35 protein-coding genes and 1 pseudogene are annotated in these 43,662 nt (G+C 65.0%); 11 read left to right on the top strand and 25 right to left on the bottom strand.

The window, feature by feature from the left end:
- On the top strand, positions 1–948 hold a 948-nt coding region (gene msrP, locus ACK4HL_RS17520), incomplete at its 5' end, for a protein-methionine-sulfoxide reductase catalytic subunit MsrP (RefSeq protein WP_409763040.1).
- 255 nt (positions 949–1,203) lie between these two features.
- On the opposite strand, the gene ACK4HL_RS17515 is transcribed toward msrP, so the two are convergent.
- From ACK4HL_RS17515 to trxB, 4 genes are all read right to left on the bottom strand, one after another.
- Positions 1,204–1,428, bottom strand: a complete 225-nt coding sequence (locus ACK4HL_RS17515) for a hypothetical protein (RefSeq protein ID WP_409763037.1) — start codon at positions 1,426–1,428, stop codon at positions 1,204–1,206.
- A gap of 27 nt (positions 1,429–1,455) precedes the next feature.
- The gene (locus ACK4HL_RS17510; RefSeq protein ID WP_409763034.1) at positions 1,456–1,722 is read right to left on the bottom strand and encodes a hypothetical protein; all 267 of its coding nucleotides are present in this window, start codon (positions 1,720–1,722) and stop codon (positions 1,456–1,458) included.
- Positions 1,723–1,807: 85 nt separating this feature from the next.
- Positions 1,808–2,713, bottom strand: coding sequence for a LysR family transcriptional regulator (locus tag ACK4HL_RS17505; protein WP_409763031.1), 906 nt, complete (start codon positions 2,711–2,713; stop codon positions 1,808–1,810).
- Positions 2,700–3,662, bottom strand: a complete 963-nt coding sequence (gene trxB / locus ACK4HL_RS17500) for a thioredoxin-disulfide reductase (RefSeq protein WP_409763028.1) — start codon at positions 3,660–3,662, stop codon at positions 2,700–2,702. Before trxB ends, ACK4HL_RS17505 begins: the two co-directional genes overlap by 14 nt.
- A 225-nt stretch (positions 3,663–3,887) precedes the next feature.
- Between trxB and ACK4HL_RS17495 the strand changes: the two genes are divergently transcribed.
- The 3 genes from ACK4HL_RS17495 (at position 3,888) to ACK4HL_RS17485 (ending at position 6,211) form a co-directional block, all read left to right on the top strand.
- The gene (locus tag ACK4HL_RS17495) at positions 3,888–5,072 is read left to right on the top strand and encodes a benzoate/H(+) symporter BenE family transporter (RefSeq protein ID WP_409763025.1); all 1,185 of its coding nucleotides are present in this window, start codon (positions 3,888–3,890) and stop codon (positions 5,070–5,072) included.
- Positions 5,073–5,132: 60 nt separating this feature from the next.
- Positions 5,133–5,621: a pyridoxamine 5'-phosphate oxidase family protein gene (locus tag ACK4HL_RS17490; RefSeq protein ID WP_409763022.1), complete on the top strand. Its 489-nt coding sequence runs from the start codon at positions 5,133–5,135 to the stop codon at positions 5,619–5,621.
- Positions 5,622–5,695: 74 nt separating this feature from the next.
- A complete protein-coding gene (locus tag ACK4HL_RS17485) occupies positions 5,696–6,211 on the top strand; it encodes a glutathione peroxidase (protein ID WP_409763019.1) in 516 nt (171 codons plus the stop codon).
- A 45-nt stretch (positions 6,212–6,256) separates the two neighbouring features.
- On the opposite strand, the gene ACK4HL_RS17480 is transcribed toward ACK4HL_RS17485, so the two are convergent.
- The 11 genes from ACK4HL_RS17480 to ACK4HL_RS17430 all read right to left on the bottom strand — a co-directional run bounded on the left by ACK4HL_RS17480 (position 6,257) and on the right by ACK4HL_RS17430 (position 15,243).
- Positions 6,257–6,982, bottom strand: a complete 726-nt coding sequence (locus tag ACK4HL_RS17480; protein WP_409763016.1) for a hypothetical protein — start codon at positions 6,980–6,982, stop codon at positions 6,257–6,259.
- A gap of 98 nt (positions 6,983–7,080) precedes the next feature.
- A complete protein-coding gene (gene greA, locus ACK4HL_RS17475; RefSeq protein WP_409763014.1) occupies positions 7,081–7,554 on the bottom strand; it encodes a transcription elongation factor GreA in 474 nt (157 codons plus the stop codon).
- Positions 7,555–7,831: 277 nt separating this feature from the next.
- Positions 7,832–11,197, bottom strand: coding sequence for a carbamoyl-phosphate synthase large subunit (gene carB, locus ACK4HL_RS17470; protein WP_409763011.1), 3,366 nt, complete (start codon positions 11,195–11,197; stop codon positions 7,832–7,834).
- Between the two features lie 71 nt (positions 11,198–11,268).
- Entirely contained in the window at positions 11,269–11,583 is a 315-nt protein-coding gene (locus ACK4HL_RS17465) for a hypothetical protein (RefSeq protein ID WP_409763008.1), read from the bottom strand.
- Between the two features lie 123 nt (positions 11,584–11,706).
- Positions 11,707–11,913, bottom strand: a complete 207-nt coding sequence (locus ACK4HL_RS17460; protein WP_409763005.1) for a hypothetical protein — start codon at positions 11,911–11,913, stop codon at positions 11,707–11,709.
- Positions 11,914–12,109: 196 nt separating this feature from the next.
- Positions 12,110–12,313, bottom strand: coding sequence for a hypothetical protein (locus ACK4HL_RS17455; RefSeq protein WP_409763002.1), 204 nt, complete (start codon positions 12,311–12,313; stop codon positions 12,110–12,112).
- 285 nt (positions 12,314–12,598) lie between these two features.
- Positions 12,599–12,808, bottom strand: a complete 210-nt coding sequence (locus tag ACK4HL_RS17450; protein ID WP_409762999.1) for a hypothetical protein — start codon at positions 12,806–12,808, stop codon at positions 12,599–12,601.
- A gap of 284 nt (positions 12,809–13,092) precedes the next feature.
- Positions 13,093–13,347, bottom strand: a complete 255-nt coding sequence (rpsU, locus tag ACK4HL_RS17445; protein ID WP_409762995.1) for a 30S ribosomal protein S21 — start codon at positions 13,345–13,347, stop codon at positions 13,093–13,095.
- Positions 13,348–13,424: 77 nt separating this feature from the next.
- Positions 13,425–14,507, bottom strand: a complete 1,083-nt coding sequence (locus ACK4HL_RS17440; protein ID WP_409763046.1) for a 5-(carboxyamino)imidazole ribonucleotide synthase — start codon at positions 14,505–14,507, stop codon at positions 13,425–13,427.
- Complete coding sequence (gene purE, locus ACK4HL_RS17435; protein ID WP_409763043.1) at positions 14,507–14,971, bottom strand: 5-(carboxyamino)imidazole ribonucleotide mutase; 465 nt, start codon at positions 14,969–14,971, stop codon at positions 14,507–14,509. The genes ACK4HL_RS17440 and purE overlap by 1 nt, the downstream gene beginning before the upstream one ends.
- A gap of 56 nt (positions 14,972–15,027) precedes the next feature.
- Positions 15,028–15,243 carry a YdcH family protein gene (locus ACK4HL_RS17430; RefSeq protein ID WP_409762992.1) on the bottom strand — a complete coding sequence of 72 codons (216 nt, stop codon included), beginning with the start codon at positions 15,241–15,243 and terminating at the stop codon, positions 15,028–15,030.
- 128 nt (positions 15,244–15,371) lie between these two features.
- Here ACK4HL_RS17430 and ACK4HL_RS17425 point away from each other — a divergent pair, with 128 nt between their 5' ends.
- Complete coding sequence (locus tag ACK4HL_RS17425; protein WP_409762989.1) at positions 15,372–15,548, top strand: YdcH family protein; 177 nt, start codon at positions 15,372–15,374, stop codon at positions 15,546–15,548.
- On the opposite strand, the gene ACK4HL_RS17420 is transcribed toward ACK4HL_RS17425, so the two are convergent.
- From ACK4HL_RS17420 to ACK4HL_RS17405, 4 genes are all read right to left on the bottom strand, one after another.
- Entirely contained in the window at positions 15,549–16,952 is a 1,404-nt protein-coding gene (locus ACK4HL_RS17420; protein ID WP_409762986.1) for an amidase, read from the bottom strand.
- Positions 16,953–17,020: 68 nt separating this feature from the next.
- The gene (locus ACK4HL_RS17415; RefSeq protein WP_409762983.1) at positions 17,021–17,815 is read right to left on the bottom strand and encodes an inositol monophosphatase family protein; all 795 of its coding nucleotides are present in this window, start codon (positions 17,813–17,815) and stop codon (positions 17,021–17,023) included.
- Positions 17,816–17,889: 74 nt separating this feature from the next.
- The gene (locus ACK4HL_RS17410) at positions 17,890–18,549 is read right to left on the bottom strand and encodes an exopolysaccharide biosynthesis protein (protein ID WP_409762980.1); all 660 of its coding nucleotides are present in this window, start codon (positions 18,547–18,549) and stop codon (positions 17,890–17,892) included.
- Between the two features lie 72 nt (positions 18,550–18,621).
- Positions 18,622–18,819 carry a heavy-metal-associated domain-containing protein gene (locus tag ACK4HL_RS17405; RefSeq protein WP_409762977.1) on the bottom strand — a complete coding sequence of 66 codons (198 nt, stop codon included), beginning with the start codon at positions 18,817–18,819 and terminating at the stop codon, positions 18,622–18,624.
- 296 nt (positions 18,820–19,115) lie between these two features.
- Between ACK4HL_RS17405 and ACK4HL_RS17400 the strand changes: the two genes are divergently transcribed.
- The 3 genes from ACK4HL_RS17400 to ACK4HL_RS17390 all read left to right on the top strand — a co-directional run bounded on the left by ACK4HL_RS17400 (position 19,116) and on the right by ACK4HL_RS17390 (position 24,283).
- Positions 19,116–21,593: a heavy metal translocating P-type ATPase gene (locus ACK4HL_RS17400; RefSeq protein WP_409762974.1), complete on the top strand. Its 2,478-nt coding sequence runs from the start codon at positions 19,116–19,118 to the stop codon at positions 21,591–21,593.
- Positions 21,590–22,036 (top strand): Cu(I)-responsive transcriptional regulator, encoded by a 447-nt coding sequence (gene cueR / locus ACK4HL_RS17395; protein ID WP_409762971.1) that lies wholly within the window; start codon positions 21,590–21,592, stop codon positions 22,034–22,036. Before ACK4HL_RS17400 ends, cueR begins: the two co-directional genes overlap by 4 nt.
- Before the next feature lie 132 nt (positions 22,037–22,168).
- Positions 22,169–24,283, top strand: a complete 2,115-nt coding sequence (locus ACK4HL_RS17390) for an alkyl/aryl-sulfatase (RefSeq protein ID WP_409762968.1) — start codon at positions 22,169–22,171, stop codon at positions 24,281–24,283.
- A gap of 28 nt (positions 24,284–24,311) precedes the next feature.
- On the opposite strand, the gene ACK4HL_RS17385 is transcribed toward ACK4HL_RS17390, so the two are convergent.
- Positions 24,312–24,776, bottom strand: a complete 465-nt coding sequence (locus ACK4HL_RS17385; RefSeq protein ID WP_409762966.1) for a PilZ domain-containing protein — start codon at positions 24,774–24,776, stop codon at positions 24,312–24,314.
- Positions 24,777–25,071: 295 nt separating this feature from the next.
- On the opposite strand from ACK4HL_RS17385, the gene ACK4HL_RS17380 reads away from it, so the two are divergent.
- The 3 genes from ACK4HL_RS17380 (at position 25,072) to ACK4HL_RS17370 (ending at position 38,305) form a co-directional block, all read left to right on the top strand.
- Entirely contained in the window at positions 25,072–25,413 is a 342-nt protein-coding gene (locus ACK4HL_RS17380; RefSeq protein WP_409762963.1) for a hypothetical protein, read from the top strand.
- Between the two features lie 340 nt (positions 25,414–25,753).
- Positions 25,754–37,540: an Ig-like domain-containing protein gene (locus ACK4HL_RS17375; protein ID WP_409762960.1), complete on the top strand. Its 11,787-nt coding sequence runs from the start codon at positions 25,754–25,756 to the stop codon at positions 37,538–37,540.
- An 87-nt stretch (positions 37,541–37,627) separates the two neighbouring features.
- Complete coding sequence (locus tag ACK4HL_RS17370; RefSeq protein WP_409762957.1) at positions 37,628–38,305, top strand: hypothetical protein; 678 nt, start codon at positions 37,628–37,630, stop codon at positions 38,303–38,305.
- A gap of 25 nt (positions 38,306–38,330) precedes the next feature.
- On the opposite strand, the gene ACK4HL_RS17365 is transcribed toward ACK4HL_RS17370, so the two are convergent.
- From ACK4HL_RS17365 to ACK4HL_RS17345, 5 genes and pseudogenes are all read right to left on the bottom strand, one after another.
- Entirely contained in the window at positions 38,331–39,323 is a 993-nt protein-coding gene (locus ACK4HL_RS17365) for a PAS domain-containing protein (protein ID WP_409762954.1), read from the bottom strand.
- Between the two features lie 200 nt (positions 39,324–39,523).
- A complete protein-coding gene (locus ACK4HL_RS17360) occupies positions 39,524–40,273 on the bottom strand; it encodes a DUF6270 domain-containing protein (protein WP_409762951.1) in 750 nt (249 codons plus the stop codon).
- Positions 40,274–40,286: 13 nt separating this feature from the next.
- Entirely contained in the window at positions 40,287–41,999 is a 1,713-nt protein-coding gene (locus ACK4HL_RS17355) for an AMP-binding protein (protein WP_409762948.1), read from the bottom strand.
- The gene (locus ACK4HL_RS17350) at positions 42,000–42,578 is read right to left on the bottom strand and encodes an acetyltransferase (RefSeq protein WP_409762945.1); all 579 of its coding nucleotides are present in this window, start codon (positions 42,576–42,578) and stop codon (positions 42,000–42,002) included.
- An 851-nt stretch (positions 42,579–43,429) separates the two neighbouring features.
- Positions 43,430–43,662: pseudogene (locus tag ACK4HL_RS17345) on the bottom strand (hypothetical protein); the annotation flags it as partial.

The raw sequence follows: 43,662 nt of genomic DNA, 5'->3' as shown, positions 1-43,662 counted from the left end.
AGACAAATCTGGGACGTTCCGGCCTCGCGCGTGACGCCGGAACAGGTGTTCCTCAACCGCCGCAGCTTCATCGGGGCCGCGGCGGGGGCACTCGCACTCGCCGCGGCGAGGCCCGCGTGGGCTGCGGAAGACCCTTCGGCCGGGCTCTATCCTGCCACATCCAATCCGGCCTTCGCCGATGCCGGGCGGCCGGTGACGGAAGCGGAATACACCACCACCTTCAACAACTACTATGAGTTCGGCTCCTCGAAGCGGATTGCCGCAGCGGCGGAGAAGCTGCCGGTCCGCCCCTGGGAGGTGGTGTTCGACGGCGAGATCGATAAGCCGTTCACCATCGGCATCGACGAGCTCCTGAAGAAGGTAACGCTGGAGGAGAGGACCTACCGCCACCGCTGCGTCGAGGCATGGTCGATGGTGGTTCCGTGGACGGGCTTTCCGGCGAAGGCGCTGGTCGACCTTGCGAAGCCCAGGAGCGACGCGAAGTTCATCCGCTTCGAGACCTTCAACAGACCGGAGGTGGCGACGGGCCAGCAGGAGGGCTTCTTCACCAGCTATCCCTGGCCTTACGTCGAAGGCATCACCATGGCGGAGGCGATGAACGAGCTGCCGCTGATGGTGACGGGTGCCTATGGCAAGCCGCTGCCCAACAGCATGGGCGCGCCGCTCCGCCTGCATCTGCCGTGGAAATACGGCTTCAAGTCGATCAAGGGCATCGTGCGGGTGAGCTTCACCAAGGAAAGGCCGGTGAGCTTCTGGGAGACGCTGGGGCCCAGCGAATACGGTTTCTGGGCGAATGTGAATCCGGAGGTGCCGCATCCCCGCTGGAGCCAGGAGACGGAGCAGGTGCTGGGCACCGGCGAACGCATACCGACGGTCATTTACAACGGCTATGGCGAGCAGGTGGCTTCGCTTTACGCCGGACTGGAGAAGGAACGGCTGTTCATGTGAAGAAAAAGGCCGGTCGAATGGACCGGCCTTGAGTTGCCCGTTTTCCCTCGTCGCCGAGAGATTGGCCCGCGCCGCACCCCATCAGGGAAAAGGGGACGCGAACCCATAGGCCGCGGTTGCAAGGGGAGGGAGCAACGGCGGCGAATTCCGCGCCGGAAACGCGGTAGGTCGAGGATGATCCCGCTTGCGGCCCCGGGCAAGCTCGGCTCCTTCATGGGAGCCATGCCGCAGGGGCATGATCGGCGCAGGATCGCCTCAGATGCGGTCGTCCTCCGCGTGGTTTCCCGCATGGTCCTGCAGCTGTTCCGACTGAACCTGCTTGCCATCGAGGCCGCGCTGCTTCGAATGCTGCTTCTTGTCCCGGTTGGAGAGAACCATGTTCTCACCAAGCTTCTCCCGCGGGATTTCCGTCATGGCGCCGCTGCCGTCGCCCTTGCCCTGGGTTCCGCGGCCAAAATGCTTCTTGTCTCCGCCCGGCATGTCATGTGCTCCTTCAAAGTGTTGATGTCAGTCGGCTTCCTCGGCATCGGTGTGGCGCTGCGGCTTGTGGCCCTGCTGGCCGCCGTCATTGTGCTTGTTGTGGGTGCTCTCCTGGTTCATGCCGCGGCGGCTCACCGGAAACTCGCTCTGGCGCTCGTCAGGATGGCTGGGCGAACCGGCCGTGCTGCGGGCGGGAATGTCGGATGCTGCCTCCTCTTCCCTTCGTCCGTCCGGATAATCGCCCTTGCGCTCGAAGGTGCGGATCTGCTGCTCATGCGTCTTGCGGCCAGCCATGACTTCTCCTCCGTTCTGTCAGTCGAACGGGGAACGGCATGCCGGAACAGAAGGTTCCTGTGTGGAGGAGGAGGGGATCACCCCCTCAGAAGCTCCACTCCTTGGCCTTGGCCACCAGGAAATCGCGGAACACCGTGACGCGCTTGGTGTCCTTCAGCTCTTCGGGATAGACGAAGTAGGTGTCGAACTCCGGCGTCTCGACAGGAACGTCGATCTGCACCAGGCCTGAATCCTCCGGCACGATGTAGTCGGCGAGCGAGGCGATGCCCATGCCTGCCTGAACGGCGCGGCGCAGGCCATAGGCGTTGTTGACGCGTAGCGCCACGGGCCTGGGATCACCCTCGGGGCGGCCGACATGCTCGAGCCAGTTCACCGGCGTCAGGTAGTTGGGCGCCTGGCCGAAGGTGAGGATCTTGTGCTTGTCGAGTTCCTCGAGTGATTTGGGGATGCCGTTCTTCTTGAGGTAATCGGCCGAGGCATAGAGATGATGATGCACGGTGAACAGCTTGCGCTGGATGAGGTCCGGCTGGGTCGGCCGCCGCAGCCTGATCGCCACGTCCGCCTCGCGCATCGAGAGATCGAGTTCGCGGTCGTCGAGCAGCAGCGTGACGTTGATCTCGGGGTAGATTTCGGAGAATTCGCGCAGCCGCGGCGTGAGCCAGACGCTGCCGAGGCCAACGGTCGTGGTGATGCGGAGCTCTCCGCTCGGCTTCTCCTTCGAGTCCATCAGGCGCGTCTGCGCGGCGGTGAGCTTGGTGAACACCTCGTGCGCCGTGCGATAGAGCATCTCGCCCTGCTCGGTGAGGATGAGGCCGCGGGCGTGGCGGTGGAAGAGCGGCACGTTCAGCGCATCCTCGAGCGCGCTGATCTGCCGGCTCACCGCCGACTGCGAGAGGCCGAGCTCATGGCCGGCATGGGTAAAGCTCCCGGCATCCGCCACCGCGTGGAAGATCCGGAGCTTGTCCCAGTCCATGACACTACTCAGCGGCATGGCGCACCTCCGACTGCGTGTGGAGCCAGCGTTCGGCCTCGAGTGCCGCCATGCAGCCCATGCCGGCGGCGGTGACCGCCTGGCGGTAGACGTCGTCGGTCACGTCGCCCGCCGCGTAGACGCCAGGGATTGCCGTGGCGGTGGACCGCGGCTCGGTGATGAGGTAGCCGCCCTGCTTGAAGGGGAGCTGGCCCTCGAACAGCTCGGTCGCGGGCTTGTGGCCGATGGCGATGAAGATGCCGTCGACCGCCATGTCCTGGGTCTCGCCCGTTTTCACGTTCTTCAGGCGCGCGTGGGTGACGCTCTTCGGATTCTCCGTTCCCAGGACATCAGCGAGAGTCGTGTCCCACATGACCTTGATCTTGGGATGCGCGAAGAGGCGGTTCTGCAGGATGCGCTCCGCCTTGAACTCGTTGCGGCGATGCGCGACGATCACTTCGCTGGCGAAATTGGTGAGGAAGAGCGCTTCCTCGACCGCGGTGTTGCCGCCACCGACGACGAGAACGCGCTTGTTGCGATAGAAGAAGCCGTCGCAGGTGGCGCAGGCCGAAACGCCGAAGCCCCGGAAGGCCTGCTCGGAGGGAAGCTCCAGCCACTTCGCTTGCGCGCCGGTGCAGATGATGAGGGCATCGCAGGTGTATTCTTGGCCTGAGTCGCCCTTGAGCCAGATCGGGCGTGACTTGAGCTTCACCTCGGTGATGGTGTCGGAAACGATATCGGTGCCGACATGCTCCGCCTGCGCCTTCATTTGTTCCATGAGCCAGGGACCCTGGATCACGTCGGCGAAGCCGGGATAGTTCTCGACGTCAGTGGTGATGGTGAGCTGCCCGCCGGGCTGTATGCCTTCCACCAGAACAGGCTTCAGCATTGCGCGGGCGGCATAGATCGCAGCGGTGTAACCGGCAGGCCCCGATCCGAGGATCAGGACCCGGGCGTGGCGGGCGGACATGTCTGACTCCAGTTGCTATGAGAAAATAACATAGCTCAATTGGGCCCAACTACAAGCCCACCACAAGTCCTTGTGCACAAAGGTCCTCCGCGAGAGGCTCCGAAGGCATGCCCTCTTTGGTTGTGGCGCGCCCTACGCATGAGGTAGCAGGCGAGAAGTCTATCGCGCCCGCCGGAGGGCTTTGCTACATCGCTGGCGATCAACACTGCCAGCCGGAGCCCGTCCTTGACCGACGCATCGCTGTCCTCCTCCCGGTCGGGCTGGTTCAGCCTCGTTTCGTCGACCTTCACCGCCGTCGTGGTTGGCTTCGCCTCGACCATCCTCGTCATCATGGAAGCGGCGCGGAACGTGGGGGCAACACCAGGCCAACAGGCCTCCTGGGCGGCTGCGTTGTGCTTCGGGATGGCGGTGTCATCCTTCGTCCTGTCCTGGCGCTATCGCATGCCGCTGATCACCGCCTGGTCGACCCCCGGCGCCGTGCTGATCGCCACCTCCGGCGCCGGCATTTCCTACGAGAACGCGCTTGGTGCCTTCGTGGTGGCAGGAGTCCTCATGGTGGTGGCGGGTCTCATCAAGCCGCTCGAAAGGGCAATCGAGAAAATTCCGGCGCCCGTCGCCGCAGCCATGCTGGCGGGCGTTCTGCTCCGCTACACTCTGGGAGTTCCGGGTGCCGCCATGGCCATGCCCTGGGCCGTGCTGCCGCTCGTCATCGTGTTCTTCGGGCTGAGGCTTTCCTACCCCCTCTATGCGGTGCCTGTGGTGGTGGTGGCGGGAGTGGCCATCGCCGGCCTCGGCGGCGGCTTCGCAGGGACGTGCTGCGATTTCGGCGTCACTACGCTCGAATGGACCACGCCCGCATTCGATCTCGAGACGATCCTCTCGATCGGGGTGCCGCTGTTCCTCGTCACCATGGCGTCTCAGAATCTTCCCGGCTTCGCGGTGCTGAGGGCGAGCGGCTACCAGCCGCCCGTGCAGCCGGCACTGCTCGTCACCGGCGCGACATCGGTGGCGCTGGCGCCCTTTGGCAGCCATGCGATCAACATGGCGGCGATCACCGCCTCAATCGTCACCGGTCCCGACTGTCACCCGGACCCGGGGAAGCGCTGGCTGGTCGCTTGGCCCTATCTGGTGTTCTACGGGGTGATTGGCCTCATGGCCGCCAGCTTCGTCGCCGTGCTGGGCGCAATGCCCAAGGACTTGATCACGGCGATCGCCGGGCTGGCGCTGTTCTCGCCGCTCATGGGCGGCATCACCGCCATGATGAAGGAGCCGCGCGACATCGAGAGCGCGCTGGTCACGTTCCTGGTCACCGCGAGCGGGCTCACCATAGCGGGGGTGGGTTCGGCCTTCTGGGGGCTGGTCGCCGGGCTTGCCCTGTTCGCCGCGCGGCACTTGCTCAAGCGGAACTGAGCACGGCCGTTCGCGTTCCCCCTCGCGGAAACAATGGAACCCGATGAGGAGGGCCGCGCGATGGCCAGCAAGTCGCACGAACTCGAAAAGAAATTCTGGATGGCGCTCAAGTCCGACATGGTCATGATGCTCGGGCTCGTCGGCGTCGAGGAGAGCCACACGCGGCCGATGACGGCGCAGCTCCGCGGCTCGGAAGGCCCCATCTTCTTCTTTACCGCCCGTGACAACACCCTGGTGCAGAATCTTCGCGCCGACAGCCGGGCCATCGGCACCTTTGCCTCCAAGGATCACGATCTCTTCGCCAGCGTGCACGGGCGGCTGTCGCTCGACAACGATCCCGATACCATCGACGAGCTGTGGAACCCCTTCGTGGCCGCCTGGTATGAGGGCGGCAAGGATGACCCGGAACTGGCGCTGATCCGCTTCGATGCCGACCGCGCGGAGATCTGGGAGAACGAAAGCGGGCTTTTTGCGGGGCTCAAGATGCTGTTCGGCCATGACCCGAAGGACGACGCCAAGAACCACGTGGCGCAGGTCAATCTGCGCTGAACCGAGATCCGCCAAGGCGTTGCGTGCGTTAGAGGACCATGCGAAAGCTGGTCCTCGTTCTTTTCCTGTCACTGATGGCAAACAGCCCCGCCATGGCCGAAACAACAGCGCATGACTTCACCCTGACCGGCATCGACGGCAAGGCGATGCCGCTCTCGCAATTCAGGGGCTCCACCCTTCTGGTCGTGAACACCGCATCCGAATGCGGTTACACGCCGCAATATGAAGACCTGGAGAAACTCTGGCTTGCCTACAAGGACAAGGGCCTCGTGGTGGTGGGGGTGCCCTCCAACGATTTCGGCGGCCAGGAGCCGGGCTCGGCCGAAGAGATCGCCAGCTTCTGCAAGCTGAACTATGGCGTCACCTTCCCGCTGGCGGACAAGACGGTGGTAAAGGGAGAGGCTGCCCATCCCTTCTACAAGTGGGCTGGCGAGCAGGCGGGGCTGCTGGGCAGGCCGAAGTGGAACTTCCACAAGTACCTGATCGGTCCGGACGGCCGCTTCATCGACTGGTTCTCGACGCAGACCAAGCCCATGGGACCGAAGATCAGGACGGCGGTGGAAAAGGCGATCGCCTCTCACACCCGATAGAGGCACGCCGCACCTTGCGGCATGCCCCCTCGCGTGCCGTCCGACCTAGAGCGTGCCCTCGGTCTCGCCTTCCTGCTCGCCGGTGGTGTCCTCGCCGGTCGTCAGTTCCGGGGCCAGCGGAGTGCCGGTCTCCACTTCGATGTTCAAGTCTTCCAGCGTCTTGCCCGAGGTTTCCAGGTAGCCTGCCAGTTCGGGGTCGTTTTCCACGAGCTTCTGGTTGATCGCCGCGATCATCTCGGGCGTCACGTCCTTGTTGGCGATCTCGTCCAGGGTGTTTTGCAAGTCCTCGAGTGTGGGCTCCGTATCGTCCGGCGTTCCGTTGAGATAGCTCCGAAGTTGCGCCCCATAGACCATGGTGACGCGGCCGATCAGCGAGTTCGCGGAGGCATTGGCCAGTGCATTGGGCGAGGCATGGAGGAAACCGTTGATGTTGCCGAAGCTGCTGGCCGAGGCATCGCCGGAGCCGTCTTCAGATTTGGTAGCCTTTGTCGTCTTTGTCGCCTTGGCCGACTTGGCCGACTGGCTCTTCGCGCCGCCGCCATTGGACGACTGGCTGTTCGAGCTTCCGCCCCCGCCCCCGCCGCCGGTCCCGCCGTTGCCGCCCTTGCCGTTTCCGCCTTTTTCCGCCAGCGCCGGCGCTGCCGCCAGTGCCATTCCGAGGAGAACGGCCGATGCCGTTTTGCCGAACGCACGAAGATCGATATTCATCATCCCTGATTTCATCCCGCTGATTTGCGAAGCCGCCCGCTCTCCGAAGATGGCGGCGGCCAACTGATAATTCGCTTACAATATCATGTAAACGATGTCCTGAAATGAACAAAGCCGGCGCGAAATGCGCCGGCTTTTCCCTTCAAGGTTGATTTCTGCGGCTAACGCCACGCGACCTTGGCGATCTCGTAGGACTTGCCGCCACCCGGCGTGCTGACTTCGACGGAATCGCCCTTCTTCTTCCCGATTATTGCCCGGGCGATGGGCGAAGACACGGAAATCTTGCCCTTCTTCACGTCGGCCTCGAATTCGCCGACGATCTGGTAGGAGGTCTTCTCGTCGGTCTCCTCGTCGATCAGCGTCACCTTTGCGCCGAACTTCACCACGTCACCCGACAACTTGGAAATATCGATGATCTCGGCGCGCGAAAGCTTGTCCTCGAGTTCGGCCACGCGGGCTTCCGTCCAGCCCTGCTGCTCCTTGGCGGCATGATACTCGGCGTTCTCCGAAAGGTCGCCGTGCGAGCGGGCTTCCTCGATGGCCTTGATGATGCGCGGGCGCTCCACCGTCTTGAGGTGCTTCACCTCATCCATCATGGCGGCGTGGCCTTCGGCGGTCATTGGCACTTTGTCCATCGGTCTCGTCCAGTCTTGTCCAGTTTCTTGGTCCCTCGGCCGCTTCCAGCCGGAGGGACAAGTGCGATATCCGTGTCTTGGAAAAACGACACCCGGCGATACGGAGGATCCGTATCACGCCGGGCGAGCCGAGAAGATGGCCTATCTCGGCCGAGATTTCAAGGGGAGGGGGCGGTTCGGCGTCAATCCGGGCCCGCGCCTAAACCTAAAGATTGTGATTGCTGCCCCAACAGCGTTCCCCAAGGGTGGACGGTTGCCTCGCCCTCCTGTCGGTCCTTCAGAAGTATTCCTGCAGCGGCTTCACGTCGAGGCGGCCTTCCCGCTGGGCGGCTATGGCCTTGGTGACGGCGAGGATTCCCGGCAGCGTGGTGTAGTAGGGCACCTTCTGCATCAGTGCGGTCTGGCGGATAGGCTTCGAATCGGACTGTGAGGCTCGTGTCTCGGTTGTGTTGAGGACGAGCTGAATCTCGCCGTTCTTGATCGCGTCCACGACGTGCGGGCGGCCCTCCAGCACCTTGTTGATCTTGGTGGAGGGAATGCCCTTTTCCTCGAAATAGCGCTGGGTGCCGCCGGTGGCGACGAGCCGGAAGCCCATCTCGACGAACTTCTTCATGGCCGGCAGGATCTTCGCCTTGTCGGCATCCTTGACCGAAATGAAGACGGTGCCGGCCTGGGGCATGCGCATCCCCGCGCCGATCTGGCTCTTGGCGAATGCCATGTCGTAGCTCTGGTCGAGGCCCATGACCTCGCCGGTCGAACGCATCTCCGGGCCCAGCAGCACGTCCACGCCAGGGAAGCGATTGAAAGGGAAAACCGCTTCTTTTACAGCAACATGCGAGAGTTTCTTCGGTTTCAGCCTGAAGCTTTCAAGGGTTTCTCCGGCCATCACCCGGGCGGCGATCTTGGCCACCGGCGTGCCGATCACCTTGGCCACGAAGGGCACGGTGCGCGAGGCGCGCGGGTTCACCTCGAGGACGTAGACCTCGTCGTCCTTGATGGCGAACTGCACGTTCATGAGGCCGACGACGTTGAGGGCCAGCGCCATCACCTTCGCCTGGCGCTCCAACTCCTCGATCACGGTGGACTTGAGCGAGTAGGGCGGCAGCGAGCAGGCAGAGTCGCCCGAGTGGATGCCGGCTTCCTCGATGTGCTCCATCACGCCGGCGATGAACACGTCCTTGCCGTCCGAAATCGCGTCGACGTCCACCTCGATGGCGTTGGAGAGATAGCTGTCGATGAGCACCGGCGAGTCGCCCGACACGACCACGGCCTCCGCGATGTAGCGGTCGAGCTGCGCATCGTCCTTGACGATTTCCATGGCGCGGCCGCCCAGCACGTAGGAGGGGCGGATGACGACCGGAAAGCCGATCTTCCTCGCGATCTTCCTGGCTTCCGCGCCGGAATAGGCGATGCCGTTTTCCGGCTGGCGCAGCTTCAGCTTCCTGAGGAGCTTTGAGAAGCGGTCGCGGTCCTCCGCGAGGTCGATGGCATCGGGCGTGGTGCCGAGGATCGGCACGCCCGCCTTTTCCAGCGCGCCCGCCAGCTTCAGCGGCGTCTGGCCGCCGAACTGAACGATGACGCCCTTTAGCTTACCGTTCTTCTGCTCCGTGTTGATGATCTCCAGCACGTCCTCGGCGGTGAGCGGTTCGAAATAGAGCCGGTCCGAGGTGTCGTAGTCGGTCGAGACGGTCTCGGGATTGCAGTTGACCATGATCGACTCGTAGCCGGCGTCGTGCAGTGCGAAGCAGGCGTGGCAGCAGCAATAGTCGAACTCGATTCCCTGGCCGATGCGGTTCGGCCCGCCGCCCAGAATGATCACCTTCTGCCGGTCCGAGGGCCGCGCCTCGTCCTCGGCGTCGTAGGTCGAATACATGTAGGCGGTCGGGGAGGCGAACTCCGCCGCGCAGGTGTCGATGCGCTTGAAGACCGGGCGTACCTGGAGCTTGTGGCGGTGGGCGCGCACCTTCTCCTCGGAGAGGCCGACGAGCTCGCCGAGACGTTTGTCAGAGAAGCCCATGGCCTTGAGCCGCCTCAGGTTGGCGGCATCCTTCGGCAGGCCGCGTTCCCTGACCTTCTCCTCCGTCTGGACGATTTCCTCGATCTGGCGGAGGAACCAGGGCTCGTACTTGCAGGAGGCGAAGACCTGATCGACGCCCGCCCCCATGCGGAAGGCCTGGGCGATCTTCAGGATGCGGTCCGGCGTGGGTGTGCCAAGTGCTGCCCGAATGGCGTTCTTGTCGTCGCCTTCGCCGGCACCCTCGATCGCGACCTCGTTGAAGCCCGTGAGCCCCGTCTCGAGGCCGCGCAGCGCCTTCTGCATCGATTCTTGGAAGGAGCGGCCGATGGCCATCACCTCGCCCACCGACTTCATGGCCGTGGTGAGGGTGGGGGAGGCGCCGGGGAATTTCTCGAAGGCGAAGCGCGGGATCTTGGTGACGACGTAGTCGATGGTCGGCTCGAAGGCGGCGGGCGTGGCGCCGCCGGTGATGTCGTTGGCGAGCTCGTCCAGCGTGTAGCCGACCGCCAGCCTCGCGGCGACCTTGGCGATCGGGAAGCCGGTGGCCTTGGAGGCAAGCGCGGAGGAGCGCGAGACGCGCGGGTTCATCTCGATGACGACAAGCCGACCGTCCGCCGGGTTCACGCCGAATTGAACGTTGGAACCGCCCGTCTCGATGCCGATCTCGCGCAGCACCGCGATCGAGGCGTTGCGCATGATCTGGTATTCCTTGTCCGTCAGCGTGAGCGCCGGGGCAACGGTGATCGAATCCCCCGTGTGCACGCCCATCGGATCGACGTTCTCGATCGAGCAGACGATGATGCAGTTGTCCGCCTTGTCGCGGACAACCTCCATCTCGTACTCCTTCCAGCCCAGCACGGATTCCTCGATCAGCACCTCGGCGGTGGGGGAGGCGTCGAGGCCCTTTTCCACGATGTCGAAGAATTCCTCGCGGTTGTAGGCGATGCCGCCGCCGGTGCCGCCCAGCGTGAACGACGGTCGGATGATGCAGGGGAGCCCCACTTCCAGCATGGCCTCGAAGGCCTCCACCATGGCGCGGTTGCGGTACTTGCGCAACCGCTCAGGCTCTTCCGCCGCCCATTTCCGCTCGAACGCCTCGAGATCGCCGCCCTCGGCCCGGAGCCGGGCCGATTCGGCCGCATAGAACTCCTTGTCGGCATCCTTGGCGGCGGAGGCGTTGGCCAGCATGGATTTCGGCGTGTCGAGGCCGATTTTCTTCATCGCCTCTCGGAACAGTTCGCGATCTTCCGCCTTGTCGATCGCATCCGCCTTGGCACCGATCAGCTCGACGCCGAATTTCTCGAGAACCCCCATCCGGTTGAGCGACAGGGCGGTATTGAGGGCGGTTTGGCCCCCCATGGTGGGGAGCAGCGCGTCAGGACGCTCTTTCTCGATGATACGCGCCACGACTTCCGGCGTGATCGGCTCGATGTAAGTGGCATCCGCCAGGTCCGGGTCCGTCATGATGGTGGCCGGATTGGAGTTCACCAGGATGATGCGGTAGCCCTCGGCCTTCAGCGCCTTGCAGGCCTGGGTACCGGAATAGTCGAACTCGCAGGCCTGGCCGATGATGATCGGTCCAGCCCCGATGATGAGGATGGATTTGATGTCGGTGCGCTTTGGCATTTGAGGGAAACCCGAATTTTGGGTTCCCTACACAATCGGAGGCGGGATTCCAAGCCCAATCGGCCCTGGCCTCAAAGCCCCGCCATGTCACTCTTGGTGGTGAAGCACTTGACCTGCTTGAAGGCCGTGCAGCCCTGCGAGCACACTTTGCCGGAATCGAGCGTCCGGGTGGAGGCGTAGCTCTCGCGCTGGAAAATCATGGCGCGGTCATAGCCCTGGACACGGCAGAAGGCGTCGGCCGCCGGCTTTCCGCAGATTCCGTCTGCAAGGCAGGCATCGACGCGAATGCCCTCGAACTGGGGGGAAAAGAAATTCCTCACCTGCGCCGCCGAGGCGGCGGAAGGAGCGAGGCTGAGAATCAGAAGGCCGGCGAGCAGAGGGCGCATCGCAATCACTCCATCGAACAAGCCAGTTATCAGAGAGTGCGGCGGAGGGGCCGCGAGAGGGGGACGGAACGGGCCCCTCCGCCACGCGAGCCCTGGCGCAAACACGCCAGAGGCGGGTTGGTATCAGACATCGATGCAGCGGCGAACATTGCACGGCTCCATCGAAATCTGGCCGGCAGGCGGCCAGACCTGGTTCTTCGCGACGACAGTGACGTTCTCGATCGCCAGCGGCGTGACAACCGTGTGCGGCGCATGGCGCGTCGCACCGGCAAATGCGCCGGCGGAGAGGAACAGCACGCTCAGGATCATCGAAGTGGTCAGGGTCTTCATCGTCATGTCTCCGTGCAAGAGAACGTCCGTGATCGGAGAAGGTTGCACCGCGTGTTCCGAACTGGTGCTGAATGCGGCGTTCATCCGGCGTTTGGATTCAACTTTGCTTGAAAGGGCAGGCCCCGGGATCTTTCCCGGGGCCGCCTGAGTTGGGGCGGTTCGCTTTGCAGGGGATGGGCCCGCCCGGGGAAGTTCGTCAGCCGCGCGTCACGAGGCACTCACTGTCGAGGCATTCCTCGACGGTGAGCGGCCCCATCAGCGGAAATGCCTGGTTCTTTTCGATCACCGTCACATTGGTGTCGGTCTCATCGATCGAGGTGCGCTGCTGGGGCGCAACGGCGGCGACCGCACTGGCGGCGGTGCCAAGGGCAATCAGCAGGAACATCGTGTAGCGCGTCATCTGGGTCTCTCCCGTCCGAGCCGGTGTTCCCGGCTGCTCTCGTCATGGGTAGGTTCTAGGACGGTGGCGGTGGCAAGACTGTAACGCAGATCACAGGGCCAATTTTTTTTGTAACGATCCTTACAAGTGTCTCGATCGCTGTTCTGGGATCTGCCGGTGGCCAAAAAAGAACCCCGGACGGGGTCCGGGGTTCAGGTGCAGGCAGTGTTTGCAGGGGATGGGGGGGAAGTACTGCCTGGGGATTGAACTCATATCGTAACCGTGGCGCCGGACTTCAAGCCTCCCTCAGGAGGCGAGATCGGAACAATCCTCCTCCGTGCATTCCTCGACGGTGATGGGACCGATGACCGGGAAGGGGCTGTTCTTCTCGACGATGGTCTCATGGGAGGCTGGCGCAACGGCGGGCGCTCTCAGCTCCGTGTCGGGAGCGACGGCGGCGGTCGCGGCTGCAGCCATGCCGAGCGCGGCCATCATGATGAATGCATAGCGGATCATATCGACGCTCCCTCCAAAGTCCTTGCGATGTCCGGATTGCTCTCGCCGCACCGGGAAGCCGGGGACACGATTCGCCGTCCATCTGATGAGCTTATCTAGGGGAACATCCGTTCAACCTTGGGACGGAGGTGTTACGTGTTTGTGGTAGGTTGTGGCCGGTTTGAGGCAATTACGGCAATTGCCTTATTTGGAAAGGGGATTGTTTGCCCGGATGCAATTCGCCCAAAAACACAAAGGCCGCGCTCCCGGAGGAGGCGGCCTCGTCGACATTCTCTGCATAGAACTCAGGACGCGCGGGGACCGCGCGCAGGAGCCTCGACCTTCTTCGGCATCGGCAGCAGGCCTTCACGCTGCAGCTTCTTGCGCTGCAGCTTGCGGGCGCGGCGCACAGCCTCGGCCTTTTCGCGGGCCTTCTTCTCGGACGGCTTCTCATAGTGGCCGCGGAGCTTCATCTCGCGGAAAATGCCCTCGCGCTGCATCTTCTTCTTGAGGGCCTTCAAGGCCTGGTCGACGTTGTTGTCACGAACTACGACTTGCAAGTGCTACCTCTGAACAGGTGTGGTTAAGGCTTTAGGCCCTTCGGCCTTCAACGTGGCGGGCGGGTTAGCACAGTCTCTCAGGGCTGTCGAGGGGTCAGCCGATTGAAATGGCCCATTTTCCGGCCCCGTCTGGCTTCCGCCTTGCCGTAAAGATGGATGTGGACGGCTGGTTCCGCCGCCAGTTCGCACCAGCGGCCGATTTCATCGCCCAGCAGATTGGTCATCACCACGTCGGAATGGCGGTCGGGCGCGCCCAGCGGCCAGCCGCAGATCGCCCGTATATGCTGCTCGAACTGGGAGACGTGACATGCGTCCATGGTCCAGTGGCCGGAGTTGTGGACGCGGGGGGCGATCTCGTTCACGACCACGTCTCCACCCGCGACGAACATCTCCACTCCGATGACTCCGACGTAGTCCAGTGCCGCGATGATGCGCCCGCCGAAGCCGCGCGCCTTCTCGGCAACGTCCGCGGGGATCGAGGCCGGCACGGTCGAGGTTTTCAGGATGTGGTGCTCGTGATGGTTCTCCGGCACGTCATAGACCGCCACCTCCCCGGACCAGCTCCGTGCGGCGATGACCGATATCTCCTTCTCGAAGGCAACGAAACCCTCGAGAATGGCGGGCTGACGGCCGATCTCGGCGAAAGCGGCATCCGGGTCCGCTCCGGGGTGGATCTTCGTCTGCCCCTTGCCGTCATAACCGAAGCGGCGGGTCTTCAGCACCGCCGGGGTACCGATGCGCGAGAGGGCCCGCTCCAGCGTTGCCGTATCGGAAACCTCGGCAAAGGGCGCGACGGGAATGCCGAGGCCGTCGATGAAGGTCTTCTCGGCGATACGGTCCTGGGCGGTCTTCAACGCGGCAACGCCGGGGGCCACAGGGACGAACCGGTCGAGGAAGCCGGCGGTGTCGCCCGGCACGTTCTCGAACTCATAAGTCACCACGTCTACCGCTCGGGCGAAGCCTTCGAGCGCGGCGAAATCGTCATAGGCGGCGATGGTCCGGGCCGCAGAGACCGCGAAAGCCGGGCTGTGGGCCTCGGGCGCGTAGATATGGCAGTCGATGCCCAGCCTCGCCGCGGCGAGGGAAAGCATGCGGGCGAGCTGCCCGCCACCCAGGATGCCGACGCGGGAACCGGGCGGAAGTGGATCGGCGACCTTCATCATGTCTCGTCTTTCGGGCGCTCGGCCACGGCGGCAGTCTGGGCGGCGCGCCAAGCCTCGAGACGCCGGGCGAGGGCGGGATCGGTGAGGGAGAGGACGCTCGCGGCGAGGAGAGCGGCATTCACCGCGCCGGCCTTGCCGATGGCCAGCGTTCCCACCGGAATTCCCGCCGGCATCTGGACGATCGAGAGCAGCGAATCCTCGCCCGAAAGCGCCTTCGACTCGACCGGAACGCCGAAGACGGGGAGGCTGGTCATCGAGGCGGTCATGCCGGGGAGGTGGGCGGCGCCCCCGGCACCCGCGATGATTACCCTGAAACCCTTCTCGCGCGCCGTGGAGGCGAAGTCGTAGAGGCGCTGCGGCGTGCGGTGCGCCGAGACGATGCGGTCGTCATGGGCGATCCCGAGCGCATCGAGCGTGATGGCAGCATGCTTCATGGTCGCCCAGTCCGACTGACTGCCCATGATGATGGCAACGGGGGGTGATGTGGTGGCCACGGTTGTCCAGTCCCTCTCGGCTGTCAGGCGATGATGTCCGGGAGCAGCATGGTCTCGATGCGCTGGATCTTGTCCTTGATGTCCAGCTTCATCTTCTTGAGCCGCCTGAGTTGCAGCTGGTCGCCGGTTCCCGCCTGCTCGAGGGAGAGAATGGCAGTGTCGAGGTCGCGGTGCTGGTGGATGAGGTTCTGCAGCTGGGTTCGCAACTGCACTTCCTGAATGACGTCCAGCTTCGGCATCGACCCGCCCTTTGGGTACAGCGATCACGTTTTCGCAATTCTTCACTAATGCCCTTTGCAAGGGTTCGACAAGCCCCCAGCTCTATGGCATCATTAACCCAATCCATAGTCCAACAGTGGAGGATCGCATGAGTCTTCAAGCGCATCTTGGTGAACTGCAGGCGAAGCACCGGGCCCTCGAGGCCGAGCTCGCCGAGGCAATGATCCACCCGGCTTCGACCGACGCCGAAATCGCCGAACTCAAGCGCAAGAAACTCAGGATCAAGGACGAAATCTCCCGCCTGCAACACCAGAACGCCGCCTGATCAGAAGCCCGGCGGCCGGGCCTTGTGCCAGTCCGTTGCCTGCTCATAGGCATGGGCGGCGTGCAGCACGGTCCGGTCGTCGAACATGCGGCCAACGAGGTGCAGGCCCGCTGGAAGCCCGGCTGAGGTGAAGCCGCAGGGCACGCTTGCTGCCGGTTGTTGGGTGAGATTGAACGGATAGCTGAACGGCGTCCAGTTCACCCACTTGCCCTTGTCGTCCGCAGCGACGGGCGCCAACTTTCCAGCTTCGAAAGCGGGAATGGGCAAAGTGGGCGTCACCAGCAGGTCGTAGCCCTCCATGAACTGGCGCATTCTGCTGCCAAGGAGGCCGCGTTCCTTCACCGCCTCCTGGTAGTCATCGAGCCCGATTGACATCGCCTGCTCGACCACGTCCCTGAGCGCGGGGTCGAGCAGCTTCTTCTTCTCCGGCGGAAGCTGCCCGAGAAGGGCACGGGCGCCCGACCACCAGAGGATACGGAAGCAGGAAGCGGGGTCGGCGAAGGGCGGATCCTTCTCATCGACTTTGGCGCCCAGTTCCTCGAGCACCTTCACCGCCTTCTTCACCAGCCTGGCGATCTCGGGATCGACCTCGACATGGCCGAGTGTCGGGCTGAAGGCGATGCGCAGGCCCTTGAGGCCCTTGCCGAGCTTCGCGGTATAGTCCGTGCCGTCATAGGGCAGGGAGTGCCAGTCTCGCGAGTCGGGCTGGGCGATCACGTTCATCATCAGGCAGGCGTCTTCCACGGTGCGGGTCATCGGTCCCACATGGGCGACTGTGCCGAAGGGTGAGAGCGGATAGGCGGGCACGCGGCCGAATGACGGCTTGTGGCCGAAAATGCCGGTGAATCCCGCCGGAATGCGGATCGAGCCGCCGCCGTCGGTGCCGAGCGTCAGCGGCGCATAGCCCGCCGCCGCCGCGGCGGCGGAACCGCCGGACGAGCCGCCGGGCGTCCTGGTCACGTCCCACGGGTTGCGGGTGATGCCGGTGAGCGGCGAGTCCGTCACGCCTTTCCAGCCGAATTCCGGCGTCGTGGTGGAGCCGAGGAAGACTGCGCCGCATTCCCTGAGCCGCGCCACGCTGGGCGCGTCCTGGTCCCAGGCCTGGTCCGGGCTCACGGTGCGGGAGCCGCGCAAGGTCGGCCAGCCGCGCACCAGGAGAAGGTCCTTGATGAGCGCGGGTACGCCGTCGACCGGCCCCTGCGGCTCGCCCTTCATCCAGCGCTTTTCACTGGCGCCAGCGGCGGCGAGTGCCTCCTCCGGCCTAATCTCCACTATCGCGTTGAGCGCCTTCTCGTGGCGCTCCATCTGGGCGAAGCAGGCGCGGGCCACCTCAACGGGCGAAAATTTCTTCTTGGCATAGCCCTTCACAAGCCTTGCCGCCGATTTCCACTGAAGGTCGGTCACGGATGGAATCTCCCCTTCTCGCGGCGGAACCATAGCCGCAGCCTGCTGGCGGGGCCAGTGCCGGCGCGTCAGGCCGCGCGGGCCTTGCTCAGAGCGTCCTTGAACTGCGGCATGAGGTCGGCGTTGGTGGCGAGGATGTTGCCCGTTTCCATCGGGTTCTTCTCGCCATCGGGGTCGGCAGAGAATCCGCCCGCTTCGCGGACCAGGAGAATGCCGGCGGCGACGTCCCAGGAGTTAACGTTGCGGCAGACCATCGCGTCGAAGCGGCCGGCGGCGACATAGGCGAGCGACAGGGCGGCCGAACCCGTGCCCCTGATGCCCACCACACGAGCCTGCAGCACGGAGATTTCGGCGCGCGAGAGGGGCAGGTCCTTGCCGCCGCGATGCGGAATTTCATAGCTCACCAGCGTTTCGTGAATGTCGCGGCGCTGGGCGACACGCAGGCGCTTGTTGTTGAGGAAGGCGCCGCCGCCCTTTTCCGCGGTGTACATCTCGTCGGTGATGGGGTTGTAGGTGATCGCCGCCACCAGCTCGTCCTTCCTCTCGAGCGCCACGGTGATGGCGAAGAGCGGCACCGAATGCATGAAGTTCATGGTGCCGTCGATCGGGTCGATGATGAAGCGGTGGTCCGGGTCGGTGCCCGGCACGCTGCCCGTCTCCTCCGTGAGGAAGGCATAGCCGGGGCGCACCTTCGCGAGTTCCTCGCGCAGTATCCTGTCGCAGCGTTTGTCGGCCGCCGTCACGTAGTCGCCCGGCCCTTTCTGCGAGATCTGGAGATTGGCGATCTCGCCATAGTCGCGCTGGAGCGTGCGGGCCGCCTTGCGGACGGCGGCTGTCATCACGGTGAGGACGGGAGAAGACACGAGTGCTGGTTCCTTCGAATTCGCAGGATGGGGCCGGATAGCAGGATTGCCTCGGAAGGGGAAGCTTGCCCGGCTCAGAAGCCGAAGAGCGCCCGGAAGAAGGCCACGACGCCGATATAGAGGGCGGACGAGATCAGCGCCAGGACAGCGACCGAGGCCACACCCAGAAGATAGCCCAGGAAGACCGCCATCCCGTCACGTTCGGCAAGGCCCAGCGCAACGCAGCTGATCGCGGCGGCGGGCAGCATGTTGTTGAACGGGATGGGCAGGAACAGCACCAGCGCCAGGGCGAAGGTGATGAGGCCGATCAGCCGCTCGGCAAGGTCGGACGCGACGATCAGTCCGAAACGGGGCTTCAGCACCCGCTCGATCTTGCCCATGAAGGGCAACATCTTGGAAACGAAGCTTCCCAGCACCTCGCGCGAGATGCGGCGCTTGCGGATGGTCTCCGGCAACCACAGCGATTGACGGCCCATCATCAGCTGCCAGGTCAGGATGACGAGCGGCAGCCCGAGGATGGCGGAGGTGCCAGGGGGCGTGGGAATGATGTTGGGCACCGCAAAGATAAACATGAGGGCGCCGAATGCCCGCTCACCCAGCGAGTCCACGAGCGCGCCGATGGTGGTGTCCTCACTGGTGTCGATCGACCGGACGATATCCGACAGGCGGCTTGGCTTCTTGGGCCATGGGTCGGGCCCGGAATGATTCGGGCCGGTGTAATTGTCTTGCTGCACGGGAACTCCGGTCACTTGCCGGTGAAGCTAGCCGAACTTCCCGCCCAGCGAAACATAAAGCGACGGTATCCCTCACGCCGGGTTGCTGGAGTAGCCGGCTTCGTCGAGCGCCCTGGCAATCCTCGGTGCCGGCGCCGTCGTCTCGATCCTCAGGGTCTTCGAGGCGAGATCGGCTTTCACATCGGCCGTGGGGTCGATCGACTTGATGGCCTTTGTGAGCGTGCTCACGCAGTGTCCACAGGTCATGTCAGGTACGGTAAGCGTTATCATTCTTCAGTCTCCGTTCTGGTTCTGGCCGGTTTGCCTTCTGGTTCAGATGGAGCTTGCCAGCGTGGCAAGGTCAAGCCCCGTACTCGGAAGAAGTTGAGATCCTAGGTGCTGTTCCCGGGCAAGCGCTGCGCTGGCCGCGCCCGCCGGGCCCAAGGTGCAATCTTTGAGTGTTAGGCTGCGTGAGGGTTGTGCAGCCCTCCATGGGGCGCACGCTGGCGACACAAAGCTTGAAATCACCTCTTGACCCTCCCATCGTTGGAAGCCCCACACCTCGATCATCATCGAGGAGGTTCGATATGACAGACACAGCCACACTCCCGCTCCAGAGCTTTCCCGTGGAAGGCATGACCTGCGCCTCCTGCGTCCGCAGGGTCGAAAAGGCGATCAGCAGCGTACCCGGGGTGCGGAGCGCATCCGTCAACCTCGCAACCGAGCGCGCTGACGTGCGCATGGAGGACAGCGTGAGCCCGGAGGCCGTGGTCGCCGCCATCCGTACCGCCGGATACGAGGTGGCAAGCCAGACGACGGAAATCGGGGTCGAGGGCATGACCTGCGCTTCCTGTGTGCGCCGCGTGGAAAAGGCGATCTCGGCGGTGCCGGGCGTCATCTCCGCCTCCGTCAATCTCGCCACGGAGCGGGCCAGCCTGAAACTTCTGCCCGGTACGCCGCTTGCGGCCATCGAGGCGGCGGTCCGCAAGGCGGGCTACGAGCCGCGGCGCCTCACGGCAAGCGCCGATTCGGCGGATGCGCGCCAGGCTCAAAAGGAAACCGAATACCGCAAGCTCAAGCGCGACTTTGCCATTGCCGGCATACTCACCCTCCCGCTCTTCCTGATCGAGATGGGATCGCATGTGATTCCCGGCTTCGGCCACTGGCTGCATTCGGTCGACCGGCACATGCTTCACCTCTTCTATTTCGTGCTCGCCACCATCGTTCAGTTCGGGCCGGGGCTGCGCTTCTACCAGAAGGGGATTCCGGCGCTGGTGCGGTTCTCGCCCGAAATGAACTCGCTGGTGGTGCTGGGCTCCACCGCTGCCTGGGGTTATTCGGTCGTCGCCACCTTCATTCCGCAGGTGCTCCCCGACGGCACGGCCAACGTCTACTATGAAGCCTCGGCGGTGATCGTCACTTTGATCCTGCTCGGGCGGCTGCTCGAGGCGCGCGCCAAGGGCCGCACCAGCGAGGCCATCACAAAGCTCGTCGGGCTCCAGGCCAAGTCGGCGCGTGTCGTCCGCGGCGGCGAGGTCGTGGACCTGCCGCTCGAGGAGGTGATGGCGGGCGACGTGGTGCAGGTGCGCCCGGGAGACCGGCTGCCGGTCGACGGCGTGGTTCTCGAGGGCTCCTCCTACGTGGACGAGTCGATGATCACGGGCGAGCCCATCCCGGTCATCAAGGGCGAAGGAGCGGAGGTGGTGGGGGGCACCATCAACAAGACCGGGAGCTTCACTTACCGCGCAACCAAGGTCGGGGTCGATACGCTGCTTGCGCAGATCATCCGCATGGTGGAACAGGCGCAGGGTGCGAAGCTGCCGATCCAGGCGCTGGTGGACCGCATCACCTCCTGGTTCGTTCCTGCCGTCATGGCGGCAGCGTTGGCGACCTTCCTGGTTTGGCTCGTCTTCGGGCCGGAACCGGCGCTCACCTTCGGCCTCGTCAATGCCGTGGCCGTGCTGATCATCGCCTGCCCCTGCGCCATGGGCCTTGCGACCCCCACCTCGATCATGGTGGGCACCGGCCGGGCGGCGGAGCTCGGCGTGCTGTTCCGGCAGGGCGAGGCGCTGCAGAGCCTGCGCGGCGTCGCGGTGGTGGCGCTCGACAAGACCGGCACGCTGACGGCCGGCAAGCCCGAACTCACCGATTTCGAGGTGGCGGAAGGCTTCGCCCCCGATGAGACGCTGGCGCTGGTTGCCACGGTTGAAGGCGCCTCCGAGCATCCGATCGCGACGGCAATTGCGGCGGCCGCCAAGTCGAGGGGCCTGGAGCTTCCCGGCCTCACTGGCTTCGAGGCCGTGCCGGGCTTCGGCGCCCGCGGACTCGCCGGGGGCCGGGAGGTGGCCGTCGGGGCGGATCGCTACATGGTGAAGCTTGGTCTCGACCCCTCGGTCTTCGCCGCGGCTGCGGAGCAGCTCGGCCATCAGGGCAAGACACCGCTCTATGCCGCGGTCGAGGGAAGGCTTGCCGCCATCCTCGCCGTGGCGGACCCGGTGAAGCCCTCGACGCCAGCGGCGATCGCTGCGCTCCATGCCATGGGGCTCAAGGTGGCGATGATCACGGGTGACAACCGCCGGACGGCGGAGGCCATCGCGCGCCGCCTCGGCATTGACGAGGTGGTGGCGGAAGTCCTGCCGGAAGGCAAGGTGGAGACGATCCGCCGCCTCAAGTCCGGCGGGCGCCATGTCGCCTTCGTGGGCGACGGCATCAACGACGCGCCGGCACTCGCCGAAGCCGACGTCGGCATCGCCATCGGCACGGGCACCGACATCGCCATCGAAAGCGCCGACGTCGTGCTGATGTCGGGCGACCTGAGGGGTGTCCCGACCGCCATCGGCCTGTCCCAGGCGACGATCCGCAACATCAAGGAAAACCTTTTCTGGGCCTTCGCCTACAACGTGCTGCTGATCCCGGTGGCTGCGGGCGTGCTCTACCCGGTGAACGGCATGCTGCTTTCGCCGATGATCGCCGCCGGGGCGATGGCGCTGTCGAGCGTCTTCGTCGTCGGCAATGCGCTGCGGCTCCGGCGGCACAGGCCACATGACAAGGAGAAGAGGACATGAACATCGGTGAAGCCGCCACGGCATCCGGCGTTTCCGCGAAGATGATCCGCTATTATGAACAGGCGGGGCTGATTGCCGCGCCGGCCCGCACCATGTCCGGTTACCGCGTCTATTCCGAGAACGATATCCATGCACTGCGCTTCGTGCGCCGGGCGCGCGATCTCGGCTTCACGGTGGAGCAGATCGGCGAACTTATGCAGCTCTGGCACGACCGCAGCCGCGCCAGCGCGGACGTGAAGCGCATCGCGCTCGAGCACGTGAAGGTGCTCGAGGCCAAGCGACGGGAGATCGAGGACATGGCCAAGGCGCTGAAGCATCTCGCAGCGCATTGCCATGGGGATACAAGGCCCGACTGCCCGATCATCGACGATCTGGCGCATGGCAAGGCGGGGGAGGATCCCGGCGCCAGTCATCTCGGCCGCGGCTTCGAAAGGCTGAGGTAGCGCAGGGCGGCGTTTCGCTCCACCGGCATTGCTGCGTTTGTCGCAATCCGGCATCGCGGAGGCACTAGACATGTGGAACTCGCGCCGCTGCGGTTGCGATCCCCCGTGTTAGCCTGTGCTGGAGCTTGAGAGATGACGACAAGAAGGGAAGTGCTGGCCTCGATCCCCGCGACAGGCGCGGCCTTTGCAATTGGCGGTCTGCTCTTCGACGAGAGCCAGGCTCATGCGCAGGAGGCGGCGCAGCCTCTCGCCACCCATTTCCATCCCAAGGGCAAAGCGCCCTCGAAGTACACGATCGAGGTGCTGAAGAAATCGGCTGAAGACCTGCCATTCGCGGATGCCCGCGACTTCGAGGAGCTCAAGAAGGGCTTCATCGCGCCGATGCCGGACCTCAGGATCAAGGCCGACGCGGGTCATGATGCCGTGGACATGGAGCGTTTCCAGTTCCTCAACGAGGACAGGGAATTCGACAGCATCCACCCCTCCATGCTCCGCATCGCCAGGCTGAACAACAACTACGGCCTCTATGAGGTGATTCCCGGCATCTACCAGGTGCGCGGGGTCGATCTGTCCGACATCACCTTCGTGCGCGGCAAGACGGGCTGGATCGTCTTCGACCCGCTCGTCTCCGCCGAGGCGGTGCGCGCCGCCACCAGGCTGTTCCAGGAGAAGGTCGGCGAAGGACGGCCGATCACGGCGGTGATCTATTCTCATACGCACGGCGATCACTGGGGTGGCGTGCGCGGACTCGACCTCAAGAACGAAGACGTGGCCTCCGGCAAGGTGCAGGTCATCGCGCCGGTGGACTTCATGGACTTCACGGTGGCAGAGAACGTGTTTGCCGGCAATGCCATGAACCGGCGGCTGTTCTACCAGTACGGACTGCTTCTGCCGGTGGCGCCGCATGGCTTCGTCACCCAGGGCCTCGGACACAAGATTTCCGCCGGTGCCTCGGGCCTCATCGCGCCGACCCGCCTGGTGTCCGAACCGATCGAGGAATTCGAGGTGGACGGCGTGAGGATGATCTTCCAGAACACGCCCAACACCGAAGCGCCGCGCGAGATGAACACCTACTTCCCCGACATGAAGGCGCTGTGGATGGCCGAGAACGTCACGGCGACGCTTCACAACATCTACACGCTGCGCGGCGCGCAGGTGCGCGATCCGCTCCGCTGGTCGAAATACATCAACGAAGCGCTCCATCGGTTCGGCAAGGAGGCCGAGGTCATGTTCGCCTCGCATCACTGGCCGCGATGGGGAAACGAGCGCATCCAGGAGGTGCTGCGCGACCAGCGCGACCTCTATGCCCACATGAACAACCAGGTGCTGCATTTCGCCAACCAGGGTGTCACAATCAACCAGATCCACAATGTCTACCGGCTGCCGCCCTCGATCCTGCAGAAGTGGCACTGCCGCGGCTATCACGGATCGGCGGAGCACAATTCGCGCGGCGTGATCCAGCGCTTCCTCGGCTTCTGGGACTGCAACCCCGCGACCCTCATTCCGCTCTCGCCGGAGGATTCCGCGCCGCTCTACGTCGAGATGATGGGGGGTGCCGCGAAGATCATGGCGCGCGGGCGCGAGCTGCATGACGCGGGCCAGTATCTGCTGGCGATGGAGATCGTCAACAAGCTGGTCCAGGCCGAGCCCCAGAACCAGGAGGCCAAGGACCTGCTCGCCGACATCTTCGAGCAGATCGGCTACCAGCAGGAGAACCCGGGCCTGCGCAACAGCTACCTTTCTGGCGCCTACGAGCTCCGTTCCGGAATTCCGCAAGGGGAGGCGGCGAATTCGAGCAGTCCCGACGTGATCCGCGCCATGTCGACCGAGCTGTTCCTGAACTTCCTGGCCATCAAGATGGACAGCCGCAAGGCGGAAGGCATGCGCTTCGCCATCAACCTGGTCACCCCCGACAACGGCGAGAAGTTCCTGATCGAGCTCGAGAACGCCACGCTTACCAACATTCAGGGCTTCCAGGCCGCAAAGCCGGACCTGACGCTCACCATCAACCGGGCCGATCTCGAACTGACGATGATGGGAGTGAAGAAGCTCGAGGACCAGCTGAAGGACGGCACGGCCAGGGCCGAGGGCGATGTCAGCATCCTCGCGAAACTCGCCGCCACCATGGTCGAGTTCGACCCGCGCTTCGAGGTGATGCCAGGAACCAAGGCAAGTGGCGGCGCCAACGCCGGCATGGCCTCTGCCGATGCCTACGGCGCGGAGGCCGGCGCGGTCATCGCCGAGTGACGCCCGTGGGCCGGCAGTGCGCCATCGTTCAAAGGAAGCGCACGCCCACTTCGCGATCGGTGCGCCAGCGGGTCTCGCAGGTCTTCTCGCCGATGACGCCGGTGATCACCATGGTGAAGAAGGTCGGAAGTTGCCCGGTATGTTCCACGCGGATGCGGCAGCCGCTCGTCGACAGGTCGCGCACCTGGGCATCCATGATGCTGTGACGGTTGTTGTAGATCACCTTTCCGCCCCGCAGGACGCGGTTGCGGATATCCTTGCGGGAGTTGCTGTCGTCCCGCTCCGGCAGGGGAGGGGTCACGGCGGTGAGCGCCGCCGCGGGGCTGCCTTCCTGCTTCTCGAGAGCCTTCCGGAGGAGCGGCGAAGGAATCGATTGCAGGACTCGCAGCAGGCTGTCCGCCGGAAGGTTCCCGATCTGCTGCAGAATCGTCAGTTCGTTGAAGGCGTGCCCCACGTCTTCATGGAAGACTTCCTGGGAGAGAACCGTCGTCATGTGGATCGGCTTTGCTCGTGAAAAGGATTGTGCGACCGTTATTACCTGCAGGTCCACGCCCATGGGAACTGCTGAGGCCAGCATTCGCAGAGGCTGGTTGTCGGGCTGTTAAGCACCAGTCCATGAACGGGAAGGCTTTCGTTCAAGGGTTGAATTCTCAACCGGCAAGCGGGCTCATGGTTGCTGGACCGTTAACGGGACAAGGCCCATCCCTGCCTGCTTGCTTCGGCATGCCCGCGTATCTATCCTGCGCCTGCCGGAGCGGTTCATCCGCCCGAATCTGGAGGTTTGTCCCATGAAGAAAGCAGCCGTCCTGTTTCTCGCCCTCTTTGCGCTGCCCTTCGGCATGGTGGAGGCAAGCGATGCAGCCACCAAGAGCCAGAAACGCTACTGCCAGCGGCAGGCCGAGAAATATGCCGACCGGAGGGTCACCTCCAACACCGTCGGGGGCGCCATCGGCGGCGCGGTGGTGGGCGGCATCCTCGGCGGCGTGATCGGTGGCGGCTCGGGCCGCGACGTCGGCACGGGCGCAGCCATCGGCGCCGGCATCGGCGGCGTTGGAAGCGCGGCGCGGAGCTCTTCTCGCTGGGAAAGATATTACTGGCGCGAGTACGACCGCTGCATCAGCCGCTACTAGATCATCGGCACAGGAACAGTTTCGCGCCGCGGTCACTTACCGCGGCGCTTTTTGTTTTTCGCGATCTCCCCACGGTTCGGCCATCTCCACCTGGTTGAATTCCTTCCACCCAATGGCGCCATGATTATCAGGTCAAACTCGGACTAAGCGAACCTTGCCGTATACCCCTTTTTCTTAGATTTTTCGCTTGTTACTTGCTAACTAACTTAGTTTTATTTTGTGATTGCTTTTATCACTTGTTGAGAGCCGCGGCCTAGAGCTGCAATCAGGAAAACCACAATCAGGGGATCGGGCCGCCGGCGCGAGGGGGTGCAGGCGGCGATCGGCAGGGTGACTTGAGATGAGCAGTTTTCAGGTTGGAAAATCGATCAGCGTCGGCGCAGGCGGTACCTTCGTCTGGAACGGAACGGCATGGGTCTATCAGCGGCCGACACTGCGTGGTCTCCGCGGTCATGACAGGCTGCTCGGCAGTGCCGAGAGCGACATTCTGCACGGCGAGCAGGGCAACGACATGCTCTCGGGCGGAGGCGGCGATGACATCCTCAATGGCGGTCTGGGGCGTGACGTTCTCGACGGCGGGCAGGGGGCGGACCGCTTCGTGTTCAGTTCCGCCGCGGATTCGCCGGCGAGAAACGGGCAGTTCGACCTGATCCGGAGCTTTGCCTCCGCGGCCCATACCGCCAACGCCTCCGAGCGAGACCTGATCGATTTCAGTTCACTTCAGCCGGATCACGCACTCAGATGGACCGGGACCGAGGCCACGGCCTTCGGTGTGTGGACCGGGCGGTCAAAAGGCACGACCATGATCTACGCCGACACCGACGGCGATGGCCGTGCCGAGTTTGCGGTGCAGATCGGCGCCGCCGTGACGCTCAGCCACCGCGACTTTCTCGGCCTCACCGCGCCGGCGGCGCCCTCGGTCACGCTCCAGTCGGATACCGGCATCGCAGGGGACGCGCTTACCAACGACGGCCGCTTGAGCCTGAGCGGCGTCGAGGCGCGTGCAACGGTGCAGTATTCCACCGATGGCGGTTCCACGTGGAACGCGAGCTTTGCTGCAGGGGAGGGCGCCAACGAGGTGCTGGTGCGCCAGGTCGATGCCTGGGGCGTGCCTTCGGAGGCAACGTCGTTCACCTTCACGCTCGATACGCTGGTCGCCGCTCCAGTCATCACGGGCTGGTCGGAGGATACGGGATCCGCCGACGACGGCGTCACCACGGATGCGGATCTGACGCTGTCTGGAACGGCAGAAGCGCATGCCACCGTCAGCGTTTTCGACGGCGAAGTACTGCTCGGCAGCACGGTCGTTGCGGAAGACGGCAGCTGGAGCCTCGAGACGGGGGAACTGCTGGCGACGGCGCACAGCTTCACGGCCCGGGCGCTGGACAGGGCCGGCAACGAATCCGCCTTTTCAACCGCGCTTGATGTGAGCGTCTCGCGCAGCGTCATCGACGTGACCACTCTGTCCCCGGCGCAGGGTTTCATCATCCAGGGTGACGAGGCGGGCGACAATTTCGGCTGGAGTGCTGCCTCGGCGGGGGACATCAACGGCGACGGCTTCGACGACTTTGCCGCTTCGGCGTTTGCCGGCAACGACGGCGGTTCCTTGGCGGGCGAAACCTATGTCGTGTTCGGCAAGTCCGCTCCCTATGGCTCGGCGGATGCGGCGGGCCGGAGGGCGCTCGATCTCACCACTCTCGCGCCGGAGGACGGCTTGATCATCCAGGGAGATGCGGCAGGCGACCAGTCGGGCTTCGCCATCGCGGGCGCGGGGGACGTGAACGGCGACGGCTTCACCGATCTCCTCATCGGCGCACGGCTCGGCGATGACGGAGGCAACGATGCGGGCGAGGTTTATGTGGTGTACGGGGGCGCTTCCGGCTTCGGCGCGGTGGACGCCACGGGGCGCCGCGTTCTCGATCTCTCGACGCTCACCAGCGCGCAGGGCTTCGTCATCCAGGGTGACATGGCGGGCGACCAGGCGGGCCACAGCCTCGCCGCAGCGGGAGACGTGAACGGCGACGGCTTCGATGACATCATCGTCGGCGAGCGCTACAGCGACGACGACGGCGTGAATTCCGGTGCAGCCTACGTGATCTTCGGCAGTGCGACGGGTGGCGTCACGCGGATCGATCTCTCCACCCTCTCGGACGAACAGGGCTTCGTCATCCGCGGCGATGCGGCGGGAGACAATGCCGGGGCGAGCGTCGGCGCGGCGGGCGACATCAACGGCGACGGCTATGCCGACGTCGTGGTGGGAGCCCCCGGTGGCGACGACGTGGCCACCAATGCGGGCGAGGCCTATGTGATCTACGGCAAGGCCGCGGGCTTCGGCGCGGCGGATGCGGCGAACCGTTACGTGGTCGATCTCTCCACCCTGACAGCCGCCGAGGGCTTCATCCTCCGGGGTGCGGCGGAGGGCGATGCCGCGGGAATCGCGGTTTCGACGGCGGGCGACGTCAACGCTGACGGCTATGACGACCTGATCGTGGGCGTTTATGCGAGCGACGTGGCCGCGCATGACGCTGGCGAGGCGCAGGTGATCTTCGGCGGCCCCGCAGGGTTCGGAACGCCGGATGCTTCGGGCCGCAACGTGCTGGACCTCGCCGGCCTCACCGCGGCGCAGGGCTTCACCATCCGCGGAGAGGCGGCGAGTGACCTAACGGCCTGGAGCGTCGCGAAGGCTGGCGACGTCAACGGAGACGGCTACGACGACCTGATCGTGAACGCCCGGCAGGGTGATGATGGCGGCGTGGACGCCGGCGAGGCCTATGTGATCTTCGGCAGGGCCACGGGCTTCGGCACGGCGGACGGCGCGGGCGGCCGCCTGATCGATCTCGCGACACTCTCGCCCGGCCAGGGCTTCATCGTCCAGGGCGATGCGGCTGGCGACACGCTTGGCAGCGCCGTTTCGTCCGCCGGCGACATCAACGGCGATGGATTCGGCGACCTGGTCGTCGGGGCGCGGCTGGGCGACGATGGCGGCGCCGACGCGGGCGAGGCCTACGTGATCTATGGCGGGGCCTTCGGGCTGGGCAGCACGCCGGTGACCACCACCGGCACGGCGGCCGCCGATATCCTTGTCGGAGGACTCGGCAACGATATGCTGTCCGGCAATGGCGGCGCGGACGTGCTGCGCGGCGGCGCGGGGAACGACCTGCTGGCGGTGAGCGATACGGGCTTCCTCCGCATCGACGGCGGAACGGGCACGGACACGCTGCGGCTTCAGGGATCGGGCCTGCACCTCGACCTTGACGCCATGCTGCCGGGCAAGATCACCTCGATCGAGGGGATCGACCTCACGGGAACCGGCAACAACCGGCTGACCATCGGCAAGCTCGACGCGCTGGGCCTGACGGAGGAGCGCTCCGGCGGGCAGGCGGTGTTGACCATCACCGGCAATGCGGGCGACAGCGTTTCGGCCGTCGGCCAGATCTGGTCCCATGCGGGCGCGGTGACAGAAGGCGGCGTGAGCTTCGGCCGCTACACCGTCGACGGCGTGGAACTCCGCATCCAGAACGGCGTGGCGGTGGAGCTGCGGCAGGGCATCGACGTCACGAACCTCACTGCCGCGCAGGGCTTCATCATCCAGGGCGATGCGGCGGGCGATCTGGCGGGCCACCCCGTTGCCTCCGCCGGGGACGTCAACGGCGACGGCTTCGACGACATCATCCTGGGTGCCTATCGGGGCGACGACGGCGGAGATTTTGCCGGCGAGGCCTATGTGATCTTCGGCAAGGCCGGGGATTTCGGCGTACTGGATGCTTCGGGGCGCCCGGTGATCGATCTCACCAGCCTTTCGCCCGCCGAGGGGTTCATCATCCAGGGTGACTCCGCGGGCGACAGGCTGGGCCGCGGGCTTGCCGCGGCGGGCGACGTCAATGGCGACGGCTTCGCCGACATCATCGTGGGCGCTTACCAGGGCGATGATGGCGGCAATTACGCTGGCGATGGCTACGTGGTCTTCGGCAGGGCGGCGGGGTTCGGAGCCATGGATGCTGCGGGCCGCCAGGTGGTGGACCTGAGCTTCCTCTCCGCGGCAGATGGTTTCATCATCCAGGGTGATGTCACGGGAGACCGGCTGGGCCGCGGCATCGGCACGGCGGGTGACATCAACGGCGACGGCTTCGACGACGTGATCATCGGTGCATACCGTGGCGGGGACGGCGGGTTTAACGCGGGCGAAGCCTATGTGATCTTCGGAGGGAGGGTCGGGCCCGGCATGCCGGGCGGCACGGGCCGCTCGGTGGTCGACCTCACCAATCTCACACCGTCCCGCGGCTTCGTCATCCAGGGCGACGCCGAGGGCGACATCGCGGGCATCGGTGTTGCCTCGGGCGGCGACATCAACGGCGACGGCTATGACGACATGATCGTCGGCGCCTTCGGCGACGACGGCGGGTCGAGTGCCGGGGAAGTCTATGTGATCTTCGGCAAGGCCTCGGGTTTCGGCGCCGCGGATGCGACTGGCCGCCACGTGCTCGACCTCACCAGCCTTACGCCTGCCGACGGGTTCATCATCCAGGGGGATGCCGAGGGCGATGAGCTGGGATTTTCGGTGGCCTTCGCGGGCGACCTCAATGGCGACGGCTACGACGATCTCGTCACCGGCGCGAAGCAAGGCGACGATGGCGGCATCACGGCGGGCGAAGCCTATGTGATCTTCGGCAAGGCCTCGGGCTTCGGCACCTCCGTCACCTTCGATGGCGTCACGCGTCAGGTTCTGGACCTCACGGCGCTGTCACCCGCTGCGGGTTTCATCGTCCAGGGTGATGCCGCTGGCGACGAGCTGGGCCGAACGGTCGCCTCGGCGGGCGATGTCAATGGCGACGGCTATGGCGACCTGATCGTCGGCTCGTGGTTTGGCGATGACGGCGGAATCGATGCGGGTGAGGTCTATCTCATCTTCGGCAAGGCTTCGGGCTTCGGCTCAGATGTGACGATCGATGGGGTGACGCGCCGGGTTCTCGACCTGACGACGCTTGCCCCGGAAGACGGCTTCATCATCCAGGGCGATGCCGCGGGCGACCAGCTGGGTCGCCGCGTCGCCTCGGCGGGCGACATCAATGGCGATGGCTTCGGCGACCTGATCGTGGGCGCCGGCAAGGGCGACGACGGTGGCGCGGATGCGGGCGAGGCCTATGTGATCTATGGCGGCGCCTTCGGACGCGGCGCTGCGCCCGTCGTCACGACGGGCACGGCGGCGGCCGAAATCCTCATCGGCGGGCTCGGCAACGACACGCTCTCCGGCAAGGGCGGGGCGGACGTGCTGCGCGGGGGTGCTGGCGACGACGTGCTGGCGATCTCCGGTGCGGGCTTCGCCGATATCGACGGCGGTACCGGCACCGACACGCTGGCGCTGGACGGGGCGGGCATCCCGCTCGATCTCGCCGCCATGCTGCCGGGCGAGATCAAGTCCATCGAGCGGATCGACCTCACCGGCACGGGCAACAACAGCCTGACGCTGGACCGGCACGCCGTGCTCGACCTCACCGAGGAGCGCACGGGCGGCGCGGCCATTCTCACGGTCAACGGCAATGCGGGCGACGCCGTCAGCCTCGCCGATGCGGGCTGGAGCGATCTCGGCACCATCACCGTCAACGGCGAGAGTTTCCGGCGATATGGCAATGATGGGGCGGAGCTGCGCGTCAGGGACGGCGTGACGGTGAGCGCAACCCAGGGCCTCGGCGGCGCGGATACGGGCAGCGCCGCGCAGACGGTCATTGACGTGCAGACGCTCTCGGCCGCCCAGGGCTTCATCATCCGGGGCGACACCGGCGGCGACATGACGGGCTTCAGCGTGGCCGCGGCGGGCGACATCAACGGCGACGGCATCGGCGACATCGTCATCGGCGCGCCGGGCGGCGACGATGGCGGCATGGATGCGGGCGAGGCCTATGTGGTGTTGGGCTCCGCCTCCGGCTTCGGCACGGCGGATGCATCAGGCCGCCGGGTAATCGACCTCACCACGCTTTCCGCCGCGCAGGGCTTCGTCATCCAGGGCGACGTGGCGGAGGATGGCGCGGGGATGAGCGTCACCCGGGCGGGGGACTTCAACGGCGACGGGTTCGAGGACCTCGTTGTCGGCGCGCCGTTCGGCGACGACCGGGGCATGAGCGCGGGCGAGTCCTACATCGTCTGGGGATCAGCTTCGGGCTTCGGCAGCGCCGATGCAGCGGGCCGCCAGGTGATCGACCTCTCGACCTACCCCATCGCACAGGGCTTCTTCATCCGCGGCGACGCGGCGCTGGACCTCGCGGGGACCAGCATCTCCGCCGCCGGGGATGTGAACGGCGACGGCTACGACGACGTCATCATGGGTGCGAGCGGCGGCGACGACGGCGGCGACAATGCCGGAGAGGCCTATGTGCTGTTCGGCGGCCCCGGCCCCTTCGGCGGCACGGCGGCGACGCGCCGGGTGTTCACGGTGGGAACGCTCACCCCTGCCCAGGGCTTCATCATCCAGGGCGATGCCGTCTTCGACCAGGCGGGCATCAGCGTTTCCTCCGCCGGGGACATCAACGGCGACGGCCTCTCCGACCTTCTCGTCGGCAGCACCGCCTCGGGCGACGGCGACGCGGCGCAGGCCTATGTGGTGTTCGGCAACGCTTCCGGCTTCGGCACGGTGGCCGACGCGCTGGGCCGGCAGGTGATGGACCTCACCAGCCTTTCCTCCTCGCAGGGCTTCATCCTGCGCGGCGCGGCGACGGGCGATGCAGCCTTCACCGTCTCCTCGGCGGGCGACGTCAACGGCGACGGCTTCGACGACATGATCGTCGGTTCGAGCCGGGGCGACCTCGGCGGCACGGACGCGGGCGAGGTGCATGTGGTGTACGGCTCGGCTGCGGGCTTCGGCACGGCGGATGCGTCAGGCCGCATGGTGCTCGACCTCACGGCTCTGTCTGCATCGCAGGGCTTCACGGTCAAGGGCGATGCGCCCGGCGACGAGGCCGGTGTCAGCGTCTCCTCGGCGGGAGACATCAACGGCGACGGCCTGGACGATCTTCTCATCGGCGCGGATGGCAAGGCCTATGTGGTGTTCGGCAAGGCTTCCGGCATCGGCACGGCGGATGCGGGCGGACGCATGGTGCTCGATCTCTCCGGCCTCGCCGCGGCCGATGGCTTCATGGTGGCGGGCGAGGGGCTGGGCGGGAGCGTTTCCGCCGCGGGCGACGTCAACGACGACGGCTTCGACGACCTGATCGTCGGCGCGCCCCGCAACGACGCGGGCGGCGGCGACGCGGGCGAGGCCTATGTGGTGTTCGGCGGCGCCTTCGGGCGCGGCAATACGCCCGTTTCCACGACTGGCACGGCGGCTGCGGACGTCATCCTCGGCGGGTTGGGCAGCGACACGCTCGCCGGCGGCGGCGGGGCGGACGTCCTTCGCGGCGGCGCGGGGAACGACGTGCTCGGCATCTCTGATACGTCCTTCGCCCGCATCGACGGCGGCAACGGCACGGACACGCTGCGCCTCGACGGCGCGGGCATGAGCCTGAACCTCGCGACCATCCAGCCCGGCAGGATCAGCTCCGTCGAGCAGATCGACCTCACAGGGATCGGCAACAATACGCTCACCGTGGACCGCCTCGCGGTGCTGGACCTCTCGGAGGAGCGGGCGGGCGGCAAGGCCATCCTGACGGTGACCGGCAATTCCGGCGACGCCATCGGCTTCGCCGACAGCGGATGGGTCTACCAGGGCAGCATGGCTTCGGGCACGAAGGGCTTCGAGCGCTATGTCAACGGCAATGCCGAGGTTCGCGTCGAGGGCAATGTGCTGCCCAACATCAGCCGGGTGATCGACACGACCACCCTGCTGCCGGGGCAGGGCTTCATCATCCAGGGTGACACGGCGGGCGACGTGGCGGGGCGGGCCGTATCCTCCGCCGGCGACATCAACGGCGACGGCTTCGCGGACCTGATCGTCGGCGCCTACAAGGGCGACGACGGCGGAGCGGACGCAGGTGAGGCCTATATGATCTTCGGCGCGGCCGGAGGCTTTGGCACGGTGGACGCCACGGGCCGCAGCGTGATCGATCTCACCAGCCTCACCGCCGCGCAGGGCTTCGTCGTGCAGGGCGACGTGGCGGGCGACCAGGCGGGCTTCAGCGTCGCCACGGCGGGCGACATCAACGGCGACGGCGTGGATGACATGATCCTCGGGGCGAGCAGGGGTGATGATGGCGGCGCGGATGCAGGCGAGGCCTATGTGGTATTCGGCTCGCGCAGCGGCTTCGGCGAGGCGGATGCGACAGGGCGCAACTTGATTGATCTCACCACGCTGACCCCGGCGCAGGGCTTCATCATCCAGGGCGACATTGCAGGCGATCTTGCCGGCAACAGCGTGTCCCGCGCGGGCGACGTCAATGGTGACGGCTTCGCGGATCTCATCGTCGGCGCCAGCCTGGGCGACGATGGCGGCCTGAGCGCGGGCGAGGCCTACGTGATCTTCGGCTCGGCCTCGGGCTTCGGCACGGCGGATGCCACGGGCCGCCGGGTTGTTGACCTCACCAGCCTCACGGCGGCGCAGGGTTTCATCATCCAGGGCGACTCGTCCGCCGATCAGGCCGGCGTGGGTGTGGCGGCGGCGGGCGACGTCAACGGCGACGGCTATGACGATCTCGTGGTCGGCGCCCACACGGGCGATGATGGCGGAACAGACGCGGGCGAGGCCTATGTGGTGTTCGGCTCGGGTTCTGGTTTCGGCAGCGCCGTGGCGGCGGGTGGTTTCACGCGGCAGGTGGTGGACTTGACCAGCCTTACGGCGGCGCAGGGCTTCATCATCCAGGGCGATGTCGCGGGCGACCTGACGGGCCGCGGCGTTTCCTCGGCCGGCGACGTGAACGGCGACGGCTTCGACGACATCGTCATCGGTGCTGAGGCCGGCGACGACGGCGGCACGGATGCGGGCGAGGCCTATGTGATCTTCGGCTCGGCGGCGGGCTTCGGAACGGCCGTCACCACTGCGGGCTTCAGCCGCCGGGTGATCGATCTCACCACGCTGACCCCGGCGCAGGGCTTCATCATCCAGGGCGACATTGCAGGCGATCTTGCCGGCAACAGCGTTTCCAGCGCGGGCGACGTCAATGGCGACGGCTTCGCGGATCTCATCGTCGGCGCCCACCTGGGCGACGACGGCGGAGTCAATGCGGGCGAAGCCTATGTGATCTTCGGCTCGGGTTCCAACTTCGGCACGGCCGATGCGTCGGGCCGCCGGGTGGTCGACCTCACGGGCCTCAACGCCGCCACCGGCTTCATCGTTCAGGGCGACATCCTCGCCGATTTCCTGGGCCGGGCTGTCTCTGCGGCCGGCGACATCAATGGCGACGGCTTCGACGACCTAATCGCCGGCGCGGGATGGGGCGACGACGGCGGGTCGGTCGCGGGCGAAGCCTATGTCATCTATGGCAGCACGTTCGGGCGCGCGCCGGCGCTGACCACCGGCACGGCCGCGGCCGAGGTGCTGATGGGCGGAACGGGCAACGACACGCTCACGGGCGGCGGCGGGGCGGACGTGCTGCGTGGCGGCGCGGGGGACGACGTGCTCGGCATCGGCGACACAGGCTTCGCCGACATCCACGGCGGCACGGGCACGGACACGCTCCGCCTCGATGGCTCGGGCATGAGCCTCAACCTCGCCACCATGGCGCCGGGCGAGATCAGCTCCATCGAGCGGATCGACCTCACCGGCACGGGCAACAACACGCTGACGCTGGACCGCCTTTCGATGCTCGACCTGACGGAGCAGCGCACGAACGGTGTGGCGGTTCTCACCGTCACCGGCAATGCAGGCGACAGCGTCTCGCTGGCAGACGCGGGCTGGCTCTACGGCGGCACGCTCTCGAGCGGCGGGCAGGTGTTCGAGCGCTACACCAGCGGCAACGCCGAACTGCGCATCCAGAACACGGTGACCTCCAACTTCTCGCGCGTGGTCGACACGACCTTCCTCGCCGCCTCGCAGGGCTTCATCGTGCAGGGTGATGCCTCACGCGACTGGGCGGGGCGCAGCGTGTCTTCCGCCGGGGACATCAACGGCGACGGCTTCGATGACGTCATCGTCGGGGCGCATTGGGGCGACGACGGCGGAACGGACGCGGGCGAGGCCTATGTGGTGTTCGGCTCGGCCTCGGGGTTCGGCAGTGCCGATGCTGCCGGCCGCAAGGTGATCGATCTCACTGGTCTCACGCCTTCGGAGGGTTTCGTCATCCAGGGCGATGCGGCCGGAGACTATGCGGGGCGCAGCGTCTCCTCGGCGGGCGACATCAACGGCGACGGCCTCGACGACCTGATCGTCGGCGCGCAGCTCGGCGATGACGGCGGCGTCAACGGCGGCGAAGCCTATGTGATCTTCGGCACGCGCGCGGGCTTCGGCACGCCCGACGCCGCGGGCCGCAGGGTGATCGACCTCACGAGCCTTGCGCCCGCACAGGGCTTCATCATTCAGGCCGACGTCTCTGAAGACCGCGTGGGCGTCAGCGTGTCTTCGGCCGGGGACGTCAACGGCGACGGCTTCGACGATGTCATCGTGGGCGGCAATCTGGGCGACGACGGCGGCGTGAACGGCGGCGAGGCCTATGTGATCTTCGGCGGCGCATCCTCTTTCGGAGCGGTGGATGGCACGGGCCGGCGGATCATCGACCTGACCAGCCTCACGGCGGCGCAGGGTTTCATCATCCAGGCCGACGTCGCCTTCGATTATGCCGGCACCAGCGTATCCTCGGCGGGCGACGTCAATGGCGATGGCTTCGACGACCTGATCGTCGGCGCGCCGCGCGGCGACGACGGTGGCACGGATGCGGGCGAGGCATATGTCGTCTTCGGGTCTGCATCCGGCTTCGGCACGGCCGTGACCGTGGGCGGCTTCACCCGGCAGGTGATCGACCTGACCACGCTGACGGCGGCGCAGGGCTTCGTCATCCAGGGCGACGAAGTGGGCGACCGTGCGGGCTGGAGCGTGTCTTCGGCGGGCGACATCAACGGCGACGGCTTCGACGACATGATCGTCGGTGCGCAGCGGGGCGACGACGGCGGCACGGATGCCGGCGAGGCCTATGTGATCTTCGGCTCGGCTGCCGGCTTCGGCACGGTGGACGGCACGGGCCGCCGCGTCATCGACCTCACGGCACTGACTCCGGCGCAGGGCTTCGTCATCCAGGGCGACACTGCGGGTGATACGGCCGGCGCCAACGTCTCTTCAGCTGGCGATGTCAATGGCGACGGTTATGATGATCTCCTCGTGGGCGCGGAGATGGGCGACAACGGGGGCCAGGATGCGGGGGAAACCTATGTGATCTTCGGCACCGCTTCCGGCTTCGGCACGCTGGACGCCACGGGACGCCGGGTGATCGACCTCACCGGCCTGACCGCCGCCCAGGGCTTCATCGTGCAGGGTGATGTCGTGGGCGACACTCTGGGGTCGGCTGTGGCAGCAGCCGGAGACGTCAATGGCGACGGTTTCGACGACCTTATTGCGGGCGCGCTCGGTGGTGACGACAGCGCCTTTGACGCGGGCGAGGCCTATGTGATCTACGGCGGCGCGTTTGGGCGGGGCACGACGCCGGTGACGACCACCGGCACGGCGGCGGCGGAAATGCTCGTGGGCGGGCTGGGCAACGACACGCTCACGGGCGGCGGCGGGGCGGACGTGCTGCGCGGCGGCGCGGGCAATGACGTGCTCGCCGTTTCGGATGCGGAATTCTCCAGGATCGACGGCGGCACCGGCACCGACACGCTCCGGGTGGATGGGGTAGGGGTCAGCCTCGCGCTTGGCAGCCGCACCGACGGCGTCGAGATCTTCGACATCACCGGCACGGGCAACAACACGCTGGCGCTCGACGGGCGGCAGGTGCTTGCCAGCGATTATGAGCGGTTCTTCGATTTCACCGCCACAGCTGCACCAAAGACACTCGTCGTGAACGGTGACGCAGGCGACGTGGTGAACCTCTACGGCATCGATCCCGACGGTGCGGGCGCGCTTGCCGCCAGCCACGCGTGGCAGCTCGTCCAGAGCGACGTCGGCCTCGATGGCGCGGCGGGCGGGGCCTATGACATGTGGTCTCTGATGGCAAATGGCGAGGCGGTGGCAGCGGTGGCAGTGGATGCCGACATCCTGGTGAACGCCTTCGGCTGAGGAGGCTTCTCCGGGGTGACTGGCGGAAACTGTTGCCCCGAAGCCCATTGCGCTGGCAGACTGAGGCTGCTGCAGAGAGGCGCACGCATGGCGGACAGGACCGTTCTTCTCACTGGCTTCGAGCCTTATGGCGGGCGCGACCTCAACCCGGCGCATGAAGCAATGAAGGCATTGGACGGGCGGGTGATCGAGGGCTTCACCGTCGCGGGGCGTGGGCTGCCGGTGAGCCTGAAGGAGGTGCGCGCGCGCCTTCCGGCCCTGATCGAGGATGTGAAGCCATCCGCCGTGATCTCGCTCGGCCTGGGACCGGGGGAGGCGGTGATCCGTCTCGAGCGCGTCGGCGTGAACCTCGTGGACTATGAGATCCGCGACAATGACGGGGCCTTCGTCTCGGACGACCGGGTAAATTCCAACGCGCAGGAGGCTCGTTTCGCCACGCTGCCGCTGAGGGCGATCGAGACGGCACTGCTGGAGCAGGGAATACCGGTCCGCCTTTCATCCGCGGCCGGCACGTTCCTCTGCAATGCCTGCATGTTCACCGTGCTCGACGTGCTGGCGGCCCGCTCCGCTCACGTGCCGGCCGGCTTCATCCATGTTCCCTACATCCCGGAGCAGGTGGCGGGCATGATCAAGGTCACGCGCGCCGGGGCGGGGCTCGACATCCATCAGCGCGCGGACGTCGCCTCCATGGAACTCTCCCGGATCGTCAGGGCGGTCGAAACGGCGATCGCCGTCACCGCGCTGCAGATCGGCGGTCGAACCTGATGCGACGGGCAGCGGCGCGAAAGCCTCAAGGATTGAGGGGCGATTCGATCGGCAACTCGATCCGCACCGTCAGTCCACCCGGTTTGAACTCAAGCTCGGCGGTTCCGCCGAGTTCGGTACGAAGGATCGAAGAGATCAGCTTGGTGCCGAAGCCTTCGTGAGCGGGATTGGCGACCGACGGCCCGCCTGTCTCCCGCCAGTCCAGAACGATCCGGTGCGGTTCCTCCTCGGAAATGGTCCATCCCACCTCGACGCTGCCATCGTCTGACGAAAGCGCGCCGTGTTTCTGTGCATTCGTCGCCAGCTCATGCAGAACCATGATGAGTGGCCGTAGCTGCCGCCGCGAGATCTCGAGCTGAGGTCCTCCCTTGATCCGGACCTTGTCGACGTAAGGGCCGAGCACCGTCCCCAGAAGAGAGGCGAGTTCGTGCCCGCCACGTGTGAAAAGAGTGAGTTCGGCAGCGACCAGGGCTTCGAGCTGGGAAAGGAATGCGTCACGGTACCTCGCGGCACCCTCCCCCTCGGCCCGAAGCTGGCGGGCAAGGGCGCTTGCCAGCGAGAGGAAGTTCTTCAGGCGGTGCTCGACTTCGCCTACCAGCAGGTCCTTCGAGGTTTCCTGCTGACGCCGTTCGGTGATGTCGTCGAACACGATCAACATGGTGAGGCTGTTGTTATCCGGGTGGACAAGGCGCCTCGCGGTGAGCGCCATGGTGCGGCGTCCGAGCCCGGGAAAGTCATGGGTGACCTCATATCCGATCACGGCAGTCGACTTCGGGATCACCTCCGCCAGCAGGCGGATCAACTCCGGGATGTTCCACTGTCCGTTGCCGAGGCTGGACAGGCGCTTTCCCAAAGTCTCCTCGCGGTCCACCCTGAAGGTCCGGAAGAAAGCGGGATTGGCGTTGAGAACGCAGATGTTCTCGTCGAGGACAAGCAGCGGACTGTCAATGGTGTCGAAGACACCCTGCGCCTGGATGTGCCCGGTCCGCAGCAGGCGGTATATATCCTCCAGAGTCATGGCATTATCCCCGCTGGGCCCCTTTCCCTGGCGCCTCTAATGCAAGTCATAGCAGCATCGGTTTTGAGGTTTCAACGGGCGCGGGGAGGGGGGTCTGACCTCCAGCCGGCGAGAAACACGGTTTCACTTGCTTTTGACCCGTGGGTCAGAATCAGCTCGCCGGATGACTTGCGCTTCAGGTTCGGGAGCAGCGCACATCACTATTCAATGATCCGCCGCAGCTTCTCTGAAAAGCTTTGATAGTAATCCCGCTGATAATGCGCCGGAAGAAAGCCCCAGATGTGCTGCACGTCGGCGATGACCGGCACGTCGTCAACCGCCACGCATTCGCAGTTGATTTCGCGTTCGAACACGGTTTCCAGCATCTTTGCGCGTATATTCCCGACAAAGTGACTAAGTTGCCGCTTGGGTTCGAAGGGATGCAGGTCACCTTTGGTATCAACATAGTACTCAGCCCAGCGCGCCTTGTGAAGAATGACCCTGCAATCCGGCAAGTTGTCGTGAAGGAACGCAGCAAGATAACGCACGGAGGCGGTGAAGGCTTCGAGGTAGCGAGCGGGGTCCCTGACAGGGTCGAAGAGGTCCCTGGAATCCAGCCTCTCCTTCAGTGCGGAACGATGAATGATGTAGCTGTTGGTCACCCAGCTGTCCCCGAACCGATAAACACCCCGGCGCGAGTCCAGCAGCAGATCGACAATCAGGACGTCGGGCTTGACGTCCTTCAGTGTGGCCAGAAAGCTCTTGTCGAAGTCGGCGCGAAGCTTCTGCATCTCTCCCTCGCGTATCTTGGGACCAAGATCGCCGGGTAGCGGCACGGGTTTGCAATTGAGACTGACCAGCGCAGACTGCTGGTAGGGCGGCGCCAGCCTGACATCGAGCCTCCGTCGCGGGTCTTGAAAATGAAACCAGTCTTCTGAGGCGCAGGTGCCGAGTATGGCAATCTTCTTCATCTGCCAAATCTTCTCAGTGGGTTCTTCTCAGCTTCTCAAGCAAGTCGCTCAGGTCACCCAAGTTCTTCACCTGCGTGACCTGTCCTGCCGGAATGCGAACCGAAAACTCCATTTCGGATTGCAGCATGAGATTGATGTGCGTGAAGCTGTCCCAGCCCTCGACCGTTTGCGGACTGGAGGAGAGAGACAATCTCTCCGGTTCAGTGCGGAACACCAGGGCCGCCAATTCGATAACCTGCTTCTGATGCGATGCTGTTTGATCAGCGTCAGGCCGGCTGTTCGAACTCATCATCTCATGGAGGAGGTCACGCAGCTTGCCGAAGTTGGGCTTTCCCGCACTTCCCCTGGGTATGGAATCGACTGCGATCACTCGCTTGGGTACCTTGAGCCTTTCGAGCTCGCTCCGGCAATGATCTGCCAGTGCGGCTTCTGAAATCCGATCGGAAAGAACGACGGCGGATACGGCGATTTCCTCGAAATCCTCGTCCCCGAGTCCGACGGTCACCGCCTCAAGCACCGCCGGATGCCGGAGCAGACATTCATCGACCTCCTCGCCGCGAATGAGCGTGCCGCCGGAATTGATCACCGACTTGACACGGCCCAGAAATGAGAAGGAGCCATCTTCGTTCTGCCGTACCAGATCCCCGGTCTTCATCCAGCCATCCGGCGTAATTGTCGCCGCAGTGCGGCCGGGGTTCTTCCAATAGCCTCTGAAGATATGCGTCCCTCGCAGCTCGAGTTCCCCGGCATGAGCGTCACTCGCGAGATCTGGCCGTCCGCTCACCACGCCGACCCGAGCTTCGCAGTCGATCGGTTTTCCTAGGCTTCCCACTGGTCCCATTTCGGGATGACGGCCGGCGTACAGAGCGGAGGTCACTGTCTCGGTCAGGCCATACAGGTTCCAGAGCTGCGTGCCGGATCGTTCTTCGAAGCGACGCCAAAGTTCGGGGCGCAACAGGGAGGCGGAACTGATGATGCCCCTGAAGTCTTCGCCGCCGAAATGCATGCCGACGTCGCAGGACCGGTCGAGCAGGCTCAGAACGGTGGGGTTCGTCACCATGTGCGTGGCACGGTGCTTGCGCAGCATTCCGATCCAGCCATCGAGTTCAGCGAGGTTCAGCGGACCGGGGCGGATGAATGTGCCTCCCGTTGCAACGGCGAGGAGGGGGCCGAATATGAGCCCATCCGTATGGGAAACGGGGGTAGGATTGTAAACTCTCGATCGGGAATCGAAACCGAACAGGCGGACCAGTGTATTCAGATGGGAGAACAGATTGCGCCTCGTGATTTCCACGCCGCTCGGCTCGGAGGTGGTCCCCGAGGTGAAGATCAGATAAGCGAGTTGGTCAGGATCCTGTTCTTCCTCGAGCTCGTGCTTGCCTTCTGAAGACGAGAAGATCCCCTCATTCTCCACGACGAGTGCGGGCTCCAGCAAGCGGTGGATCGATTCACGGCGGGTCGTGCCGATATCGAAGGGAAGCATCACGGGAACGATGCCGGCGAGCAACGAGGCCACGAACGCAGCACTTGCCTTAGCCTCATCTTCCAGCACGATCATCAGGCGATCGCCCCTCGAGACACCGGCAGCATGGAACGCGGATAGCGCCCGGGATACCAGCGAATGAAGTTCCCTATAGCTGGTTACACCGCCGGGGCGAATGAGATAGGGCTTCTCACCCCCAGTCGAAACATTTTTCCAAATGGCGCGAACCTCTCGCACTGTCATCTACTCATCTTGATTGTCCGAGCGGGAAGTCGCTGGCGATGCACGGGGTCGGAGTTCCCTTGCAGGGTTTCCGGATACGAGCATTCCCGGCTTGACCGACTTCCTGACAACCGATCCAGCAGCGATGACGGCGCCGGCTCCGATCTCCACATTCGGCAAGATCGTCGAGCCTGCGCCGACCAAGCAGCCCTCACCAATCCTGACGTTGCTGGCCAGTGTCGTTCCTGGCCCGATGCTGGCGTAGTCGCCGATGACGCAATGGTGGCCGATGGAAGCTGACCGGTTCAGCAGGCAGCAGGTACCGAGGATGGTAAGAGCGCCGACGACTGTTCCCGCACCTATGAACGCGCCGTCCCGGATCCGCGAGCTTGAAAACACAACGGCGGACGGATCAACGACGGGCCGGGCGAGAACCAGGCCCTTGGCCGAAGCCAGATCCGTCAATTCACGGCGCCTGAGCGGCGAGAAGGCGACGGGAACAAAGTGTAGACCGCTGAAGCGGTCCTCCATCTCGCTGAATGCGACGATGATGCGCGAGTTCAGAAGTCTTGGCGTTCCGCCGAGGTGTATCGCAGCCATGATCGGGATGCCGGCCCTCGAGCATACCTCCTCATACTCCACCACCATCGGAGATCGCGCACCGAACAAGATGGTGCCAGGATACGGCTGGGTTCCGGGAGTAGTCGAACCGGGCATGTTTCACCAAGATCAATGCATATGCATCGATGAATAAGAGACCGCCGGTATCTACAGTCGGTTGCCACACGTGACAATGTCTCGCACGAAAATCGAGGTTCTTTTCGGGTGGAATTGCGTTGAGCGCCGTTGGTATGGCTGGGGGAGCTGGCGGCTACTCTCCCTAAAGCTTGCCAAAATCTCTCGCCCTGTCAGTGATTTAGCAAACTCGCTGCATGTGGACTCTAGCAAGGAATTGCTGTCCAAAGCACGTGAAGACGAAACCTTGAAGGTTGATCGGCGAGGTGATTGCGACCACCACGATGGTCGCACTGAAAGTGCCGGGCGTGAGATATGTGGAGATTGCGACAGATGCGACGGCACGTGGAAACTTGTCGCGCGGGGACTGTCTAATCGGCCTTACGACCGCAACAAGCACATCACGCCAAGGTGCCGGACCTCCTTTGCGCGGCGCATGCACATTACCAGTGGCGTGACGAGAGACGGAGCTCTCGCGGCAAAGCGCAAATCGGGGTCGCCAATCGAACTCTCTTCCGCCAGCATGAAGTCGCTGCACATGGCGAATTCGAAAGTGCCCCCCGGCAAGTGCCCTTCAGGGCTGCGACCACCGTGGGTTCCCGCGCAGGATGTGCGCGTGTCGGATCCGGAGGCGCACCCTCAAGCTCATCGAACGCCGACAGGAGGTCATAGCCGGAGCGCCGGCCGACCTCCCGAACCCCCTCCGGCCTACTGTATCAGCCACCTTCATCCTCCCGGACGGCGGCCGTGGCGACGCGGGGCGTGCTGTAGAGGCGCTCACCCCGGGCCGAGATCTGGACATCCACGAGATAGCGCGCGATTCCTTCTTCGCTCATGACAATGCCGAGGCCCGGCGCATCTGGGAGAAGAATTTCGCCATTGCGGTCGGGCAGAAGGTGGGTCTCGGTCATTTCGTAAGCGACAGGCTTGGGCGCGAAGGGGTATTCGC

It is taken from the genome of Aestuariivirga sp. (assembly GCF_046294715.1).
Classification (GTDB): domain Bacteria; phylum Pseudomonadota; class Alphaproteobacteria; order Rhizobiales; family Aestuariivirgaceae; genus Aestuariivirga.
Note: the sequence above shows the minus strand (reverse complement) of the source record. Positions and strands in the feature narration are given on the sequence as shown.

Coding starts and splice junctions, on each gene's coding strand:
- ACK4HL_RS17515 (WP_409763037.1), bottom strand. CDS start 1,428: ATGCCGGGCGGAGACAAGAAGCATTTTGGCCGCGGAACCCAGGGCAAG.
- ACK4HL_RS17510 (WP_409763034.1), bottom strand. CDS start 1,722: ATGGCTGGCCGCAAGACGCATGAGCAGCAGATCCGCACCTTCGAGCGC.
- ACK4HL_RS17505 (WP_409763031.1), bottom strand. CDS start 2,713: ATGCCGCTGAGTAGTGTCATGGACTGGGACAAGCTCCGGATCTTCCAC.
- trxB (WP_409763028.1), bottom strand. CDS start 3,662: ATGTCCGCCCGCCACGCCCGGGTCCTGATCCTCGGATCGGGGCCTGCC.
- ACK4HL_RS17490 (WP_409763022.1), top strand. CDS start 5,133: ATGGCCAGCAAGTCGCACGAACTCGAAAAGAAATTCTGGATGGCGCTC.
- ACK4HL_RS17485 (WP_409763019.1), top strand. CDS start 5,696: ATGGCAAACAGCCCCGCCATGGCCGAAACAACAGCGCATGACTTCACC.
- greA (WP_409763014.1), bottom strand. CDS start 7,554: ATGGACAAAGTGCCAATGACCGCCGAAGGCCACGCCGCCATGATGGAT.
- carB (WP_409763011.1), bottom strand. CDS start 11,197: ATGCCAAAGCGCACCGACATCAAATCCATCCTCATCATCGGGGCTGGA.
- ACK4HL_RS17465 (WP_409763008.1), bottom strand. CDS start 11,583: ATGCGCCCTCTGCTCGCCGGCCTTCTGATTCTCAGCCTCGCTCCTTCC.
- ACK4HL_RS17460 (WP_409763005.1), bottom strand. CDS start 11,913: ATGAAGACCCTGACCACTTCGATGATCCTGAGCGTGCTGTTCCTCTCC.
- ACK4HL_RS17455 (WP_409763002.1), bottom strand. CDS start 12,313: ATGACGCGCTACACGATGTTCCTGCTGATTGCCCTTGGCACCGCCGCC.
- ACK4HL_RS17450 (WP_409762999.1), bottom strand. CDS start 12,808: ATGATCCGCTATGCATTCATCATGATGGCCGCGCTCGGCATGGCTGCA.
- ACK4HL_RS17440 (WP_409763046.1), bottom strand. CDS start 14,507: ATGAAGGTCGCCGATCCACTTCCGCCCGGTTCCCGCGTCGGCATCCTG.
- purE (WP_409763043.1), bottom strand. CDS start 14,971: ATGGGCAGTCAGTCGGACTGGGCGACCATGAAGCATGCTGCCATCACG.
- ACK4HL_RS17430 (WP_409762992.1), bottom strand. CDS start 15,243: ATGCCGAAGCTGGACGTCATTCAGGAAGTGCAGTTGCGAACCCAGCTG.
- ACK4HL_RS17425 (WP_409762989.1), top strand. CDS start 15,372: ATGAGTCTTCAAGCGCATCTTGGTGAACTGCAGGCGAAGCACCGGGCC.
- ACK4HL_RS17405 (WP_409762977.1), bottom strand. CDS start 18,819: ATGATAACGCTTACCGTACCTGACATGACCTGTGGACACTGCGTGAGC.
- ACK4HL_RS17400 (WP_409762974.1), top strand. CDS start 19,116: ATGACAGACACAGCCACACTCCCGCTCCAGAGCTTTCCCGTGGAAGGC.
- cueR (WP_409762971.1), top strand. CDS start 21,590: ATGAACATCGGTGAAGCCGCCACGGCATCCGGCGTTTCCGCGAAGATG.
- ACK4HL_RS17390 (WP_409762968.1), top strand. CDS start 22,169: ATGACGACAAGAAGGGAAGTGCTGGCCTCGATCCCCGCGACAGGCGCG.
- ACK4HL_RS17385 (WP_409762966.1), bottom strand. CDS start 24,776: ATGACGACGGTTCTCTCCCAGGAAGTCTTCCATGAAGACGTGGGGCAC.
- ACK4HL_RS17380 (WP_409762963.1), top strand. CDS start 25,072: ATGAAGAAAGCAGCCGTCCTGTTTCTCGCCCTCTTTGCGCTGCCCTTC.
- ACK4HL_RS17375 (WP_409762960.1), top strand. CDS start 25,754: ATGAGCAGTTTTCAGGTTGGAAAATCGATCAGCGTCGGCGCAGGCGGT.
- ACK4HL_RS17370 (WP_409762957.1), top strand. CDS start 37,628: ATGGCGGACAGGACCGTTCTTCTCACTGGCTTCGAGCCTTATGGCGGG.
- ACK4HL_RS17365 (WP_409762954.1), bottom strand. CDS start 39,323: ATGACTCTGGAGGATATATACCGCCTGCTGCGGACCGGGCACATCCAG.
- ACK4HL_RS17360 (WP_409762951.1), bottom strand. CDS start 40,273: ATGAAGAAGATTGCCATACTCGGCACCTGCGCCTCAGAAGACTGGTTT.
- ACK4HL_RS17355 (WP_409762948.1), bottom strand. CDS start 41,999: ATGACAGTGCGAGAGGTTCGCGCCATTTGGAAAAATGTTTCGACTGGG.
- ACK4HL_RS17350 (WP_409762945.1), bottom strand. CDS start 42,578: ATGGCTGCGATACACCTCGGCGGAACGCCAAGACTTCTGAACTCGCGC.